Annotated in this window: 61 protein-coding genes, 2 tRNA genes and 1 pseudogene (2 of these 64 only partly in view); 29 read left to right on the top strand and 35 right to left on the bottom strand. The window is 71.4% G+C overall.

Translation table 11 applies throughout. From position 1 onward, the window contains the following. The 6 genes from A3862_RS11840 to A3862_RS11815 all read right to left on the bottom strand — a co-directional run. Positions 1-297, bottom strand: the 5' portion of a protein-coding gene (locus A3862_RS11840) for a MerR family transcriptional regulator (protein WP_111473612.1). 195 nt of this gene lie to the left of the window's left edge; 297 of the gene's 492 nt are visible here — the first part of the coding sequence; its start codon is at positions 295-297; its stop codon lies beyond the left edge, outside the window. A gap of 245 nt (positions 298-542) precedes the next feature. Continuing rightward, positions 543-863 carry an integration host factor subunit alpha gene (locus A3862_RS11835; protein ID WP_043348440.1) on the bottom strand — a complete coding sequence of 107 codons (321 nt, stop codon included), beginning with the start codon at positions 861-863 and terminating at the stop codon, positions 543-545. 166 nt (positions 864-1,029) lie between these two features. Beyond that, positions 1,030-2,037 (bottom strand): beta-ketoacyl-ACP synthase III, encoded by a 1,008-nt coding sequence (locus tag A3862_RS11830; protein ID WP_052083886.1) that lies wholly within the window; start codon positions 2,035-2,037, stop codon positions 1,030-1,032. Positions 2,038-2,141: 104 nt separating this feature from the next. Continuing rightward, entirely contained in the window at positions 2,142-3,176 is a 1,035-nt protein-coding gene (gene plsX / locus A3862_RS11825) for a phosphate acyltransferase PlsX (RefSeq protein ID WP_043348438.1), read from the bottom strand. A 145-nt stretch (positions 3,177-3,321) separates the two neighbouring features. Continuing rightward, positions 3,322-3,837 carry a YceD family protein gene (locus tag A3862_RS11820; protein ID WP_043386443.1) on the bottom strand — a complete coding sequence of 172 codons (516 nt, stop codon included), beginning with the start codon at positions 3,835-3,837 and terminating at the stop codon, positions 3,322-3,324. After that, the gene (locus A3862_RS11815; protein ID WP_043348434.1) at positions 3,834-4,403 is read right to left on the bottom strand and encodes a ubiquinol-cytochrome C chaperone family protein; all 570 of its coding nucleotides are present in this window, start codon (positions 4,401-4,403) and stop codon (positions 3,834-3,836) included. Before A3862_RS11815 ends, A3862_RS11820 begins: the two co-directional genes overlap by 4 nt. A gap of 155 nt (positions 4,404-4,558) precedes the next feature. Here A3862_RS11815 and A3862_RS11810 point away from each other — a divergent pair, with 155 nt between their 5' ends. Then, complete coding sequence (locus A3862_RS11810) at positions 4,559-5,056, top strand: outer membrane protein assembly factor BamE (protein ID WP_043348419.1); 498 nt, start codon at positions 4,559-4,561, stop codon at positions 5,054-5,056. Here the strand turns inward: A3862_RS11810 and A3862_RS11805 are convergent. The 8 genes from A3862_RS11805 to A3862_RS11775 form a co-directional block, all read right to left on the bottom strand. Next, positions 4,993-5,712: an HAD hydrolase-like protein gene (locus A3862_RS11805; protein ID WP_111473611.1), complete on the bottom strand. Its 720-nt coding sequence runs from the start codon at positions 5,710-5,712 to the stop codon at positions 4,993-4,995. The two genes, A3862_RS11810 and A3862_RS11805, sit on opposite strands and share 64 nt — an antisense overlap. A 1-nt stretch (position 5,713) precedes the next feature. Beyond that, positions 5,714-7,627 carry a PAS domain S-box protein gene (locus A3862_RS11800; protein ID WP_043759241.1) on the bottom strand — a complete coding sequence of 638 codons (1,914 nt, stop codon included), beginning with the start codon at positions 7,625-7,627 and terminating at the stop codon, positions 5,714-5,716. A gap of 103 nt (positions 7,628-7,730) precedes the next feature. Further along, a complete protein-coding gene (locus tag A3862_RS11795; RefSeq protein ID WP_043348413.1) occupies positions 7,731-8,822 on the bottom strand; it encodes an alkene reductase in 1,092 nt (363 codons plus the stop codon). Between the two features lie 40 nt (positions 8,823-8,862). Further along, positions 8,863-9,141 (bottom strand): hypothetical protein, encoded by a 279-nt coding sequence (locus A3862_RS31055; RefSeq protein WP_043759243.1) that lies wholly within the window; start codon positions 9,139-9,141, stop codon positions 8,863-8,865. Between the two features lie 107 nt (positions 9,142-9,248). After that, positions 9,249-9,566 (bottom strand): response regulator, encoded by a 318-nt coding sequence (locus A3862_RS11790; protein ID WP_236961968.1) that lies wholly within the window; start codon positions 9,564-9,566, stop codon positions 9,249-9,251. Positions 9,567-9,633: 67 nt separating this feature from the next. Continuing rightward, complete coding sequence (locus tag A3862_RS11785) at positions 9,634-12,144, bottom strand: GAF domain-containing protein (protein ID WP_051044712.1); 2,511 nt, start codon at positions 12,142-12,144, stop codon at positions 9,634-9,636. Further along, positions 12,141-12,941 carry a Crp/Fnr family transcriptional regulator gene (locus A3862_RS11780; protein WP_043386450.1) on the bottom strand — a complete coding sequence of 267 codons (801 nt, stop codon included), beginning with the start codon at positions 12,939-12,941 and terminating at the stop codon, positions 12,141-12,143. The genes A3862_RS11785 and A3862_RS11780 overlap by 4 nt, the downstream gene beginning before the upstream one ends. Positions 12,942-13,342: 401 nt before the next feature. Next, entirely contained in the window at positions 13,343-15,487 is a 2,145-nt protein-coding gene (locus A3862_RS11775) for a sodium-translocating pyrophosphatase (RefSeq protein WP_053609099.1), read from the bottom strand. A 259-nt stretch (positions 15,488-15,746) separates the two neighbouring features. Here A3862_RS11775 and A3862_RS11770 point away from each other — a divergent pair, with 259 nt between their 5' ends. Next, positions 15,747-16,223: a hypothetical protein gene (locus tag A3862_RS11770; protein ID WP_236961964.1), complete on the top strand. Its 477-nt coding sequence runs from the start codon at positions 15,747-15,749 to the stop codon at positions 16,221-16,223. Here A3862_RS11770 and thiL read toward each other — a convergent pair. The 4 genes from thiL to A3862_RS11750 all read right to left on the bottom strand — a co-directional run bounded on the left by thiL (position 16,143) and on the right by A3862_RS11750 (position 19,002). Continuing rightward, the gene (gene thiL / locus A3862_RS11765) at positions 16,143-17,138 is read right to left on the bottom strand and encodes a thiamine-phosphate kinase (protein ID WP_111473609.1); all 996 of its coding nucleotides are present in this window, start codon (positions 17,136-17,138) and stop codon (positions 16,143-16,145) included. The genes A3862_RS11770 and thiL overlap by 81 nt on opposite strands. A 3-nt stretch (positions 17,139-17,141) precedes the next feature. Next, positions 17,142-17,765 (bottom strand): transcription antitermination factor NusB, encoded by a 624-nt coding sequence (gene nusB / locus A3862_RS11760; protein ID WP_111473608.1) that lies wholly within the window; start codon positions 17,763-17,765, stop codon positions 17,142-17,144. Positions 17,766-17,776: 11 nt separating this feature from the next. Beyond that, complete coding sequence (gene ribH / locus A3862_RS11755) at positions 17,777-18,271, bottom strand: 6,7-dimethyl-8-ribityllumazine synthase (protein ID WP_043348390.1); 495 nt, start codon at positions 18,269-18,271, stop codon at positions 17,777-17,779. A 68-nt stretch (positions 18,272-18,339) separates the two neighbouring features. Next, on the bottom strand, positions 18,340-19,002 hold the full coding sequence (locus A3862_RS11750) for a carboxymuconolactone decarboxylase family protein (protein ID WP_236961963.1): 663 nt from the start codon (positions 19,000-19,002) through the stop codon (positions 18,340-18,342). Between the two features lie 174 nt (positions 19,003-19,176). On the opposite strand from A3862_RS11750, the gene A3862_RS11745 reads away from it, so the two are divergent. The 14 genes and pseudogenes from A3862_RS11745 to dxs all read left to right on the top strand — a co-directional run bounded on the left by A3862_RS11745 (position 19,177) and on the right by dxs (position 29,477). Then, positions 19,177-19,899: an SDR family NAD(P)-dependent oxidoreductase gene (locus tag A3862_RS11745; RefSeq protein WP_043761439.1), complete on the top strand. Its 723-nt coding sequence runs from the start codon at positions 19,177-19,179 to the stop codon at positions 19,897-19,899. Next, positions 19,896-21,083: a hypothetical protein gene (locus A3862_RS11740; RefSeq protein ID WP_052083676.1), complete on the top strand. Its 1,188-nt coding sequence runs from the start codon at positions 19,896-19,898 to the stop codon at positions 21,081-21,083. Before A3862_RS11745 ends, A3862_RS11740 begins: the two co-directional genes overlap by 4 nt. Then, positions 21,080-21,583, top strand: coding sequence for an NUDIX hydrolase (locus A3862_RS11735; protein ID WP_043386459.1), 504 nt, complete (start codon positions 21,080-21,082; stop codon positions 21,581-21,583). Before A3862_RS11740 ends, A3862_RS11735 begins: the two co-directional genes overlap by 4 nt. Further along, positions 21,580-22,050: a TIGR02301 family protein gene (locus A3862_RS11730; RefSeq protein WP_043348384.1), complete on the top strand. Its 471-nt coding sequence runs from the start codon at positions 21,580-21,582 to the stop codon at positions 22,048-22,050. The genes A3862_RS11735 and A3862_RS11730 overlap by 4 nt, the downstream gene beginning before the upstream one ends. A gap of 159 nt (positions 22,051-22,209) precedes the next feature. Beyond that, positions 22,210-22,464: a hypothetical protein gene (locus A3862_RS11725; RefSeq protein WP_012320917.1), complete on the top strand. Its 255-nt coding sequence runs from the start codon at positions 22,210-22,212 to the stop codon at positions 22,462-22,464. A gap of 101 nt (positions 22,465-22,565) precedes the next feature. Beyond that, on the top strand, positions 22,566-23,417 hold the full coding sequence (ygfZ, locus tag A3862_RS11720) for a CAF17-like 4Fe-4S cluster assembly/insertion protein YgfZ (protein ID WP_043759249.1): 852 nt from the start codon (positions 22,566-22,568) through the stop codon (positions 23,415-23,417). Positions 23,418-23,729: 312 nt separating this feature from the next. After that, complete coding sequence (locus A3862_RS11715) at positions 23,730-24,140, top strand: nuclear transport factor 2 family protein (protein WP_043759252.1); 411 nt, start codon at positions 23,730-23,732, stop codon at positions 24,138-24,140. 290 nt (positions 24,141-24,430) lie between these two features. Continuing rightward, positions 24,431-24,844, top strand: a complete 414-nt coding sequence (locus A3862_RS11710; protein WP_043759255.1) for an SRPBCC family protein — start codon at positions 24,431-24,433, stop codon at positions 24,842-24,844. A gap of 154 nt (positions 24,845-24,998) precedes the next feature. Then, on the top strand, positions 24,999-25,202 hold the full coding sequence (locus tag A3862_RS11705; RefSeq protein WP_193376703.1) for a hypothetical protein: 204 nt from the start codon (positions 24,999-25,001) through the stop codon (positions 25,200-25,202). An 87-nt stretch (positions 25,203-25,289) separates the two neighbouring features. Then, on the top strand, positions 25,290-25,904 hold the full coding sequence (locus tag A3862_RS11700; protein WP_043386470.1) for a DNA-3-methyladenine glycosylase I: 615 nt from the start codon (positions 25,290-25,292) through the stop codon (positions 25,902-25,904). Beyond that, entirely contained in the window at positions 25,901-26,491 is a 591-nt protein-coding gene (locus tag A3862_RS11695; protein ID WP_043386474.1) for a hydrolase, read from the top strand. Before A3862_RS11700 ends, A3862_RS11695 begins: the two co-directional genes overlap by 4 nt. A gap of 50 nt (positions 26,492-26,541) precedes the next feature. Next, complete coding sequence (locus A3862_RS11690; RefSeq protein ID WP_043348372.1) at positions 26,542-27,054, top strand: tyrosine phosphatase family protein; 513 nt, start codon at positions 26,542-26,544, stop codon at positions 27,052-27,054. 127 nt (positions 27,055-27,181) lie between these two features. Beyond that, on the top strand, positions 27,182-27,442 hold the full coding sequence (locus tag A3862_RS11685) for an exodeoxyribonuclease VII small subunit (protein WP_043759257.1): 261 nt from the start codon (positions 27,182-27,184) through the stop codon (positions 27,440-27,442). 43 nt (positions 27,443-27,485) lie between these two features. After that, positions 27,486-29,477: pseudogene (gene dxs, locus A3862_RS11680) on the top strand (1-deoxy-D-xylulose-5-phosphate synthase). Positions 29,478-29,645: 168 nt separating this feature from the next. On the opposite strand, the gene A3862_RS11675 reads toward dxs, so the two are convergent. Together A3862_RS11675 and A3862_RS11665 are read right to left on the bottom strand one after the other, a co-directional pair. After that, entirely contained in the window at positions 29,646-30,812 is a 1,167-nt protein-coding gene (locus A3862_RS11675) for a tartrate dehydrogenase (RefSeq protein ID WP_236961960.1), read from the bottom strand. Between the two features lie 104 nt (positions 30,813-30,916). Then, positions 30,917-32,845, bottom strand: coding sequence for a chloride channel protein (locus tag A3862_RS11665; protein ID WP_236961958.1), 1,929 nt, complete (start codon positions 32,843-32,845; stop codon positions 30,917-30,919). A 221-nt stretch (positions 32,846-33,066) separates the two neighbouring features. Between A3862_RS11665 and A3862_RS11660 the strand changes: the two genes are divergently transcribed. Then, positions 33,067-33,143, top strand: a tRNA-His gene (locus A3862_RS11660). A 566-nt stretch (positions 33,144-33,709) separates the two neighbouring features. Then, positions 33,710-34,243 (top strand): isochorismatase family protein, encoded by a 534-nt coding sequence (locus A3862_RS11655; protein WP_043759261.1) that lies wholly within the window; start codon positions 33,710-33,712, stop codon positions 34,241-34,243. Between the two features lie 55 nt (positions 34,244-34,298). On the opposite strand, the gene A3862_RS11650 is transcribed toward A3862_RS11655, so the two are convergent. The 8 genes from A3862_RS11650 to A3862_RS11615 form a co-directional block, all read right to left on the bottom strand. After that, positions 34,299-34,895, bottom strand: a complete 597-nt coding sequence (locus A3862_RS11650; protein WP_051044938.1) for a sigma-70 family RNA polymerase sigma factor — start codon at positions 34,893-34,895, stop codon at positions 34,299-34,301. Continuing rightward, positions 34,892-35,152, bottom strand: a complete 261-nt coding sequence (locus A3862_RS11645; RefSeq protein WP_043354366.1) for a NepR family anti-sigma factor — start codon at positions 35,150-35,152, stop codon at positions 34,892-34,894. The genes A3862_RS11650 and A3862_RS11645 overlap by 4 nt, the downstream gene beginning before the upstream one ends. A 513-nt stretch (positions 35,153-35,665) precedes the next feature. Continuing rightward, positions 35,666-35,740: transfer RNA gene (locus A3862_RS11640), tRNA-Thr, on the bottom strand. A 73-nt stretch (positions 35,741-35,813) separates the two neighbouring features. Beyond that, complete coding sequence (locus A3862_RS11635; protein ID WP_043354364.1) at positions 35,814-36,191, bottom strand: hypothetical protein; 378 nt, start codon at positions 36,189-36,191, stop codon at positions 35,814-35,816. A gap of 52 nt (positions 36,192-36,243) precedes the next feature. Further along, positions 36,244-36,621, bottom strand: a complete 378-nt coding sequence (locus A3862_RS11630) for a hypothetical protein (protein ID WP_236961956.1) — start codon at positions 36,619-36,621, stop codon at positions 36,244-36,246. Between the two features lie 76 nt (positions 36,622-36,697). Then, positions 36,698-37,063: a response regulator gene (locus A3862_RS11625; protein WP_043354361.1), complete on the bottom strand. Its 366-nt coding sequence runs from the start codon at positions 37,061-37,063 to the stop codon at positions 36,698-36,700. A 165-nt stretch (positions 37,064-37,228) separates the two neighbouring features. Continuing rightward, a complete protein-coding gene (hpt, locus tag A3862_RS11620; RefSeq protein ID WP_043354359.1) occupies positions 37,229-37,795 on the bottom strand; it encodes a hypoxanthine phosphoribosyltransferase in 567 nt (188 codons plus the stop codon). Positions 37,796-37,947: 152 nt separating this feature from the next. Then, positions 37,948-38,334, bottom strand: a complete 387-nt coding sequence (locus A3862_RS11615) for a hypothetical protein (protein ID WP_043759265.1) — start codon at positions 38,332-38,334, stop codon at positions 37,948-37,950. Positions 38,335-38,638: 304 nt separating this feature from the next. Here A3862_RS11615 and A3862_RS11610 point away from each other — a divergent pair, with 304 nt between their 5' ends. Next, positions 38,639-39,064, top strand: coding sequence for a response regulator transcription factor (locus tag A3862_RS11610; RefSeq protein WP_111473606.1), 426 nt, complete (start codon positions 38,639-38,641; stop codon positions 39,062-39,064). Between the two features lie 205 nt (positions 39,065-39,269). On the opposite strand, the gene A3862_RS11605 is transcribed toward A3862_RS11610, so the two are convergent. Further along, positions 39,270-39,611 (bottom strand): phasin family protein, encoded by a 342-nt coding sequence (locus A3862_RS11605; RefSeq protein WP_043354355.1) that lies wholly within the window; start codon positions 39,609-39,611, stop codon positions 39,270-39,272. Between the two features lie 500 nt (positions 39,612-40,111). Here A3862_RS11605 and A3862_RS11600 point away from each other — a divergent pair, with 500 nt between their 5' ends. From A3862_RS11600 to A3862_RS11590, 3 genes are all read left to right on the top strand, one after another. Further along, on the top strand, positions 40,112-42,031 hold the full coding sequence (locus A3862_RS11600) for a heavy metal translocating P-type ATPase (RefSeq protein WP_043759267.1): 1,920 nt from the start codon (positions 40,112-40,114) through the stop codon (positions 42,029-42,031). A 100-nt stretch (positions 42,032-42,131) separates the two neighbouring features. Beyond that, positions 42,132-42,944, top strand: coding sequence for a universal stress protein (locus tag A3862_RS11595; protein WP_043759268.1), 813 nt, complete (start codon positions 42,132-42,134; stop codon positions 42,942-42,944). Positions 42,945-43,119: 175 nt separating this feature from the next. After that, positions 43,120-43,524, top strand: a complete 405-nt coding sequence (locus A3862_RS11590) for a BLUF domain-containing protein (protein WP_043759270.1) — start codon at positions 43,120-43,122, stop codon at positions 43,522-43,524. 43 nt (positions 43,525-43,567) lie between these two features. On the opposite strand, the gene A3862_RS31050 is transcribed toward A3862_RS11590, so the two are convergent. After that, positions 43,568-43,804 (bottom strand): hypothetical protein, encoded by a 237-nt coding sequence (locus tag A3862_RS31050; protein ID WP_043354346.1) that lies wholly within the window; start codon positions 43,802-43,804, stop codon positions 43,568-43,570. Positions 43,805-43,820: 16 nt separating this feature from the next. Then, complete coding sequence (locus A3862_RS11585; protein ID WP_043759272.1) at positions 43,821-44,681, bottom strand: universal stress protein; 861 nt, start codon at positions 44,679-44,681, stop codon at positions 43,821-43,823. Between the two features lie 268 nt (positions 44,682-44,949). On the opposite strand from A3862_RS11585, the gene A3862_RS11580 reads away from it, so the two are divergent. The 7 genes from A3862_RS11580 (at position 44,950) to A3862_RS11555 (ending at position 49,510) form a co-directional block, all read left to right on the top strand. Beyond that, a complete protein-coding gene (locus A3862_RS11580) occupies positions 44,950-46,500 on the top strand; it encodes a PAS domain-containing sensor histidine kinase (RefSeq protein ID WP_081948865.1) in 1,551 nt (516 codons plus the stop codon). Then, positions 46,490-47,098: a response regulator FixJ gene (fixJ, locus tag A3862_RS11575; protein WP_043759273.1), complete on the top strand. Its 609-nt coding sequence runs from the start codon at positions 46,490-46,492 to the stop codon at positions 47,096-47,098. The genes A3862_RS11580 and fixJ overlap by 11 nt, the downstream gene beginning before the upstream one ends. Positions 47,099-47,224: 126 nt before the next feature. Then, positions 47,225-47,470 (top strand): hypothetical protein, encoded by a 246-nt coding sequence (locus A3862_RS32055; RefSeq protein WP_442919056.1) that lies wholly within the window; start codon positions 47,225-47,227, stop codon positions 47,468-47,470. Next, positions 47,398-47,859 (top strand): hypothetical protein, encoded by a 462-nt coding sequence (locus A3862_RS32600; RefSeq protein WP_442919062.1) that lies wholly within the window; start codon positions 47,398-47,400, stop codon positions 47,857-47,859. The genes A3862_RS32055 and A3862_RS32600 overlap by 73 nt, the downstream gene beginning before the upstream one ends. A 161-nt stretch (positions 47,860-48,020) precedes the next feature. Continuing rightward, on the top strand, positions 48,021-48,389 hold the full coding sequence (locus tag A3862_RS11565; protein WP_043387222.1) for an SPW repeat protein: 369 nt from the start codon (positions 48,021-48,023) through the stop codon (positions 48,387-48,389). 83 nt (positions 48,390-48,472) lie between these two features. After that, positions 48,473-48,697, top strand: a complete 225-nt coding sequence (locus tag A3862_RS11560; RefSeq protein WP_043354335.1) for a hypothetical protein — start codon at positions 48,473-48,475, stop codon at positions 48,695-48,697. A gap of 120 nt (positions 48,698-48,817) precedes the next feature. Further along, complete coding sequence (locus A3862_RS11555) at positions 48,818-49,510, top strand: helix-turn-helix domain-containing protein (protein ID WP_043354333.1); 693 nt, start codon at positions 48,818-48,820, stop codon at positions 49,508-49,510. Between the two features lie 47 nt (positions 49,511-49,557). Here the strand turns inward: A3862_RS11555 and A3862_RS11550 are convergent, their stop codons facing one another. The 4 genes from A3862_RS11550 to A3862_RS11535 form a co-directional block, all read right to left on the bottom strand. After that, entirely contained in the window at positions 49,558-50,418 is an 861-nt protein-coding gene (locus A3862_RS11550) for a universal stress protein (RefSeq protein WP_043354331.1), read from the bottom strand. 107 nt (positions 50,419-50,525) lie between these two features. Next, the gene (locus tag A3862_RS11545; RefSeq protein ID WP_236961954.1) at positions 50,526-50,792 is read right to left on the bottom strand and encodes a hypothetical protein; all 267 of its coding nucleotides are present in this window, start codon (positions 50,790-50,792) and stop codon (positions 50,526-50,528) included. A gap of 103 nt (positions 50,793-50,895) precedes the next feature. Then, complete coding sequence (locus tag A3862_RS11540; protein ID WP_043759277.1) at positions 50,896-53,592, bottom strand: cation-translocating P-type ATPase; 2,697 nt, start codon at positions 53,590-53,592, stop codon at positions 50,896-50,898. After that, positions 53,585-53,607: the 3' portion of a DUF6455 family protein gene (locus tag A3862_RS11535; protein WP_043759279.1), read on the bottom strand. Its footprint extends 379 nt past the window's final position; 23 of the gene's 402 nt are visible here — the last part of the coding sequence; the start codon falls outside the window, past its right edge; the stop codon is at positions 53,585-53,587. Before A3862_RS11535 ends, A3862_RS11540 begins: the two co-directional genes overlap by 8 nt.

Raw genomic sequence — 53,607 nt, 5'->3', positions numbered from 1 at the left:
GCGGACGCCGTTCTCCTTGAGGACCCGCTGCGCCCCCGCGATGGTGTAGCGCTGCACGTGCAGGAGATGCCGGATGCCCGCCACCAGCTCGACATCCTGGGGCCGATAATAGCGCCGTCCACCCGCCCGCTTCACGGGACGGATCTGGCCAAAGCGGGTCTCCCAGAACCGCAGCACGTGCTGGGGCACGTCGAGTTCCTCGGCCACCTCGCTGATCGTCCGGAACGCGTGGGCGCTCTTCTCGCCGATCCCGGTCGGCGGTTCGTCGGTCTGTGCGGCGGCGAGGGCTGGCGGCATGGGTGTCTTGCGAATGGGCTCGGAACGCCCCGATCTTGACCGGTCGCAGGGTCGCACTCAAGCCTGAGAGGCTGAGGAATCCGGCGGCGTTTGGAGCGGGTGCCGCTTGTGCGGTGCGTCGTGTGCCGGGCTCCCGTTCACCGTCCGCGACCTTCCGGGCATCCGGGACAAGGGCGGGGCAGGATGAACCGCAGCCCGTTCCGGGGCGCAGGCCGCGCAGGAGGCGAACCCGCACGCGGCCCCGCTCAATCGTCGTCGTGAACGCCCGTGCCATTCAGGCCGTTGATCTTGGCCTTGAGCACGTTGGACGGCTTGAACACCATCACCTGCCGCGGCTCGATCGCGACCTCGACCCCGGTCTTGGGGTTGCGGCCGACGCGCTTGCCCTTGCTGCGCACCACGAAGGAGCCGAACGAGGACAGCTTCACCGTCTCGCCGCTCGCCAGGCAGCTGCAGATCTCCGACAGCACGGTCTCGACGAGGGCGGCCGACTCGGTCCGCGACAGGCCCACCTGATGGTAGACGGCCTCGCTCAAGTCGGCGCGCGTCACCGTCTTGCCTGCCATGCCGTGTCCCCTCGCCCGCATCGTTCGCCCCATGACGCATGGTGCGGCACGCGCGGCCACACCAAACGCTGAAGGCGTATCCCTATGATCCGGCACGCTAATCGGCGCTCCGCCCCCGGTCAACCGCAGCGGGGCCGCGAATCGTTTCAGGCGCCCGCCCGAAGCCTCACCAGCGGATCAGCGCCGCACCCCAGCTGAACCCGCCGCCGATCGCCTCGATCATCACGAGGTCGCCCGCCTGGATGCGACCGTCCCGCCGCGCCACGTCGAGGGCCAGGGGAATCGAGGCCGCCGACGTGTTGCCGTGGCGGTCCACCGTCAGCACGATCTTCTCCCGGGCGATTCCGATCTTGTCGGCCGAGGCCTCGATGATCCGGCGATTGGCCTGATGCGGCACGAACCAGTCGAGCTCCTCCGCGGTGACGCCCGCCTGCGCGAAAGCCTCGACGATCACGTCGGTGACCTGCCCCACGGCGAACCGGAACACGTCGCGGCCCTCCATGCGCAGGTGGCCGGTCGTGCCGGTGGAACCCGGACCGCCGTCGACATAGAGCTTTTCCCGGTGGCGCCCGTCCGACCGCAGGCTCGCGCTGAGCACGCCGCGGTTCCCGGCCTCGTCCTGCGCCTCCAGCACGATGGCGCCGGCCCCGTCGCCGAACAGCACGCAGGTGGTGCGGTCCTCCCAATCGACGATCCGCGAGAAGGTCTCGGCGCCGACCACCAGCGCACGGCGGGCCGCGCCCGTGGTCAGGAACTTGTCGGCGGTCGAGACCGCGAAGACGAAGCCGGCACAGACCGCCTGCAGGTCGAAGGCCGCGCCCTGATGGATGCCCAGCGCCGCCTGGATCTGGGTCGCGGTCGCCGGAAAGGTGTGGTCCGGCGTCGAGGTGGCACAGATCACGAGGTCGATGTCGTCGGCGGTCAGGCCGGCATCCTCCAGGGCGGCCCGGGCCGCGCGCGCGCCGAGGACCGAGGTGGTCTCGTCGGCGGCCGCGATGTGCCGCTGGCGGATCCCGGTCCGCTGGACGATCCACGCGTCGGAGGTGTCCATCTGCTCGGCCAGATCGGCATTCGTCACCACCCGTGCGGGCAGGCTCGATCCGGTCCCCACCACCACCGAGCGCAGAGGGGGCGCGCGCCGGTGCGGCTCGGGGTCAGTGCGGAGGGTTGCCATCATTGTCCTTCCCGGACGACGCCAGATTCACAATTTCCAGTTGTGAAGCCGCAGCCGTCCGATTTCCATCCCATCCGTCGACGGGGCTCAGTCCGGCATCGGCGTCACGCCGGCGCCAGCGCCGCGGTCTGGTCGAGCATCTCGCGGATCGTGCGGATCATGTCATGGCGCGCCATGTCGTGCGCCAGATCGATCGCCGCGGCGAAGCCCTGCGCATTCTCCGAACCGTGGCTCTTGATGACGATGCCTTCGAGGCCGAGGAACACCCCGCCATTGGCCCGGCTCGGGTTCATCTTGTCCTTGAGGGCCTTGAAGGCCTGCCGGGCGAACAGGGCGCCGATCTTGGCGGCCAGCGTCCGGGTCATGGCGGCGCGGAGATACGTGCCGATCTGCTTGGCGGTGCCCTCGGCGGTCTTGAGGGCGATGTTGCCGGTGAACCCCTCGGTCACCACCACGTCGACGGTGCCGCGCCCGAGATCGGTGCCTTCGACGAAGCCGTGATAGGTGAGGCCGGGGCTCTCCATCTCGCGCAGGATCCGGGCGGCCTCCTTGACCGCCTCGTTGCCCTTCATCTCCTCGGTGCCGACATTGAGCAGGCCGACGGTGGGCCGGTCGAGGTCGAACACGATCCGGGCCATGGCGGAGCCCATCACGGCCATCTCGACGAGGTGCTCGGCATCCGTGCCGATGGTGGCGCCGACGTCGAGCACGACGCTCTCGCCGCGCACGGTCGGCCACAGGCAGGCGATGGCCGGACGCTCAATGCCCGACATGGTCTTCAGGCAGATCTTCGACATCGCCATCAGGGCGCCGGTGTTGCCGGCCGACACGCAGGCATCGGCCTGCCCGTCGCGCACCGCCTGGATCGCCTGCCACATGGACGATTTGCCCCGGCCCTGGCGCACCGCCTGGCTGGGCTTGTCGTCCATGGCCACGGCCACGCTGGTGTGGCGGATCTCGACGCAATCCTTGAGCCGGGGCTCCTTGGCGACCAGCGGCGCGATCACGGCCTCGTCGCCGAACATCAGGAAGGTGGTGCCGGGATGACGCTCCCGGGCCAGGGCCGCGCCGGGCACGACCGTGGTGGGCCCGTGGTCGCCACCCATGGCGTCGAGCGAGATGCACACGCGTTGGGACATGTCGGTAGCGGGTCGCGGGTCTCGGCGGGAAAGGGTTCAGACGTCGGCGGGACGGGGCCCGCCGGGCGCGGCGGACCATAGCGATACCGGCCCGGCGGGCAAATGAATTCGGGCGGCGCGGGCTTCCGGGCGGTCGCCGGCGGCCTCAGGCTCCGCCGTCGCGGAGCTTGCGCAGGCCGTCGAGGGGCCCCGCATCGTCGCCCGCCACCACTGGCTCGAAGGTGATGCCGGGCTTGCGCGGATAGGGATCGAGGCCGAGCGCCAGGAACTCGGCGGTGAGCGCACCAAAATCGATGCGGCCGCCGACCAGCGGGTCGGGGATGTCGGCTTCCTCGGCCTCGGTGCCGGCGAGCCGGTCGGTATCGGTGAACACCACCTCGACCGGTTCATGGACCGGCGCCTCGAAGGGTTCGAGGCTCACGGTGCAGACCTGCGTCACCAGGGCTTCCACCGCGCCGGTCACGGTGAGACGGCTGGTCGGCCCCTCGATGGCGAAGCGCCCGACCAGATCGCGGATCCCGGGGATGCCGAAATCGGCGGCGAGCGCCGCGCATTCGGCCGGGCTCGCCTCCACGGTGACGGCGCCGCGCCCCTGGGGCAGGCGCTCGACATTGACCCAGCGCGCGAGGGGAAAGCCCTCCTGGCCGGCGTGGCGGGTCATGAATTTCCTCCATCTCCAGCGTGGACCGATGCCGGCGCGAAGCCGTCCGGCTCCGGGAAGGGCGGTCCAGCCCCGAGCAGCCCGTCCAGATCGGCGCCGGCGAGGGCGGCGTCGGCGGACTGCACGTAGGCGGCAAGACCGCGCCCGTCACCCTCGCCGCCCAGCACGTTGCGGACGAGAACGGCGCGCAGCGCCGCCGCGTCGCCGGCCTCCAGGGCGGCATCGTAGCCCTCGGCCCGGCCGTAAAAGGCGGCGCCGAGCTTCTTCATCCGCTTGGACACGCCCATGTCGCCGACACCGAGTTCGCGCAGCGAGGCGTCGAGCTGGGTGAAGACCGAATTCACGAGATCCTGGGCCACCTCGGACGCCGGCGCCGGCAACCGGTTCAGCCGGCGTAGGACCAGGATCGCGTGCAGGCAGAGGGCCTCGAACCGGCCCTCCACGGTATCGGGCACGCCGAGGCGCGTGTAGAGGCCCGGCCGGCGCGCGGCCATGCTCAAGGCCACGTGCAGTCCCTCGACGGCGCGGCGCCGCGCGCTCGCGCGCCGGAACAACCCGGCGATCATCGGTGCCGAACCCCGGCCATCTGTGGCCAAGCTTGCCTTGTCAAAGCCATAACCCCGCGGTACGGCAACCCACGCCCAGGGCGCAAGCGCCGTCGGAGCCCCGTGTCGGCGACGACGGTTGCGCCCCGTCCGTCAACACGCTCTCTGGGGGCCCGATGCGGCGCCGTCTCGTCCAGTCCTTCGCGCGCCTCGCCCTGCTCGGCCTTGCGGGAACCGGCCTGTCCGGCTGCATCGGCGAGGAGCTGCGTCACGGCTATCAGGTCGACCAGGCGGCACTCGCCACGATCAAGCCCGGCATGAGCCCCGAGCAGGTCCTGCAGATCCTCGGCACGCCGTCGACGGTGTCCACCGTGGGCAACAAGTCCTGGTACTACATCTCGCAGAACACCCGCCGGACGATCATGTTCCTGGGTGAGCAGGTCGAGGACCAGAAGGTGACGGCGGTCTATTTCTCGCCCGCCTTCAAGGTCGAGCGGGTGGCGCTTTACGGCCTCCAAGACGGCCGGATCTTCGACTTCATCGAGCGCACGACGCCGACGAGCGGCGCCGACCGCGCCTTCCTCAGCCAGCTGTTCCGCGGCCTGACCCGCTACGAGCCGTTCGGCAGCGGCAGCGGCACCAGCGTCGTGCCGGGCGCCAATCGCGGCATGTGATCGGCCTCGCCCGCCACGAGGCGGGCGATCTCCGCCGGCTTCGAGAACAGGTGCTCGGGGCCGAGGGCCGCGAGAGCCCGGGAATCGGTATAGCCCCAGGCCACGGCGCCGAAGGGACAGCCCAGGGCGCGCGCCGCCTCGAGGTCGCGGATCTCGTCGCCGATGCAGAGAGCCCGGTCGGGCGCCACGCCGGTCCGTGCGAGCAGCGTCCGCAGCCGACGCGCCTTCCCGAAGACCGAGGCCCCGCAGGCATAGGTGCCGATGCGGTCGGCATTGTCCGGTCCGAGCACCCGCCGCACCGTGTCGGCGCGGTTCGACGACAGGATCGCCAGCGGCACGCCCGCCTCCGCGACTGCGGCCAGCATCGCCGGAACGCCGGGAAACAGGGCGATCTGGCCGGCGTCGCGCGCGGCCAGCCTGTGCATGTGGCGGGCGATGAGCGGCAGCTTCCAGCGCGGGATGCCGAGACGGGCCACGATCGCCCGGGCGCCCAGGAGCCGCAGACCCTCGACCTCATGGGCCTCGACCCGGCGGAAGCGGTAGCGGTCGGCGACCCCGTTCAGAACCGAACAGAACCACGGGAAGCTGTCGGCCAGGGTGCCGTCGAAATCGAGGACGACGAGACGCGGCCGTGGAGCGGCCGGCGGCCGGGTCATGTCAGGTCCGCAGGTTCTCGAGCGGGACACAGAGCCGCATCAGGAGACCGCCCGGCGCCCAGTCGTGCTCCAGCACGCCGTCGAGCTGGCCGGCGACGCTGCGCTCGGCCAGAACGGTGCCGAACCCCTTCCGGAGCGGCGCGCCGGCAACCTGGGGGCCGCCCTCCTCGCGCCATGTCAGCGTATAGCGGCCTGCCTCCCGGGCCCCGCTCAGCGAGACGCCGCCCTCCCGCGTCGAGAGCCCCCCGTACTTGACCGCGTTGGTCGCCTGCTCGTGCATGATCAGCGCGAGGGCGGTGGCGGTGCGCTCGCCGATCTCGGCATCGTCCCCGGTGATCACCACGCGCGCGCGTCCGTTCTCCTCGTAGGCGGCCATGATCAGGCGCATCAGCCCGAGCACCGTCTGACCGGCCACCGGCGGGGCGCTGTCGGGGGAATGGGGGCGAACATATTCGTGGGCCCGGGCCAGGGCGCCCAGTCGCTCGCGGAACGCCGCCACGAACGGCTTGGCCGCAGGATCGCTCCGGGCGGTCAGCGCGGCAAGGCCGCCGACCACCGCGAAGATGTTCTTGATCCGGTGCGACAGCTCGCGGATCAGAAGGTCCCGCGCCTCCTCGGCGCGCTTCGCCTCGCGCAGGTCGCGGGTGACGGTGGCGTATCCCACCTCCGTCCCCATCGGATCGCGCACCGGGAAGATGTTGTAGAGCACCGCCAACGGCTCGCCGGTGACGAAGTGCCGGAAGGCCAGCTCGCCCTCCCAGAATCCGTCCCGGCGCACCGCCGGCATGACGGTCTCGGCCAGGATCCGGCGGCTGTCGTCGGTGAAGAAGTCGGACACCGTGCACGCCCGGGCGGCGGCGAGGTCGGGCAGGCCGACCAGGGCCAGGGCGGCCTCGTTGAGATGGGTGATCTCGCCCTCGAGGGTGCAGAGCCCGATGAAGTCCTTGGAGGTCTCGACGATCACGGCGAGCTTGCGGGCTTCGGCCTCGGCACGCTTCAGGTCGTCGATATCGGTACAGGTCCCGAACCAGCGCTCGATCCGCCCCTCGGCGTCCCGGATCGGCATGGCGCGCCCGAGCGTCCAGCGGTAATCGCCGTTGTGGTGGCGCAGGCGGTACTCGATCTCGTAGGGCTCGCCCGTCCTGAGGCAGTGGCGCCACCGCGCCCAGGCCCGCTCTTGGTCCTCGGGGTGGAACACCCCGTTCCAGCCCTCGCCGTCGGTGGAGCCGTAGGGCACGCCGGTGAACTCGTACCAGCGGTCGTTGTAATAATCGTGGAACCCGTCCGGCCGGGTGGTCCAGACCATCTGGGGCATGGCGGAGGTCATCACGCGGAAGCGGCGTTCGCTCGCGGCGATCTCCGCCTCGCGGGCGGCGACCCGCGCCAGCGTCCGGCGATGCTCCAGCAGGCTCGAGATCTGACGTGCCAACGCCAGCAGGGTCGCGGTCTGCTCGGAATCGAGGCCATCCGGCCGCGGGGCCCGGTCCAGCACGCACAGGGCACCGATCGGAATGCCATGATTGCCGCGGATCACCGCGCCCGCATAGAAGCGGAAGGCCGGCGCCCCGGTCACGAGGGGGTTCTCAGTGGTCCGCGGGTCGGTGGTCAGATCCGGGATGACGAGAAGATCGCCCGCCTCGATCGTATGGGCACAGACCGAGCAGTTGATCGGCAACTCGCGCTTGCCGAGGCCCACCTCCGACTTGAACCACTGCCGCTCGGCATCCACCAGGCTGACGAGGGCGACCGGCGCGCGGCAGACATAGGCTGCGACCCGCACGAGATCGTCGTAGAGCGGCTCCGGCTCCGAATCGAGGATCGCGAGATCACGAAGTTCCGCGATCCGATCCGCGGCGCTCCAGCGTCCATCGGTCGGTCCGGCTTCCGCGAGCGCGTGAGGTGCAGGCACATCCATGGTCCTGCCCTCACATAGGCGCGCAGCGGCGCCCTGCCTAGGGACCGCCGCGCTTTCCTGCCGTGCCCGCCGGGGCCCGGCAGACGATGCTGGCCGGGGCGCGTCAGGCGGCCCGGGACTTCGTCAAGGTCGGGTAGTCGATGTAGCCCTCGGGGCCCTGGCTGTACCACGTCGCGGCGTCGTCCTTGTTGAGCGGCGCCTTCTGGGCGATCCGCTCGACGAGGTCCGGATTGGCGATGAAGGTCCGGCCGAACGCGATGGCGTCGGCCTCGCCGGCATCCAGAACCTTCTGGCCGCTGATGCCGTCGTAATCGGCGTTCAGGATCATGGGGTTGCGGAACACGCGCCGCATCGCCGGGGCGATCGGCGGGTGGTCGGCCTTGCCGAAGGTGCCGTTCGGCCCCGGCTCGCGCATCTCCAGGAAAGCGATCCCGACATCGGCGAGCGCCTGGGCGGCGGCCACGAACAGCGGCTCCGGATCGGAATCGTTGCAGCCCTGGATCGCGCCGTTGGGCGAGAGCCGCACGCCGGTGCGCTCCGGCCCGGCCACCTTCGCCACAGCCTCGGTCACCTCGCGCAGCAGCCGCACGCGGTTTTCGATGGAGCCGCCGTACTGGTCGGTGCGGTGGTTGGTGCCGTCACGGAGGAATTCGTCGATCAGGTAGCCGTTCGCGGCGTGGATCTGCACGCCGTCGAAGCCGGCCGCCAGGGCATTGGCGGTGGCCCGCTCGTAATCGGCGAGCAGGCGCGGCACTTCCGAGACCTCCAGCGGGCGCGCCTCGGCATAGGGCTTCTTGCCGGAATACGTGTGCGCCTGGTCGGGCGCCGTCGTGGCAGAGGCCGAGATCGGCTTCTCGCCGCCCAGGAAGTCCGGGTGGACCAGCCGCCCCATATGCCATATCTGGCAGACGATCTTGCCGCCCTTGTCATGCACGGCCTTCACGATCGGCCGCCACGCGTCGACCTGGGCGTCGGACCAGATCCCCGGTGCGTAGGGCCAGCCGAGACCCTCCTGGCTGATGCCGGTGGCCTCGGTGAGGATCAGGCCGGCGCCGGCGCGCTGGGCGTAATACTCGGCCATGATCGGGGTCGGCACGTGCTCGCGGGTGCCGCGGCCGCGCGTCAGGGGCGCCATGAAGATCCGGTTCTTCGCCTCGATGGCGCCGATACGGATCGGGTCGAGCAGGGACGGCATGAGGTACCTCGTTGTGGTGCGGCGCAGGCCGCGTCCGGTTTTATTCCCGCGCCGAGGTGGCGCTGCGCCGCCGCGATGCCAAGGTGCAGCGCAGCAGGGCTGACAGGCGCGTGCGGGGGCGCACACGGTGAATGGTGAACAGCCGGGCTCGCTCGGAACCCGGCCCTGTCGACTGATCCGCACCGTGCGGTCCGCGGTCACCGTTCGGGCCGGTCGACGAGAAGGCGCTCACCGATGCCGCCGTCGGTCGCCCGGTCGGCGCCGATGCGCCCGTGTCGTCGCCGCGCGTCTCCGGATATCCGGAGTCGATGCCGGCCATGCGGCTTCGGGTCGTCCGGTCCGGCCTGGGTGTCGGTCTCCATGCCGGGCCGCGCGGCCGGTGCCGGAGAGGCAGGATCCGGCTCGGCCGATCGCCCCGACGTCCGGTCAGGCTGCGAGTTCGCGCATCGCCGCGGCGACCTCGTCGCGGCGGTAGGGCTTCTCGAAGAAGCGCCCGCGCTCTGGCAGATCCCCGGGTTCGGGCTGAATCTTCCCCGATGTCATGATGATCTCGACCGGCGGCCAACGGTCCCGGATCGCATGGGCGAGGTCCAGACCCGCCATGCCGATGCCGAGGTCGATGTCGGAGAAGACGAGGACGATGTCGGGCCGCGCCTCCATAAGGCGCACCGCTTCCTCGGCGTCGAACGCTTCCAGGGCCTCGAACCCCGCCTCCTCGACGAGGTCGACAGCCATGAGGCGCATAACCGGCTCATCCTCGATGACGAGGATGGCATTCCGCCTCGCAGTCCCTGCAGCCACGGCTCGCTCCCTATCCATGCTGCAATTGGACGAGCAGCGCACGCAGCGTCGCTTCGAAGCCAGAGGAAGGGTAACGAAGGTCGACGCCGCCGGATCCGGCCAGTCCCAAACGAATGAGGCGCGAGCCGAACCCGGCGCGCTTGGAGTGCGCGGGGGCCACAGGTGGCGGGCCGCCCCGCTCGACCCAGTCGAGCACGACCTCACGCTCCCCGATGCCGTCATCCAGGCGCCACGTCACGGCGACCCGCCCGTCGGGGACCGACAAGGCCCCGTATTTGGCGGCATTGGTCGCCAGTTCGTGCAGCAGGAGCGAGACCGAGAGCGTCGCGCGCGGCCCGAGATCGAAATCGGGGCCCGTGACCGTGATGCGGTCGCCATGCCCCGCGGCGCCGAGGACCGCATGGACGACCTCGCGGACCGGGGCGCTCGTCCATGTCTTGTGGAGGAGCACGTTGTGGGCGGTCGACAGCGCGTGGATGCGCCGCTCGAAGGCCTCCACAGGAGCGCGGTCCGGGACACCGCGAAGGGTCTGCGTGGCGATCGACAGCACCATCGCGAGCATGTTCTTCAGGCGATGCGAGATCTCCTCGTTGAGGATGCGCTGCTGCTCCTCGGCCTCGAGCCGGGCGACGCCCGACTCCAGACGCTCGGCGACGTTGCGCACGAAGGCCAGGGTTTCCGGCGACCATCGGCGGGGCTTGTCGTCCTGCACGATGAACACCGCCACCGTGCGTCCCCGCTCGCGAACCGGCATGTTCACGAGCGCGCCGATGCCGACGTCGAGCATCAGCCGGGGATCCGAGGACGTTCTCGGATCGGTTCGCACGTCCTCGATGACCAGCGGCTCGCCGCGCCGAAGGTGCTCGCGGATGTCGCCGAAATCGGCGTAGCGGTGCCGCCCGGCGATGCTTGCGACGCCCGGTGCGGTCCAGCCCTCCTCGATGTCGACGAATTCGACGTCGCCGTCGATATGGCCATAGCCGGCCCGCGTGACGCCGAGGGTCGTGCCGACGATCTCGGCGGCGGCCTGGATCATCTCCGGGGCCTCCGTCAGGTCGCGGAACCGGTCGCCGAGGCTCAGCAGGGCCGTACGCCGCGCCTCGGCCTGGACCCGGTCGGTGACTTCGAGGAAGGTGACGGCGAAGCGGTCGGCGCCGATGGCGAAGGCGCGGCCCTCGTACCAGCGGTCGAGCGTCCCGACCCGCCGCAGGAACTCGCGCGGTTCCGCGCTCTCCACCACCTGTGCGAACTCATTGACCCAGGCGTCCTCGATACCGGGGAAGACCTCGCGGATGGTCCGGCCGGCAACCTGGTTCACGTCGATGCCGACGAGGTCGCCCCAGGCACGGTTGACCTCGACGTAGCGCCAGTCGGTCACCTGTCCGGCCTCACGGATGACTTCGCCGACGATGAAGCCCTCGCACAGACGCTCGAACAGGCTGCGCCAGTAGGCCCGGCTCTCGGCGAGGGCGTCCTCGCCGTCGAGGCGCTCGTGGACCGCCGCCATCAGGCGGGCGAGCGTCTCGAAGAACGCCACGGTCTCGCGGTCGAAGGCGGCCACCCGCGTCGAGGCGAAGGCGATGACCGCGCAGAGTTCGCCCCGGCTGACGATGGGGAACCCGGCATAGGCGTCGAGGCCGTTGCCGCGGGCCACCTCCCATCGCGGATCGAGACTGGCCTGCAACCCGCTGAGGATCAGGGGCTGGCGGGTCTCCGCGACGATGCCGCAGAGCGGAGTCCCGAACGGCAGGCGCTTCAGGCGCTCGCGCCCGTCCGGAGAGATGTTGACCGCGTGGGTCAGGCGCAGGTGCTGCCGGTCCGGCGTTACGTCGTAGAGGCAGGCCCGGTCGAACCCGAGGGCGTCGGCCCCGTCCCTCAGAATGGGTTCGAGGACCGCGGAGGGGTCGTCGGCGGTGAGCAGGGCCGTGGAGGCGGTGGCGATGACGTCGAGCCGGTGCGCCCGCCGCAGCTCGGCGGCCTGGAACGCAAGGACCTGATCGCGCTCGTCCACGGCCCGGCGCATCTGCAGCTGGGTGACGACCTGGGCCGCCAGGATGCGCAGGTCCTCCTGCTGCTCAGGGGTCAGCCCCTGGGGCCGGGGCACGGTGTCGATGACGCAGAGCGAGCCGAGCACCTGCCCGTCGGGCGCGCGCAGGGGCGCCCCGGCGTAGAACCGGATGAACGGCTCCCCAGTGACGAGGGGGTTGTCGGCCGTGCGCGGGTCGGCCGCGAGGTCGGGCACGATCAGCAGGTCCGGCTCGGCCAGCGCGTACTTGCAGACCGAGCGCTCGAGGTCGGTCTCGCACGAAGGAAAACCGATCCGTGCCTTGAACCACTGGCGGTCGGCGGCCACGAAGCTGACGAGGGCGACCGGGGTCAGGCACAGCCGGGTCGCCAGCCGCACGATGCCGTCGAAGGCGGCCTCGGGCGGGGTGTCGAGGATGCCGTAGGCCTTGAGCGCGGCGAGACGCAGGTCGGCGGCGATGAGATGCTCGACGCCTTCCATGTCGATCACGGTCATGCGGAAATGGCCCCGTGCGTCGCCAGGGGATCGGGCGCGCCGTCGGGGTCGAGCGCGACGAGGGTTCCGGCCGGCGTGAAGGTCGCGCCGAGGACGAGGGCGAAGTGCTCCTGCACCCGGCGATGGCATTCGCAGGACGCCGCCTGCAGAGCCGGCCGGTCGCGGACCGTGATCCTGGCCCGGCCCATCTCGATGAGCCCCTGGGCCTGGAGCCGGTTGAGGATGCCGCTGAGATAGGTCCGGCGCACCCCGAGCATCTCCGCCAGCATGTCCTGGGTGACCGGCAGGACGTCGGTGGCGAGCCGGTCGTGCAGGGCGAGCACCCAGCGCGCGCACCGCTGTTCGATGGGATGGGCGGCATTGCAGGCGACGGACTGGACCACCTGCGCGAGGAGGCAGTCGGCGTAGCGCACGAGGGCGTTGCGGATCGGCAGCGAGGTGCGCTTGGCCGCCTGCATCCGCGCCGCGTCCAGCCGCACCGCCGCCCCGCCCATCTGAACGACGGCGCGGTTGAAGGCCGGGAGGTAGCCCTGGCTCACGACGCCGCCGAGCGCCCCCTCACGACCGACGGTCGCGGTCTCGATGGTGCGGCCCTCCTCCAGCGGCACGATCAGGGAGACCACCGTCCCGTCGAGCGGGAAGATCATCGCGGTGACCTCGTCCCCCGGCTCGAACAGGACGTCGCCGCGCACCAGTGTGACCACCTCCGCATGGGGGAGAAGCCTCGACCGTTCGACGGGTGGCAGCGAGCGGAGCAGGAGGTTCCGCTCCAGCGGGGACGGTGAGTTCGGCGGCATCGGTCGCGGCAGGCTGGCGCTACGAGCCGGCATAGCCCAGCTTGGCCGCCGCGTCCGTTCAAGAGTGAACACTTCCCGCTAAAATGATGGCCGGCGGACGCGAGGTCTCGACATGACGGATTGCCGCGGTCGTTCACGGTCGGCGCAGCGTCCTGCAGGTCGCCGCGCCGACCGCGACGGTCCGAGAGTCAAACCCCGGCACCGCCCGATCGGGTGCCCGTGCCCCTCGCCCTGTCGGATCGGCGATGAGGCATCCGCAGGATCCGCCCGGCTCCGTGCGGGCCGGAAGCGGATCGGCTGCAGACGGCCGCCCGGATCCGGTGCGGCCGGTGATCCCTCAGATGGCCCGCAAGCGGAACCGAGAGGTCGGAAAGCCGACCTTCGGTTCGGCCATCCATCGATCAGCTGTGTGCCAGCACCGCGAGCAGCAGCAGGGCGATGATGTTGGTGATCTTGATCGCCGGGTTCACCGCCGGACCGGCGGTGTCCTTGTAGGGGTCGCCCACCGTGTCGCCGGTCACCGCCGCCTTGTGGGCCTCGGAGCCCTTGCCGCCGTGGTGGCCGTCCTCGATGTATTTCTTGGCGTTGTCCCAGGCGCCGCCGCCCGAGGTCATCGAGATCGCCACGTAGAGTCCGGTGAGGATCACGCCGAGCAGGCTCGCCCCCACCGTGGCGAAGGCCTGGCTCTTTCCGGCGATCAGCTGGATCACGAAGAACAGCACAACCGGCGACAGCACCGGCAGGAGCGAGGGGACGATCATCTCCTTGATCGCCGCGCGGGTCAGCATGTCCACCGCCCGTCCGTAATCCGGCCGGTCGGTGCCCTGCATGATCCCGGGCTTCTCCCGGAACTGGCGCCGGACCTCCTCCACCACCGCGCCCGCCGCGCGCCCGACCGCCGTCATGGCGATGCCGGCGAACAGGAACGGGATCAGGCCGCCGAGCAGCAGGCCGACCACGACGTAGGGGTTGGACAGGGAGAAATCGACGCTGACGCCCTGGAAGAAGCGGTACTGTGTCGGGCTCGCATTGGCGATGAAGTAGTTCAGGTCCGACGTGTAGGCGGCGAACAGAACCAGCGCGCCGAGGCCCGCCGAGCCGATGGCGTAGCCCTTGGTCACCGCCTTGGTGGTGTTGCCGACCGCGTCGAGGGCGTCCGTGGACTTGCGCACCTCCGCGGGCAGGCCCGCCATCTCGGCGATGCCGCCGGCATTGTCGGTGACCGGCCCGAAGGCGTCGAGCGCCACGATGAAGCCCGCCAGCGCCAGCATGGCGGTGACCGCGATGGCGATGCCGAACAGGCCGGCGAGCGCGTAGGTGCTGATGATGCCGGCCACGATCACGATGGCCGGCAGCGCGGTCGATTCCAGCGAGATCGCCAGCCCCTGGATCACGTTGGTGCCGTGGCCGGTCACCGACGCGTCGGCGATCGACTTCACCGGGCGGAAGTTGGTGCCCGTGTAGTACTCGGTGATCACCACGATCAGCGCCGTGATGGCGAGCCCGATCACCGCGCAGCCGAACAGGCCGCCCGACGTGAAGGTGACGCCCGTGGAGGTGGTGAAGGTCGTCGAGAAGCCCCCGAGCAGGGTCATGTTGACCGCCGCGATCGCCGCGATCGACAGAACGCCCGCGGCGATCAGGCCCTTGTAGAGGGCGCCCATGATCGACTGATTGGCCCCGAGCCGCACCGCGTAGGTGCCGGCGATGGAGGTGAGGATGCAGGCCGAGCCGATGGCCAGCGGGTACAGCATCATCGGCTCGAGGACGTCGCGGCCGCTTCCCGTGGGACCGGAGAAGAAGATCGCGGCCAGCACCATCGTGGCGACGACCGTCACCGCGTAGGTCTCGAACAGGTCGGCCGCCATGCCGGCGCAGTCGCCGACATTGTCGCCGACATTGTCGGCGATGGTGGCGGGGTTGCGCGGATCGTCCTCCGGGATGCCGGCCTCGACCTTGCCGACGAGGTCGCCGCCGACATCGGCGCCCTTGGTGAAGATGCCGCCGCCCAGCCGGGCGAAGATCGAGATCAGCGAGGCGCCGAAGCCCAGGGCGACGAGCGCGTCGATCACCTCGCGGCTCGACGGGTCGAGATGGGCGCCGCGGGTGAGGAACAGGTAGTAGAGGGCGACGCCAAGGAGCGCGAGGCCCGCCACCAGCATGCCGGTCACCGCCCCCGACTTGAAGGCGACGTCGAGGCCGCCGCCCAGCGAGGTGGAGGCGGCCTGGGCCGTGCGGACATTGGCCCGGACCGAGACGTTCATGCCGATGAAGCCCGCCGCCCCCGACAGCACGGCGCCGATCAGGAAGCCGACCGCGACCTTGATCCCGAGGAAGACGGCGAGGAGGACGAACAGGACGACGCCGACGAGGCCGATCGTCGTGTATTGCCGCCGGAGATAGGCCTGCGCGCCCTCGGCGATGGCGGCGGCGATCTCCTGCATGCGCTGCGTGCCGGCATCGCGCCGCATCACGTCGAGGATCGTGACGATGCCGTAGGCGACGGCGCAGAGCCCGCCCACGATGATCAGAACCAAGGGAATCATGCGACCGTCCTTGTCATTATCGTGCCTGGCGTGGGCGTGTGATTGTCGAGCTTGACCGCCGGACGACGGCCATGGGACGCGGTGCTCGGATTCGGGGCTTTCCTTCCCAGAACAATACCTTGATTGCCAAACTTCGCCGGTGAGCGCAAACGCCGCGTGGGAGAATACGCTCAGGCCTCGGATCTCATGCGCCCGCGCGCGCGGTCCTCGCAGGCCCACGATTTCGCATTATTTTGCATTGTTCGGCGGCATGGGGGCGATGGCAACCGGGCATCGCCGCAGCCGCGGGCTGAGCCGGCGGTCGATTAACGTTCTTTTAACCCTCCGGTATTCTATTTTTAGTTGTACTCAGACGGGGCTCGCGATGCGCAGTGACCACGCCGCCAAGCTGGCGGCCACGCTTGAGGTGTTGCGCGGTGCAGTCGGCTTCCTGATCGCCGAACGGGTCGCGGCGCAACCGGTGGCGATCCAGGATGACCTGATCTCCGCGCTGCAGGACGCCCTCTCCCAGACGCCCGGCATGGGCCGGGATCCGGTGAGCCCTTGGATTCCGGTCGTCGCGGCGGACATGATCGACGAGGTCTGTCGTCAGATCGGGCATCCGGCCGGAGCCGCGGCCAGCCGCGGCGCCGCACGATCCGGGCCGGCTCAGATCTCAGAAGTGGCTGAAGGACCCAGCCGCGAATACGCGCTCGGCGCCATCGCGCATTTCGAAGCGCGGCGGGCCGTCGCCTGATGTGACGGTGCCGATGGCCGAGACGGTGAGACCGGCGGCGGCCGCCTGGGCCTGGAAGGCCGCGACATTCTCCGGCGCAACGGTACAGAGGATCTCGTAATCGTCGCCACCGGTCAGGACCGCGTCGATCAGCGCGGGCTCGGCCGCGCAGGCGCGCCGGGCGGCATCCGAGAGCGGCAGGGCGGCGGCCGCGACCCGGGCGCCGCGACCCGCGCCCAGCATCTTGGCGAGATCGCCCGCGAGGCCGTCGGACACGTCCATGGCCGCCGAGGCGTAGCGGCGGACCGCCGGCGCAGCGGCGAGCCGCGGGCGCGGATGCAGGTAGCGGTCGGCGAGTTCGGCCTGGAGCGCCGGGTCCAGCCCGGCGACCCAGGGCGCCGTGGGCTCCAGGCGGAGCCGCAGGCCGAGGGCGGCGTCGCCGATCGTGCCGGTGACGCAGATCCGGTCGCCGACCCGCGCGGTGGTGCGGCGGACGATGGTGCCGGTCGGCACCTCGCCGAACAGGCTCACCGAGATCAGCGCCGGGCCACCGGAGCGCACCGTGTCGCCGCCGAGGAGCGGACAGCCGGCCTCCGCCGCCGCCGCGCCGAGCCCCGCCGCGAAGCCGTCGAGCCAAGCCTCCGTCCAGTCATCGGGGAGCGCCAGGGTGAGCAGGAAGCCGCGCGGGACCGCGCCCTTGGCGGCGATGTCGGAGAGGTTCACGCCGAGGGCCTTCCGGGCGATCGAAGCCGGCGGATCCTCCGCGAAGTAGTGGATCCCCGCCACCACGGCATCGGTGGTGAGGACGAGGTCGTGGCCCGGCGTGGGCGTCAGCGTGGCGGCGTCGTCCCGCAGCCCGTGGGCGCCCGGCCCCGCGAGGGGGGCGAAGTAGCGGGCGATCAGCCCCTCCTCGGAGGCACGGGCCGACCCGGCCAAGGCTCAGGCCTTCCCGGCGGGCGGCTTTCCGGAGGATGGCTTTCCGGAGGACGGTTTGCCGACGGACGATTTACCGGGAAGCGGCTTCGACGAGCCCGGCTTGCCGGACGCCTTCTGAGCCCCGACCTCCCCCGGCCGGACCTCCCGGGCGAGCCGGTCGAGCACGGCATTGACGAGGCCGGGCTCGTCGGCCGTGTAGAAGCTGTGGGCCACGTCGACATATTCCGAGATCGCCGCGGCCGCCGGCACGTCGCGGCGGAACATCAGCTCGTAGGCGCCCGCCCGCAGGATCGCCCGGAGCACGATCTCGATGCGCCGCAGCGGCCAGCCCTGGGCGAGGGCCTGATCGAGCTTCGGGTCGATGGCCCGCTGCTCCTCGACCGTGCCGCGCAGGAGGTCGCGGAAGAAGGCGGTCTCGGCCGGGGGATGGACGATCCCGTCGACCTCCTGGCCGATCCAGAAGGCCTCGAACTCGGCGAGCGCGTCGAGGACGCCCTTGCCGGAGATGTCCATCTCGTAGAGCGCCTGCACCACGGCGAGGCGGGCGCCGCTGCGCAGGCTGATCTTGGCGGGCTTGCCGGCGGGCTCGGCGCCCGTCTCCAGCTGGGTGTCGGTGGTCCCGGTCATGGGGGTATCCGTCATCGGGTGCGCGCGGCTTCGGCGGCGCGCTTCAAAGCGAGCACGCCGAGGGCAGCCTCGGCGGCACCGCCGCCCTTGTTCATCTCGGCGACCCGGGCACGGGCGAGGGCCTGCGCCTCGGTCTCGACCGTGAGGATGCCGTTGCCGAGGGGCACGCGGCGCTGCACCGACAGGTCCATGAGCGCCCGGGCGCTCTCGCCGGCGACGATGTCGTAGTGGCCGGTCTCGCCGCGGATGACGCAGCCCAGCGCCACCACCGCGTCGTAGGGCTCGGCGTCGAGCAGGATCGCCACGGCGGCGGGGATCTCCAGGGCGCCCGGAACGGTCACCACGATCGCCTGCGCGGAGGCGGCCGCGATGGCCGCGCGGGCCCCGGCGAGGAGTTCGTCGGCGATCGCGTCGTAGTAGCGCGCCTCGACAACGAGGATCCGGGCGCCGGCGAGGGCCGGGTCGGTGGGCTTGGGCGCCGAGTCGGCGCGGGTATGGGCGACCATGGCTCTCGTCCGGCCGGGTTTTCGGGAATGGGCGGGCGGCACGTCGGGCGCCCGCACGGGGAGGACGGTTAGACCGAAGCGGCCGGCGCCACAAGCGGTGCGGGATCTTGGCTCAGGCCTGACCGCGCGAGCGGCGCCGAAGCCGGCCCCACCAGCGGCGGCAGCGGAGGCGCCGCGGGCCCGCCGGCCGGCAGGGCCGTGCGCGCGACGTTCATCGTCATGGCGAGGAGCGCGTAGTAGCCGTTGATGCCGGTGAGGTCGATCGCCCCCTGCTCGCCGAAGCGCGCCACCAGGGCCGCGTAGGTCGCGTCGCTCACCGCGCGGTTGCGCATCAGCTCGGTCGAGAACGCGTAGGCCAGCGCCTCGTCGGCGCTCATCGTGTCGGGGCGGCGTCCTTCGGCGAGCGCCTGCGCGGTCTCGGGGGCGACCCCGGCCTTCAGGGCGATGGGGTGGTGGATGGCCCACTCCACCGGCTGGCTCCATTCCCGCGCGACCACCAGGATCGCGAACTCGCTGACCCGGAGCGGCAGGACGCTGCCGTAGCGCAGGTACTGGCCCATCCGGCTCGCGCACAGCATCAGTTCGGGGCTGCGCAGGAGCGGCACGAACGGCCCGAAGACCGGGACGCCGCGCTCGGCCTGGAACGCGGCCGCGGCCTCGGTCTGCGCCGGGGACAGGCTGTCGGCCGGGATCTCCGGCATGCGCTCCGCGCTGGTCTGCCCGCTGGCCATGCGTTTCTCTCCCCTGCCTCGACCCCGACCCGCGGGGCGCTCTGGATTTCCGGCCCCCGTGCGCCTAGACCATTGAGGCTCACCGGCACGCACCGCGCCCGACCGGGCCGCGACCCCTGAACGCCAGCGAGGCTTACGGCTTTGGCCCTCCCCGTCAACGAACGCCGGCGCATCATGCTGCTCACGGGCGCGAGCCGGGGCATCGGTCACGCCACCGTCAAGCGCTTCTCGGCCGCGGGCTGGCGGGTGATCACCTGCTCGCGCCACGCCTTCCCGGAGAACTGCCCCTGGGAGATGGGGCCCGAGGACCACCTGCAGGTCGACCTCTCCGACGCGCAGGACACGGCCCGCGCTGTCGAGGAGGTGCGGGGCCGGCTCGCCGCCGAGGGCGGGGTTCTGCACGCGCTGGTCAACAATGCCGGCATCTCGCCGAAGGGGCCGGAGGGCGAGCGCCTCGGCGCCCTGGCCACCGAGTTCGACACGTGGCAGCGGGTGTTCCAGGTCAACCTGTTCGCCACGATCCTGCTGGCCCGGGGCCTGCGCAAGGAACTCGCCCGGGCCAAGGGCTCGGTCGTCAACGTGACGTCGATCGCAGGCTCGCGCGTCCATCCCTTCGCGGGGGCGGCCTACGGCACCTCCAAGGCGGCGCTCGCCGGCCTGACCCGCGAGATGGCCGCCGATTTCGGGCCGCTCGGCGTGCGGGTGAACGCGATCTCGCCGGGCGAGATCGACACGTCGATCCTGTCGCCCGGCACCGAGAAGCTCGTCGAGCAGATCCCGCAGCGCCGGCTGGGCACGCCGGACGAGGTCGCCAAGGCGATCTACTTCCTGTGCACCGAGGCCTCGTCCTACGTGAACGGCGCCGAACTCCACATCAACGGCGGCCAGCACGTTTGACCAGATCGGGCGCTTCCTCTGGCGCATCCGCGGGCACGACGGCCGCGCGCCGGCACCCGGCGCCGGGCCGCGGGCTGCGCGCCGTCGTCCTGGGCCTCATCGTGGGCGTCGCGCCCGTCGCGGGGGCGCGGGCCGAGCCCGGGATCCGGATCCTCGACCTGCCCTTCAAGGTGCGGGCACTGCGCGGCTCGCGCAGCGAGGCCGCGGTCTCGGTGGCGACCTCCGGGCTCCTGCCGATCACAGGCGCCAAGACCGGTCCGCAGACCGGCGGCCAACAGGCCGGCGACGAAGAGAGCGCGCCCATCGCCGTGGTCTGGGGCGACGAGGGCGGCGCCGTGCTCGCCCTCGCCGAGGGCCGCGTCACCGTGCGGCCGATCGGCAAGGAGGCCGTCGAGGGGCTGACCGCCGCCGAGACGCCGCGCGGGGCCCTGCCGGGCTCGCGCCGGACGCTCTCGGGACCCCTGAGCGCCTATCTCACCGGGCGCACCCGCGCCCCCGACGGCGGCGCGGCCGCCGCGGTCCTGACGATCCGCGAGCGCCAGCCGATGGCGGTCAGCACCGATCCGAAGCCCGTGCCCGTGGCCACCGTGACGGTGCCGGCGGGGGGCGAGGCGGTGTTCGCGCCCCTGCGGCCGCGCCTGCTGCGCCTCGGGGGCCGGCCGGCTCTCCTGGCGGCGACGCTGTCGGGCGCGGATGCCGGAGGGCTCGCGCTGATCGACCGGCCCGCCGGCGATCCGGGCGCGGCTTGGGCCGTCACCGCCCGCACGCCCGCCCAGCCGGGGCCACCGCTGAAGATCGTCGGCATCGCCGATTTCTCCGGGTCCGGCGAAAGCCAGGCCGCGACGGTCAGCGCCAAGGGCAGGCTCCAGCTCTGGACGCTCCGTCCCGACCGGATCGAGGCGGCCGGCGAGGCCGAGGGCTACGCGGCGGGCGACGGCGATTCGGATCTCGCCGTCACCACCCCGGCCGGCGGCGGCCCCGAACTCGTCCTGCCGGTGGCGGGCCGCCCGGAGATCGCCTTCGTGGCAGCCAAGGGCGGCCTGCGCGAGCGGGCGCGCGTGGCCCTGCCAGTTCCCGCCGAGACCGGCATCGTCGTCCTCGGCGAGGGCGCCGCGGCGCGGCTGCTCGTCGGCCTCGCCGACGGCCGGGTGGCCGTCGTGGCACCCGATGGAGGCACGCCGTGAGTGCGGGCGCACCGGATTCCGACAGCCGCCTGTTCCCGGCGCGGCCCTTCGTGGGCGCGTCGATCGCGGTGATCCGCGGCGACCGCGTCCTGCTGGCGGCGCGGGCCAACGAGCCGATGCGCGGCGTCTGGACCCTGCCGGGCGGCCTCGTGGAAGCGGGGGAATCCCTGGCCGAGGCGGCCCTGCGCGAATTGTCCGAGGAGGTCGGCCTGCCCGCGGAGGTTGTCGGCGTGCTCGCGCCCACCGAGATCATTCTCCGGGACGAAGCCGGCCGCGCCCGACATCACTACGTCGTCCACCCGCACGCCGCCCTGTGGCGCGGCGGCGAACCCGTGGCCGGCCCCGAGGCGCTGGGGACCCGGTGGGCGACGCTCGCGGAGGTCGCGACCCTTCCGACCACCCCGGGACTGGTCGACACCCTGCGCGAGGCCTTCGCGCGCGTGGATGCACATGTGGATGCACATCCTGCGCGGACGGGCGGCGGGGAGGCGACGGCGTGAGGCGGCCGACGACGATCCTGTGCCTGCTGGCGCTCCTCACCGGCCTGGTCTCCGGGCCGGCCCTGGCCCAGCAGCGTTCCGGCCGAGGGGCCGCGCCTGCCAAGGAAACCGCCCGGGAAGCCGCGAAAGAGGCCCCCAAGGAGGCGAACGCCCCCGCGGACGTGCCCGCCCCCTACGACCGGGACCTGCTGCGCATGTCCGAGATCATCGGAGCCCTGGCCTTCCTGCGCAACCTCTGCGGAGCGCCGGATGCGTCCGACTGGCCGGCCCGCATGAAGGCCCTGATCGAGTCCGAGGGCGTGACCCCGGTCCGCCGCGACCGCCTGGCCGGCGCCTATAACCGCGGCTACCGCGGCTATGCGCTCACCTACCGGGTCTGCACGCCGGCGGCCCACGAGGCCGCCGCCCGGTACGTCGCCGAGGGCGACCGGCTGTCGCATGCCCTGGCCGGCCGTTTCGGAGGGTGATGCAGGCGCAACACACGCACCGGCGATGCCGGCGAAACATCGGATTTGAGCGCCCGTGTTAACCGATCCGAAATTCTCGGCTGGCCGAGCCGCCGGGACCCGCCTATCATCCATTGTGTCCGCCGGGCCCCGTGTCCGGCGCAATGGAAGTATCCGGCTATGCAGCACAGCTCTCACACCGCCCCCATCGAGGTCGATGTCGAGGAGAAACGCGTCGCGCTGAGTTACGTCTCGGAAGCGTTCGCGGAAGGCTGCCTCGATGGTCTCGACGGTGACTGCATGGCCCAGGCCGCCCTGTTCGCGGCGTTTCAGGAACTGGTGACCACGTACGGCGAGGAAGCCACCGCCCGGTACGCCGAAGGATTCCCGGAGCGCATCCGCGGGGGCGCCTTCACCACCACCCTGCAGCATTGAGCGTGTGAGCGCGGACGGTTGAGGCACGGGCGGTCAGCGACTACGTCCCGGGTCTGCGGTTCGGCGCGCCGGACCGCCCGCCGCCCGAGGAGCCGCCGCCCATGCCCGTTGCCCTGTTGCCGGACCGCGTCCTGGTCACCGTCGTGGGACCGGACGCCACGACGCTGCTCCAGGGCGTCCTGACCTGCAATGTCGAGACGCTCCAGCCCGGTGAGGCGCGCCTCGGCGCCCTGCTGACGCCGCAGGGCAAGATCCTGTTCGACTTCCTGGTCTCGCGGATTCCGGACGGCTTCCGGCTCGACGTGCAGGCCGACAAGGCTGCAGACCTCGCCAAGCGCCTGACGCTCTACCGTCTGCGCGCGCAGGCGACGATCGCCGCCGACCCGACCGTCGCGGTGGCGGCCGTCTGGGCCGGCGCCGTCCCGCCCGCGGCCGAGGCGGTAGCGGATTCCCGCGCGGCCGATCTCGGCGCCCGCCTCTACGCCGCCGCGGGGGCCTTCTCGACGGACGCGACGGAGGCCGATTACAACGCGCACCGGATCGCCCTCGGCGTGCCCGAAGGCGGACGCGACTACACCTTCGGCGACGCCTTCCCGCACGAGGCGCTGATGGACCAGCTCGGCGGCGTCGACTTCCGCAAGGGCTGCTATGTCGGCCAGGAGGTGGTCTCGCGGATGCAGCACCGGGGCACGGCCCGGACCCGCATCCTGGCCGCAGCCTATCCCGACACCGCGCCCCAGCCCGGCACCGAGATCACGGCGGGCGGCAAGGGGCTCGGCACTACGGGCAGCGCCGCCGGAACCCGCGGCCTCGCCCTGGTCCGCATCGACCGCCTGGGCGACGCGCTGGCTGCCGGCGAGACCCCGCGGGCGGGCGAACGCCCCGTGACGCTGGAGCGCCCGGCCTACGCGACCTTCGCGATGCCGGATGTTGCGACGAGTGCGGCGGGCTGAGGCCGGATCGCATTCCGCGGGCGCCGCATACTCCGGGACAGGGGCCCCGCGTTACCGATCGCAGCCCGATCCCGGGCATTCGCATCGGAGCACGATCAGCTGGCGCGTGGGGTGGCTTCTTGCGACCCCGGGGCGGCATGCCGGCGATCGTTAGAGGTTCCCAGGAGCCGGCACCCTCCGGCCGGCATCCCAGGCCGGCCCGGGGTCGATCGGGAGCCGTCCCGGACCTTCTGCCCTGAAGCGGATGCTCGCCTCCGGGCCGCAGCGACGGCCAGATCGGTCGCATGCGCGGGGACATCGAGGAGGACGACCATGACCTTTCAGGACGAGATCGCAGCGTTCTTCGTCAGCTACGTCGAGGCGTTCGCGCGCCGCGACGCCGATGCGTTGAGCGAGCTGTGGGAGCCGGTCGGACTGTTCCCGTCTCCGACCGGCAACTTCGCGTTGCCGAGGGAGGCATTTCGCGACCATTGCGTGACGCTCATGGACTTCTATCGCAAGCAGGGGGTCGTCCAGCCCCTGGGCGAACTCCGGTCGGCGGTGGAACTCTTCCCGAACGTCGCCCAGGCTCGGATGACCTATCGGATGCGGGGCGAGGGAGACGCACTCGTCGCCGAGTGGGACCACGTCTACATTCTGCGCCGCTCCGACCGCTGGCGCGTATCGCTGACGATCGCTGACGGTGAAATGGCGGCATGGGCCGCACGAGGGGCGCAACTCTGATTTGCGAATGTCGGGCGCTCGACGCCACACAGGACGCCTGTTGCTCAGGCGCCTCGCGAGAAAGCGGAAGCGCTGACAATCTCGGAAGGGTCGCGAGCAGGCGCGACGGCGATGTCCATTCCGGTGCGTTTGCCGCTCTGGAGCGAAGCCTCGCACATCCACCCCTCGCCGACATACGCGCCTTTGCACCCGCGGCCGTCGTCGACATCATTTCGGAGGTTGCCGCCGTAACTGATCTGATATGAGGTGCGCCCCTCGAAAGCTCGACATCGACGGGATTGCGACCACAAATGACTCAGAATCGGATCACCGTGGAAGCAACGGCTCCCGCACCCCTCGATGTCGCCTGGAAGGCCTATACATCGCCCGACCAGATCATGCAGTGGAACTTTGCCTCCGACGACTGGCATTGCCCAGCCGCAAGCGTCGATCTGAAGGAAGGCGGCAAGTTCACGTCCCGCATGGAGGCGAAGGACGGAAGCATGGGCTTCGATTTCGAGGGCACTTACACAAAGATTATTCCGAACACGCGAATCGAATATGCGTTTGGTGATCGCAATGCGGTGGTCGAGTTCACCCCATCGGGCGAGCAAACGCACGTAAAGATTGCGTTCGATCCCGACGAACACGTCCCCATCGACCACCAGCGCGACGGCTGGGCGGCCATTCTTGGAAACTTCTGCCAGCATGTCGGGAGGCGTTGAAGCCCGCCCAACGAGAACGACGACCGAGACCGCTTTCCGGCCGGAGCGGGCGTTTCCCTCCCGCCCCGACAACGCCAGTCCTGTGCCTTCCCTCTCATCCCTCGAGCGGACAGCCTGCAAGCGTTGAGGAGACCCTCCAGACGACCAGGAGAGGATGCTCGAAATCGAAGAGGACGATCTGTCTCCCAAGCAGACACGCGCATTGCTGGCGCTTCATCGTGCAGGCCCGCATGCGTGCTCGCCGCCCTGCCACGTGTTCGCGCTCGATCTCTCAGACTTGCACTCACCGGGCGTGACCGGGTTGACGTCGCAGAAGGCGCGCGCCGGCCCTGCGACCGGATCAATCCCCCATGCGTGAAGCCGGAGCGGAGCGCGCCGCGACAGCCGCTGCGCGTTCCCCATTCCGACGATGGCGTTCCGCTCCTGTTCTCGTTAACGTGGCCGGATGTCCGAGACTGGCCTGATCGACCATTCCGACGGCTGCCCCCGCTGCTGGTGGGCCGGCCTCGACCCGCTCTATGTCGCCTATCACGACACCGAATGGGGCGTGCCCGAGTATGACGGCCGGGCCCTCTACGAGAAGCTGATCCTCGACGGCTTCCAGGCCGGCCTGTCCTGGATCACCATCCTGCGCCGCCGGGACGGGTTTCGCGACGCCTTCGCGGGTTTCGATCCGGAGCGGATCGCCCGCTTCACCGAGGACGATGTCGCGCGGCTGATGGCCGACACCCGCATCATTCGCAACCGCGCCAAGATCCAGGGTACCATCGCGGGCGCCCGGGCTTGGCTGCGGATCGAGGACCAGGGCCCCGGCTTCTCGCGCTTCCTCTGGGATTTCGTCGACGGCCGGCCGATCCAGGGCAAAGCCCGGACCCGTGCGGAGATCGCCACCGAGACGCCGGCCTCCCGGGCGATCGGGAAGGCCCTGAAGGCGGAAGGCTTCTCCTTCTGCGGGCCGACCATCGTGCACGCCTTCATGCAGGCGGTGGGCATGGTCAACGACCACCTCGTCGGCTGCCACCGGCACGGACCCTGCGCCGAACTGGGCCGGCCCCGATGAGCGAGCCGCCGCGCGCCTGGCAGCGCATGCTCTCCGGCCGGCGCCTCGACCTCCTCGATCCGGCGCCCGGGGACATCGAGATCGCCGACATCGCCCACGGCCTCGCCCGGGTCGCCCGCTGGAACGGCCAGACCCATGGGCCGCACGTCTTCTCGGTGGCCCAGCACAGCCTGCTGGTCGAGGCGGTGGGCCGCCATCTCGACGCCGCCTGTACCGATCCGGACGGGCTGGAACTCCTGCTGCACGACGCGCCGGAATATGTCGTGGGCGACATCATCTCGCCCCTGAAGGCCGCCCTCGGCGACGCCTATCGCGGCATCGAGCTGCGTCTGCTCGCCGCGGTGCGCCGCCGCTTCGGCCTGACCGCCCCGGTGCCGGCGCTCGCCCGTTTGGTGAAGCAGGCCGACCGGATCGCAGCCCATGTCGAGGCGGTGCGCCTCGCCGGTTTCGCCCGGGACGAGGCCGAACGCTATTTCGGCCCCGCCAGGGCGCTGCCCGAACCGGTGCTGGTCCTGGCCGAGCCGTGGCCGACCGCCGAGGCCGAGGCGCGGTTTCTCGCGCGATTCCACGCTCTGTGTCCGACCTGACGAATCTCCGCCCTCGATCCGTCACGATCGCAGGTCACTGGCGCCAGACCATGCCGACCCTCCACGTCTGTCCCCTCTCGCGTCTGCCCGAGACGGTCGCCGCCACCGATGCGAGCCACGTGCTCACGCTGATCAATGTCGGCACGCCGCTGGAGCGGCCGGCCGCGATTGCGGCGGAGAACCACGTCGTCATCGGGGTCAGCGACATCGCCGCGTCGCGCGACGGGCACGTTTTGCCGGCTGAAGAACATGTGGCCCGGGTGCTCGACTTCATTCGGGCCTGGCCACGGGAGAAGCCGCTCGTCATCCACTGCTATGCCGGGATCAGCCGGTCGACAGCCGCCGCCTATATCGCAGCCTGCGCGCTGGCGCCGGAGCGCGACGAGGCGGCGATCGCCGAGGCCCTGCGCGCAGCTTCGCCTTCGGCGACGCCCAACCCCCTGTTCGTGGCCATCGCCGACCGCATGCTCGGCCGCGACGGCCGCATGGTCGCGGCGATCGCGCGCATCGGTCGCGGCGCCGACGCCTTCGAGGGCACGCCGTTCAGCCTGGCGCTGGCGTGAGCCGAAGTGTGGCGCAAACGCCGCCGCGTGGCTCCAAAACGGTGCGGATCCGGCCAGCGGATTGGCCCCCTGGGTTGTGGGCACCGGGTTTCGCGCCGTACAACCACCCCCAAAGGAAGTATCTGGGATGAGTGTGAGCAGACCCGAGGGGGCCCCCGCCGCCGGCGACCTGCCCTTTGAGAAGGCGCTGGAACAGCTGGAGGAAATCGTTCGCCGGCTTGAGCGGGGCGACGTGCCCCTCGACGAATCGGTGGCGATCTATGAGCGCGGCGAGGTGCTGAAGAAGCATTGCGAGGCGCTGCTGAAGCGGGCCGAGGCCCGGATCCAGCGGATCACGCTGGGCTCCGATGGGCGGCCCGAGGGCGTTGCCCCACTCGACATGTCCTGAGGCTCGGCGGTCAAACCGATCCCATCCGTTAGAGGTTGATGCCGTGGCAATTACCCCCGAGCAGAGTGCGCTTCTCGATCGTGTCCCGAATCCTGCGGCGCTGCGGCGTCTTCCGGAATCGGATCTTCCGGCTGTTGCGGAGGCGGTGCGCGCCGAGATGATCGACGCGGTGTCGATCACCGGCGGCCATCTGGGCTCGGGCTCGGCGTGGTCGAGCTGACGGTGGCGCTGCACCACGTGTTCGACACCCCCGACGACCGCATCGTCTGGGACGTCGGCCACCAGTGCTACCCGCACAAGATCCTGACGGAGCGCCGCGACCGCATCCGGACCCTGCGCCAGGGCGGGGGCTGTCGGGCTTCACCAAGCGCAGCGAGAGCGTCTACGACCCGTTCGGCGCCGCCCATTCCTCGACCTCGATCTCGGCGGCGCTGGGCATGGCGGTCGCGCGCGACCTCGACAACGCCACCGCCAAGGTGAAGGGCCGCCCGCAGAAGCGCCGCAACGCCATCGCGGTGATCGGCGACGGCTCGATGTCGGCCGGCATGGCCTACGAGGCGCTCAACAATGCCGGCGCCCTGCACTCGCGCCTGATCGTCATCCTCAACGACAACGACATGTCGATCGCCCCGCCGGTGGGCGCCATGTCGGCCTATCTGGCGCGGCTGGCCTCGGGGGCGCCTACCAGTCCCTGCGCGAGACCGCCAAGCAGCTCGGCAAGCTGCTGCCGAAGGCGCTCTACCAGCGCGCCGCGGCGGCCGAGGAATACGCCCGCTCGCTGGTGGTCGGCGGCGGCACGATGTTCGAGGAGATGGGCTTCCACTATGTCGGCCCGGTGGACGGGCACAATCTCGACCACCTGCTGCCGGTGCTCAAGAACGTCCGCGACGCCGAGCACGGCCCGATCCTGCTGCACGTCGTCACCCAGAAGGGCAAGGGCTACGCGCCGGCCGAGGCGAGCGCCGACCGCTACCACGGCGTGGTCAAGTTCGACGTGATCTCGGGCGTGCAGGCCAAGGCCAAGCCGAACGCGCCGGCCTACACGCGGGTGTTCGGCGAGAGCCTGATCAAGGCGGCGGATGCCGACGACAAGGTGGTGGCGATCACCGCCGCCATGCCGGGCGGCACCGGCATCGACCTGTTCGGCAAGGCACATCCGGACAAGACCTTCGACGTGGGCATCGCCGAGCAGCACGCGGTGACGTTCGCGGGCGGGCTGGCCACCGAGGGCTACCGGCCGTTCGTGGCGATCTACTCGACGTTCCTGCAGCGGGCCTACGACCAGGTGGTGCACGACGTGGCGCTGCAGAACCTGCCGGTGCGGTTCTGCCTGGACCGGGCGGGTCTGGTGGGCGCGGATGGGGCGACGCATGCCGGCGCGTTCGACCTGGCGTATCTGTGCTGTCTGCCGAACATGACCGTGATGGCGGCCTCCGACGAGGCCGAGCTGGTGCACATGGTGGCCACCGCCCATGCGCATGATTCGGGCCCGATCGCCCTGCGCTACCCGCGCGGCGAGGGCGTGGGGGTCGAGCTGCCGGAGCGGGGCGAGGTCCTGGCGATCGGCAAGGGCCGGGTGGTGCGCCGGGACGCGGAGGCGCGGGTGGCGATCCTCAGCCTGGGCACGCGGCTGGCCGAGGCCTCGAAGGCGGCGGACACGCTGTCCGAGCAGGGCGTTGCGGTGACGGTGGCGGATGCGCGGTTCGCCAAGCCGCTGGACGAGGCGCTGATCCTGGATCTGGCGCGGGACCACGAGGTCCTGCTGACGATCGAGGAGGGCTCGCGGGGCGGGTTCGGCGCGATGGTGCTGCACCTGCTGTCGGAGACGGGGGCGCTGGACGCGGGCGGGGTCCGGGTGCGGACGCTGACGCTGCCGGACACCTACCAGGACCACGACAGCCCCGAGAAGATGTACGCCGAAGCCGGCCTCGACGCCAAAGCCATCGTCAAGGCGGCCCTCGATGCCCTGCCGGCGGCGTCCGGCAAGGCGGAGCCGGCCAGCAACGTGGTGAGCGTGCGCCGCCGTCCCCGCTGATCGCGCGTTTCGCGACGGCGCTCCGACCCGCGCACCTCGTTCTGAGGGGCCGGAGCGGAGCGCAGGCCCCGAAGGCGCCTTCCGGAGGTCGCGCGATCTCCGGAGGGCGCCTGCGAGGCGGCTCCGCCGCACCCCAGGATGAGGGTGCGGCAGGGCGAACCCGCCTCCCTACCCCAGCGCCTGCGCCACCGCCTTGCCGCAGGCCTGCGTGTCGGCGTTGCCGCCGAGGTCGCGGGTGCGCAGGGTCCGCTCGGACAACACCCGCTCGATCCCGCTGACGATCTCCCGGGCGGCTTCGTGCTCCCCGAGATGCTCCAGCATCATCGCCCCCGACCAGATCTGACCGATCGGGTTGGCGATCCCCTGGCCGGCGATGTCCGGCGCCGAGCCGTGGACCGGCTCGAACACGGACGGGTGCACCCGCTCCGGGTTGATGTTGCCCGACGGCGCGATGCCGATCGTGCCCGTGCAGGCGGGCCCCAGATCCGACAGGATGTCGCCGAACAGGTTGGAGGCCACCACCACGTCGAACCGGTCCGGGTTCAGGACGAAATGCGCGGTCAGGATGTCGATGTGGTACTGGTCCCACCGGACGTCCGGATAGGACTCGGCCACCGCCTTCACCCGCTCGTCCCAGTACGGCATGGTGATCGAGATGCCGTTCGACTTCGTGGCCGAGGTCAGGTGCTTCTTCGGGCGCTTCTGGGCCAGCTCGAAGGCGAATTTCAGGATCCGATCGGTCCCGTGGCGGGTCATGATCGTCTCCTGCAGGGCGAATTCCCGGTCGGTGCCGGCGAACATCCGGCCGCCCGCGTTCGAGTACTCGCCCTCGGTGTTCTCGCGGACCACCCAGAAGTCGATATCGCCCGGCTTGCGGTCCGCCAGCGGGCACTTCACCCCCGGCATCAGCCGCACCGGGCGCAGGTTGGCGTACTGGTCGAATTCCCGCCGGAACAGGATCAGGGAGCCCCAGAGCGAGATGTGGTCCGGCACGCGCTCGGGCATGCCGACGGCGCCGAAATAGATCGCGTCGTGGGTCTCGATCTGCGCCTTCCAATCCTCCGGCATCATCCGGCCGTGCTGCTCGTAGTAGTCGCAGCTCGCGAAATCGAACCAGTCGAGCTGGAGCGAGAAGCCGTGGCGCCTGGCCGCCTGCTCCAGCACGCGCACGCCCTCCGGCACCACCTCCTTGCCGATACCGTCGCCGGGAATGACGGCGATGCGGTAGCGGCGGGACGGGCTGTTCGGGTGGCCGGGTTTTTCTGGACCGGGTTTTTCTTGGCCGGGTTTTTCTTGGCCGGGTTTTTCTTGGCCGGGTTTTTCTTGGCCGGGCATGTGTCCTCCACGCATGTCGGAGATCGGGCTTTTGCGGAGCCCGGGTCGGAGACGTCAGGGTGATTGTTGCACCCGGGCGTGCGGTCAACACGCCGGCCTGACAATCAGTCGGTTTCGCCCGCCATCGCCCGGCGCTGGCGGTCGAGTTCCTCGCTGTAGCGTTTCAGCGTGTGGCTCTCGGTGAGCAGGCCCAGCACCTTCCGGCTCTCGGCACTCTCGACGACTGCGAGTGCCTCGCTCTCCGTGCGGTCGAAGGCGGCGGCGGCGTCCTTGGCGTTCATGCCCGGCGTGAGGAAATCGTCCCCATGGAGGAGCAGGTCGGCGAGCACGGGCTGCGCGTCGGCGCCGGAATCCCGGGACGCCGCGTGCGCCTCGGGCACGTTCACGATGCCGGCATAGCGCCCGCCCCCGTCCACGGCGATCACCCGGGAGGGCGAGCCGAGGGGATGGGCACGCAGGAAGGTGGGCAGCGGCGTATCCACCGCCACGGTCCCGGGATTGCGGCGCATCAGCCGGCCGACGGTGAGCGAGCGGATCCAGCCGACATCGTGGGGGCTGCGGATGCTCTCGCCGCGCAGGTGGAAGCGCCAGGTGGCGAAGGAGTAGCCGAAGGTCTTGCGCACGGTGAGCGAGGACGCGATCACCGCCGCCAGCACGACGCCGGTGATCGGCAGGCTGCCGGTGACCTCCAGCGCCAGGAACGTCATGGTCAGCGGGCCGCCGATGATCGCGACGGCCAGGGCGCTCATGCCGATCACCGCGTAGGCCAGGGGCGTGAGGCCGAAATCCGCGAGCGGCGGCACCAGCACGGGGGCGAGGGCGGCGAACAGCTTGCCGGCGATGGCGCCCAGGAACAGGGACGCGAAGAACAGACCGCCCCGGAACCCCGAGCCGATCGAGATCGCCGACGCCACCGCCTTGGCGGCGAACAGCCCGGCCAGGGCGGCGATGCCGTGTCCCTGCCCCTCGGCGGCGAAATGCATGTGCAGGGCGCCGTGACCGCCCGAGAGCACCTGCGGCGTTGCCAGCAGCGCCAGCGCGCCGACGCACAGCCCCCCGAAGGCGGGCGCCGCCACCCGCGGGACGCCCGAGGCCTGGACGAGGCGCTCGACCAGGGTGACCCCGCGCATGATCAGGATGCCGAGGCCCGCACAGACCAGCCCGAGGGCGAGGCTCGGCAGGATCTCCAGGCTGGTGACGTGCGAGGTCGTGACCGCCTGCATGTCTCCGAGATCGACGAGCGGCTGGGCCTCGATCAGCGACCGGGAGATCAGGTTGCCGCACAGGGCCGCGACGATCACGGGCGTCAGGGTGGCGATGGAGTAGGTGCCGATGATCAGCTCGAAGGCGTAGAAGGCGCCGGCGAGCGGCGCGCCGAAGCCGGCCGCGATGGCCCCGGCCGCACCGCAGCCCACCAGGGTGCGCAGGTCGCTGCGCCGCACCTCGAAGGCGATGCCGAGCCGCGAGGCGAGGCCGGAGGCGATCTGTGTGTAGCCGGCTTCGAGCCCCACCGAGGCGCCGGACCCGTTCGAGATGACGTTCTGGAGTGCGAGGTAGAGGCTGTCGCGCAGGGACATCCGGCCGCCATGCAGAGCGTTCGCCTCGATCGGGTCGATGGCGGGACGCTTGCGCGGGCCGCGGACGTAGTTGGCGGCGACGATGAGCAGGCCGAGCACGCCGCCGCCCAGGCAGGGGCCCACGAGGAGGAGCACCGGCGACACGGCATCGACGGCGCTGAGGCGCGCCCCCGCGGGCAGCTGGTAGAGCCCCTCGCGCAGGGTCTGGGTGATCCAGGTCATGGCGGAGACCGCCACGCCGGCGACGCAGCCCACCAGGGTCGCCAGGGCGACGAGGCCGCCCTCGCTCCGGCGAACGAGGCTGCGCAGCCGTCCGGGGGCCTGGATGAGGCCGATCCCGGCCCAACGGCGACGGGTCCGCCGGCTCGGCCGGACGGCCGATCGGGCCGGGACGTCGGCCGATCCGTCGCCGGGCGCCCTGCCCCCGCCGGCGCCCGCTGGCTGTCGCGCGCTCACGGTCCGCCTCTTCGCCTCCGGTCGGTTCGACTGGCGGGGCCGACGCGTCGACCCCGCCGTCGCAGTTACAGCCGGGGTCGATCCCGTTGCAAACGGGCGCGTGCCGCAGGAGGGCTGCCGGCCCGGCGCGGGGGAGCCCGACGGCGCTATCCACGGAGTCGAAATCCCGTGCACACATCGCCTTGAAAACTGCCGCGGCCCACGATACACCCCGCGCCAGTGCCGCCGTAGCTCAGTTGGTTAGAGCACCAGATTGTGGATCTGGGGGTCCCCCGTTCGAGCCGGGGCGGTGGTACCATTCATTCAGCTCGACAGCGCAAGGGGTTGGCGGATCGCCGGCCCCTTTTGCTTGGGGGGATGCGTCCGGCGCCTCCCGGATCCGCCGTTCTCGCCGGACGAGCGTCTCGGGACGACCGAACAGCTTGGGCGATCCCAGCGGTCTCAGGCGTGGTTGGGCGCGGCGTGCGGGAGATCGTCCACCGTTCACCGCGGATGGCCTAGCGCGACGGCGGATGCGGGGCGAGCCGGCCCGGGATGGACGCCATGGTGCAGCGACAGCAGCCCGGCCTCGCATCACCCTTGAGGCGCCCCAGGCCGTCGGGAGAGTGGGGGCGCGCCCCGCCCTCCGGCCGGCAGCGGTGGCGACCACAGCCCGCGTCGGATATCGCACGTCCGATCGGCCTCGCGGGCACGCCTGCCGGATCGGACGGGTGCCGGGTCGCGCGGTCGCCGGCCCCGGTGCGCGGACGGCCGATGGTCCGGCATGCCCAATCCGGCAGGCAGGCAGCCGCAGCACCACATGAGCGGACCGGACGTCCGACCGAACCCGTTCCGGCGTGCGCGCCCCATGCGAGATCCGAACCGATGCCCCTGATCGATCCCGCTCGCTCGCTTCTCCTGATCATCGACGTTCAGGTCCGGCTGATGCCGGTGATCGCCGACGGAGCCGGGATCCTGGCCAATACGGGCCGCCTCGCCGCCGCCGCGCATCGCCTCGACGTCCCGATCCTGGTCACCGAGCAGAATGCCGGTGGCCTCGGCCCCACCGTGCCGGAACTGGCGCCCGAGCCCGGGACGGCCTTCCCCAAGATGAGCTTCAGTGCCACCCGGACGCCGGGCTTCCTCGAGGGGCTGCCCGCGGATCGGGACCTCGTGGTCACCGGCTGCGAGGCGCATATCTGCGTGCTGCAGACCGTTCTCGGGCTTCTCGAGGCCGGGCGCCGCGCCTGCGTGGTGTGCGATGCCGTGGGTTCGCGGCGGACGGAGAGCCGGGCGGCCGCGCTCACCCGGATGGCCGCCCACGGGGCCGAGATCGTCACCACCGAGATGGTGGTGTTCGAGTGGCTCGGCACGGCGCGCCACCCGCGGTTCCGCGAGATCATGACGCTCATCAAGTAGGCGCCGGCGCGGCTCCCGGCCCGCCGAGCCGGCATCCCCTGCGACGGTAAGCGGCCTAGGGACCGTCCAGGGCCGCACGGGTCTGCGCGTCGGGACCGATATCGTCGGCGCCGTTCATGCCCAGAACCTCGATCAGGCGCATCCGGGCGCGGCTGACCCGGCTCTTGATCGTGCCGACGGCGACGCCGCAGATCGCCGCGGCCTCCTCGTAGGTGAAGCTCTGGGCGCCGACCAGGACCAGCGCCTCGCGCTGAGCCGGCGGCAGACGGTTCAGGGCGCTCTGGAACTGCGCCATCTCCATCCGGATCTCCTGCTCCGGGAGGGCGCTGAGCCGTCCGGCATGCACGCCGTCGGCATCCTCCACCTCGCGCTTGCGCTTGCGCTGCTCGGAATAGAACAGGTTCCGCAGGATCGTGAACAGCCATGCGGTCAGGTTGGTCCCGCGGCGGAAGCTGGCGGCGTTGATCCACGCGCGCACCAGCGTGTCCTGCACGAGATCGTCCGAGCGGTCGAGGTCGTAGGTCAGCGAGAACGCGAAGGCCCGCAGGGCCGGGATCGCGCCCAGAAGGAGGTCGCGCATCTCGGCATCGGCCCCGACGGGCGCCGGACCGGATCCGCTCCCCGCGGGGGCGGCTTGCAGCATCAGGGTCATTGCGAGGCCTCCGTGTCGGAGCAGGCGGCGAGGTCGTCGAGCAGCGTCCGGAGCCGGTCCGGAATCGGCAGCGCCAGCACCCCGGCGTAGTGCAGGCGCAGGCCGCGCCCGATCCGGTCCCGCGCCGCGCCGTCGATCGAACGACCGGGCGCACCGGCCCGCCGCGCCGGCCGCGGCCCGACCGCGGCGCATCCCTCGGTCGCATCCGGCGCTCCGGCGGAGCCCGCCCTCGCCCGATCGTCCTCGTTCCCTGACATGGTCGCGCCCCCTGCCGTGCCCGATGCGGCCCCGGAGGCCCGGCCTCCGCCGGAACGGTCTCGGCGCGGCGGAGACGCATCTCATCGCTGTCCGGCAGGGCTGGTAGGCGCGACGGATTTAATCGGCTCTGAACTGCGCATTCATCTAATTTTAATTATCAAATGGCCCAGCTTGAGCCGAATTTTCAGGATATATACTCAGTTACAATTCAGAAATACTTGTCTTCAGCTTGGCTGTACCGAGGATGCGCGGAGGCACCTGAACGGACGCTGACCGCGCTCCGGGCCGCCTGTCCGACCGGGCGCGGTCTCGCTCCTCCCGAAGCCGAACGTGCCGCGACCAGCCCCGTCCTGGCGCGCGCCGCGCGCGGGTGCGTCGACGGCAGACCCGGTCCCGGGCTCCTTCCAGGGGGGAGGCGATTCGGAGGGGCGCTGTCCCGACCGCTGCGTGAGGAGAGCGGTCGCCGCGCTCCGGGAGCAGGCCCAACCCACTCTGATCGTGCGGAAAACGTCTGGTGCCGGTGGAGAGGATCGAACTCCCGACCTTCGGTTTACAAAACCGCTGCACTACCGCTGTGCTACACCGGCTCGCGAGACGCTTGCTACCAGCCGCCGTGCCGCCGCTCAACCCGAGGGGCGCGAAGAATTGCGGCGGCCCGCCTCATTGGCCCGAGCGGCGGATCAGGCGCTTGAAGCGCTGGTCCGCGGTATCGAGGCGGTCGGCGATGCCGCGGCGGATGCACTTCCCGACGGAATCGCCGGCGTAGAAGCCGACCGTCTGGTCCTGGTATCGGCAGGCCTGGATCGGCGGCCAGGCCACCACCCCCGCGACGACCAGGAGCACGACCAGGCTGTCGACGACGAGCCAGCCCTTCCAGCCGAGCCGGAGACGGCGCCCCCGTTCGGGTGCCCGGCTCCCGCGGGGGGGACGGTTCGCCGCTTCGGGGCCGACCCGTGCCATGCGGGCGCGGAACTTCGCCTCCTCGAGGGCATCGGACGCACCTTCGGACGCGGCGGGAAGAAGCGGGCGGCTGGACATGGCGGACTCACGGGGAGCGGAGCAGAGCGCGGCGGCGCGACACGCCGAAGGTTCAGTTGATGAGCCGCTTCAGGAGGGCGAGGTTGTCCTGGATCGAGAGGACGCTGCCGAGCATCTCGTTGCGGGCGCAGGCACCGGCCCCGACGAGGCCGAGCCAGCCCGCCGCCGGACGGCCGCTGCAATCGGCGAAGCTGCCATACAGGAACAGCGCCGCCGGCACCGCAAGCACGGAAATCTTGACCAGCGAAGACAGCCGCCCGAAAAAGGCCTTGCGTGCCCGCTGCGGCTCGTCCCGATCCGCCCGCCAGGTCGCATCGTCCGGCTCCCAGGCATAGCGGTCCGCTTGATAGGCTGCCGCGTCGATGTCCCGGTCCCGGCGATACATGGCGAGGGCGTACTCGGTCTGATCCAGTCGGGAGCAGATTGGCACGCCTTCGTGAAGCTCAACCTAAGGGAAATGTTTAAGTTCGTCTGAACGGGTGGACTGTCCCGCCGGGCCGGTCGCCTCAGGCCGCCAGCGCCCGCTTCACCGTGGCGCGCAGATCCGCCAGGGAGAAGGGCTTGGTCAGGACATCGGTGACGATGGCATCGAGCCCCCGCGCGCGCTCGCGCTGATCGGCGAAGCCGGTCATCAGCAGGATGGTCAGGTCGGGGAAATCGCGCTTGGCCGCCAGGGCCAGCGCGATGCCGTCCATGAGCGGCATGCGGATATCGGTGAGCATCAGATCGAAGCCGCCGTCGGCCTCGTTGAGGCGATCGAGCCCGTCACTGCCATCGCTGGCCGTGACGACCGCATGGCCGTCGATCTCCAGCCCCCGCTTGAGGAAGCCCCGGACGGTCTCTTCGTCATCCACCAGGAGGATGCGCGCCATGTGGTCCCGTGATCGTCCCCGAAGCCCGCGAGCGCCCCGTCGCGATGATGCGGACGCCCAAACGTCGACAGACACAGGCGAATTTGCCGCCTGTCAAGACGTCGCACGTCGAATCGTCAATCCTGCCGTGCAGCGCGGCGAAAATGCCGCGCCGCGGCGTCTCGGTCAGGCATCGAACAGATCCGGGCCGCCATCCCCGTAATCGACCACGCCCACGAAGGGCAACTGCCGGAAGGCGTGCGCGGCATCCATGCCGTAGCCGACGACGAAGACATCGGGGCAGACGAAGCCGACGAAATCCGCGTCGATCGTCACGGCGCGCTTGCCGGGCTTCTCCAGCAGCACCGCGGTGAGGACGCGCCGGGCGCCGCGGGCCATCAGCAGGTCCTTGGCGAAGACGACGGTGCGGCCCGATTCCAGAATATCGTCCACGAGCAGCACATCCCGCCCGCGCACCTCGCTCTGCACGTCGCGCAGGATCTCGACCTGACCGCTGGACACGGTCCCCGTACGGTAGCTCGACAGGTGCACGAACTCGACCTGCGGCGCGAGGCCGACCCGGTGGAGCGACCGGAGCAGGTCGGCCGCGAACATGAAGCTTCCCTTGAGCACGGCCACGACGAGGAGGTCCTCGGGCCCGGCAGCCAATATCTCCTGGGCGAGTTCATCGTTGCGCCTGGCGATGGCCGCCTCGTCGAACAGGGTCCGGACGCGCCGTTCAGGGGTGCTCATCACTCGTATCCCGAAGCCCGTTCGCGGGACGGGATCCGCCACCGCACTGGAGAGGGTCTTAGCGTCCCGGGCGCCGTCGGGAAACTCCGGATCCGAAACGACGGCGGGCCGACATCAAGTCGCGCCCGCAGGACCCGCCGACGCCGGGAGCGTCAGGCCTCGGTTCCCTGCCGGAACGGGCGGAGCAGGCGGGTGAGCCGGCGCCGGCGCGGCGCGGCCGCGCCGGCATGCCGCTCGGCCGTCACGTCCGGCAAGGGCTCCGGTCGGGGCTCCGGTCCGGACTCCAGCTCGGACTCCAGGTCCATCCTCTCCGGCGCCTCCGCGGGCTCGACATGCCGCACCTGTTCCAGGACGTCCGCCACGATGCGGGGAATGGGGCGCTCGTGCTCCTCCAGCAGCAGCGACGCGGTCCAGAGGCGGCTGGCATTCGCCAGCGGCAGCGTTCCCTGGGTCAGGCGCTCCATCAGCATCCGATCGGCCAGCGACGCCGCCAGCGCGCTCACGATCTCGAGTTGATCCTGCTGTGTCGTGCTGTTCATGGCAGTCTTCACGCTCAGACGATATTCAATTCATGCGGCCGAGAGCGTAGGCGGACAAATTTGGCAATTCTATAACTCACACCAGAACCGGGGAATGCCCGCGAACAAAACCAGAGGACAACGAAACGACACGCCTTCCGGTCCCCTGCAGGAGCTGGTGCGCTGGGCGGTGCTGGCGGGCCTGGCCTGAGCCGGCCTTGAGGCAGGTCAAGGCCGGGATCCGGATCGCGCCCCATCCTGGCGGTCCCGAACCCGGACCGGCACGCCGCCGACGAACCCGCCGATCCAGCCGCCGATACACCTCATGCCTGCCCTGACCGACCTCATCTACGTGGTGGACGACGACGCGGCCGTCCTCCACTCCACCCGCTTCCTCCTGGAAAGCGAGGGCCTCCGGGTCGAGACCTTCGCGGACGGACCGGAACTGCTGGCCGCCTTCCCGGGGCCGAGCCCGGCCTTCGTCCTCCTCGACCACGTCCTGCCGGGGCTCGACGGCCTGGAAGTCTGCGCCAGGCTCCACGACCTCGATGCCCGCGTGCCCGTGGTCCTGATCACCGGACACCCCAACCCCGCCATCCGCGCCCGGGCCCGCGCCGCCGGGATCCCGCTGGTCGACAAGCCCCTCGCCTTCGACGCGCTCCTCGGGCTCCTCGCCCCGGACGCCGCCCGAGACACCGCCCGAGACGCCGCCCCGGCGCCACGCCCCGCGCCCCTCCCCCAGCCGGCCTGACCACACCCGGCGGAAACCAGACCGGCCAGAGCGAAATACGGCGCGCATCGGGCCGGCGCGCGAACACCCGGCGGAGGGCGGAACGGGTCGGCTGATCGACCTGCGGCCCGTCCTGCCACCCCCATCATGCCGCCCCCGTCCTGCCCCCACCGCAGCAGAAGCCATCGAGACGGGCGCGCTCGGAATGGCGCGGCGGTCCGGCCCCTCAGGCCGCCTTGGACACCCCCTCGGCGGAGGCCGCCTCGACGACCTCGTGCGACAGCGTGCGCGCCTCCGCTTGGTAGTCGGCCATGCTTCTGGTCAGGAACGCCGTCTGAAGCTCGAACGCATCCTTGAGCGAGCCGCATCGGGTGAGCGCGGCCAGATGGTCCGCCTGGGCCTGGAGACGGCAGCCCGTGAAGCGCACCGTCTCCGTGGCGATGCGCAGCGGCAGATCGACGGCAAAGGCGCGCCAGGCGCCGAAGCCTGTACCCAGGCCGGCCTTGATGGACTCCATCGGGTCGGTGGACGACGGTGCCTGAAGAGGCGTCACGGTCTCAGAAGCCATCGGGATCTCCTGTCTCGACATCCGGGCCACGAATGAAGTTCCGGTACGATCCGCATTGATTCAGATCAATATCTCAAATCCAATACAAATATTCGCTGAGATATTATTGAGAAAAACCCGACCGGACAGGTCGGACGCCGCCGGACGCGCCGCCCCGCGACCCGATCCAAGGCTCGGCGCCAGTTCCGGATCTCTCGGGCATCGCAGGCCGCGGCCCGTCCGCGCCCGGGACTCGGCCCTCGCTACCCCGCTCCGGTCGCGAAGGGAGAAGCCGACGCGACGCGTCGAGAGCCGGACCGAGCCCGCGATGCCCAACGGATTCACCGTCGTCCGCAGCCCCGTCCCGGTCGGTGCGCCGGCATCGCGGGGGCCGGAACCTGGCGTGGTCGCGCCCCACGGGCCTGAGCCCGGCCCGGTTCGACGGGGACGGTTTGATCCAACGCAAGGCCCGCGAACCAGGCGGGCCCTAGCTCGGCGGCGCGGACGGAGGCACCCTCGACATGGCCACGGCGGCGGTAGGCTCAACCGGAACAGGATGGTCGGCCGCCGAGTGGGGGACGCGGGTGCGAAGGTGGCTGGCGGTCCTGCCGCTGGCGGGCCTCTGCGCGGGCCTCCTGGCGCAGGCGCTCGGGCGTCCGGATTTCGCGATGGCGGCCTGGGCGTTCGCAACCCTGGCGGTCCTGGCCGTCCTCCTGACGCAGGTCGTGACGAGCTTGGCGCGCGGCGATGTCGGGCTTGACCTCGTTGCCCTTCTCTCGATGGGCGGCGCCCTCCTCCTGGGTCAGACGCTGGCCGGTGCCGTCATCGCCCTGATGTACGCGGGCGGCCAGTCGCTGGAGGCCTATGCCACGGGCCGGGCCGGGGCGGCGATGACGGCGCTGATCGCGCGCCAGCCGCGCACCGCCCTGCGCGAGGAGGGCGGTGTGTTGCAGGAGGTCGCCCTCGCGGCGCTGGTCCCGGGAGACCGGATCCTGGTCCGTGTCGGTGACGTCGTGCCGGTGGACGGGTGGGTCGCGGCGGGCCGGGCGGTGCTCGACCGGTCGAGCCTGACCGGCGAGGCGCTACCGGTCACCCTCAAGGCGAACGAGCCCGTGCTCAGCGGCACGGTGAATGCCGGCACGCCGTTCACCCTCTTGGCGGAGCGACCCGCGGCCGAGAGCACCTATGCCGGGATCGTCCGCCTGGTCGAGGCCGCCCGGGCCCAGAAGGCGCCGATGGCGCGGTTGGCGGACCGCTACGGGCTCGGATTCCTCGCCCTCACGCTGGCTTTGGCCGGCGGCGCCTGGGCCGCCACGGGCGACCCGATCCGGGCCCTGGCGGTGCTGGTCGTCGCCACGCCGTGCCCGCTGATCCTGGCGGTGCCCGTCGCCCTCGTCTCGGGACTGTCGCGCGCAGCCGGCATCGGCGTGCTGATCAAGGGCGGCGGCGCGCTGGAGATGCTCGCCCAGGTGCGGGTCCTGGTGATCGACAAGACCGGCACCCTGACCCGCGGCTCCGCCCGGCTCGCCGCCCTGCGAACCCTCGGCGCGCACGGGGAGGCCGAGGTCCTGCGCCTCGCGGCGTCCGTCGATCAGGCCTCGGGCCACCCGGTGGCGCGGGCCCTGGTCGAGGAGGCCCGGGGGCGCGGCCTGATCCTTCCGCAGCCCTCGATGGTCGCGGAATCCCCCGGCGAGGGGGCGAGCGGCCGGGTGGAGGGGCGGCTCGTCATCGTCGGAGGCGCGCGCCTGATGCGCCGGCACGGCATCGTCTTCCCGCTGGCGGCCGGCCCCCGACAGGCCGCGGCGGCGGCATCGACGGTCCTGGTCGCCGTCGATGGCACGCCGGCCGCGGTCCTGGACTTCGCGGACCCGCTGCGGACGGATGGCGGCCGGGCGCTCATGGACCTTCGCGCCTGCGGGATCACGCGCGTGGTGCTCGCGACCGGCGACCGGCGCGGCGTCGCCGAGGCGCTCGTCGCCGGCCTGCCCGTGGACGCCATCGTGGCCGACCTCGATCCGGCGGCCAAGACCGGCACCGTGGCCGCCGAGCGTCGGAATGGCCCCGTGATGATGGTGGGCGACGGGGTCAACGACGCGCCCGCGCTGGCGGCGGCCGATCTCGGCGTGGCCCTCGGCGCCCGGGGCGCGGCGGCGGCGGCCGAGGCGGCCGACGTCGTCCTGCTGGTGGACAGCCTGGCGCCGCTGCCGCAGGCGATCCACATCGCCAAGCGCGCCCGCGCCATCGCCCTCCAGAGCGTGTGGATCGGCCTCGGCCTGTCCCTCGCCGGCATGGTCGCGGCGGCGCTGGGCCATCTCTCGCCGCTTCAGGGGGCGCTCCTTCAGGAGGCCATCGACGTCGCGGTGATCCTCAACGCCATGCGCGTGCTCGGCGGCCCCCGGGACGGGCGCGAGCCGACGGCGGAGGCCGTGGGCCATCCCTGACGCCCGCCGGCAGCCGGCGGGCTTGCGCTGGATCAAGGTGGCCCCTCGCGGCTCCAGCGAGGCTCCCCGCGTCGGCATCGACGCGGGCCGGAGCTGAGCCATGGACTACGCCAACATCCTCGTTTCCGCCGACCTCGGCGAAGCGGCGCTGGACCGGATGCGCCTCGCCGCCGGCCTCGCCCGGCGCTTCGCGGCGACGCTCACGGGCGCGGCGGCCCATCCGGTGCCGGCCCCCCTCCTGGTCCGCGATGTCTACGATGCCGTCGCGCAGGAGCAACGCAACACGGCACAGGTCCAAACCATCCTCGAACAGGCGCAGGCCCTGTTCCGGCGTGCCGGGACCGAGGGGATCGGCACGGACTGGCGCGCCGGCTTCGCGGACGCCGTCACGCACGTCATCGAGACGGCCCGCGCCGCGGACCTCGTGGTCCTGAGCCGGCGGGGACCGGGCGACGCGGATCCGGGACCGCTCGGCGTGCCGCCCGGGCCCGTCCTCATGGAGGCCGGCAGGCCGGTCCTGGTGGTGCCGCCGGGGCTCGCGAGCCTGACGGGGTCGCGCATCGTCGTCGCGTGGCGGGACGGTCCCGCAGCGCGGCGGGCCGTGTCGGCGGCTTTGCCATTCCTGCGGGCGGCGGACCGGGTCCACGTGGCGACCGTCGGCGCCGATGCCCAGCCCGACGGTGCGGACGACGTGGCCGGCCACCTCGCGCGGCACGGCGCGCACGTCGCCGTCCATCACCTGCAAACGGAGGAGGATGCCGGCTCGGAGATCCTGCGGTTCGCCCTGCGGCAGGACGCGGATCTGATCGTCACGGGCGCCTACGGCCATTCCCGGTTGCGGGAATGGATGTTCGGCGGCGTCACGCGCGATCTCCTGGAACGCTCCCCACGCTGCTGCCTGATGAGCCACTGAGCCCGCGCTTCGTCGGGGCCGCCCGTTCGCAGGCTGGACGAGCGCTTCCCGATCGCGGGCGTCGAACGGCACCATCCCGCGGTGCCCGCGTTCCGGTCCGATCCGTGCGACGAGGCCAGGCTCGCCGGCCCGGACGCGTCAGGGTCGCGCTGGGCGGCGGCAGGGAGGCAGAGCCATGGACAGTCGGCTTCTCTACGTCAGCCGGCGGAGATCCTCCGAGGCCGACGTCCGGAACATCGTCGAGACGTCTCTGTCCCGGAACGCCCGGCTCCGGGTCACGGGAGCCCTCGTGGCGTCGCGCATCCGGTTCGCACAGATCCTGGAGGGGCCGCGTCCCGCGGTCGATGCCCTGATGGACAGCATCCGTCGCGACCCGCGCCATACGGAGGTGGCGGTGCTGCTGTACGACGACATCGACCGGCGGCGCTTCGCCGACTGGAGCCTCGCCTATTCCGGCGCCTCCGTTTACGTCGACAGGCTTATCGCAGCCCTGACCGCGCGTGCCCCGGCGCAGCCGGACCCGGCCGACCTGCGCCGCCTGATCCAGGCCATCGAGGAACTCGCGCGGGCCCGGCTCTGACACCGCCGCACGGGCCGGGGAGCCGACGGCGCCCGCGGAGCCGTCATTCGACGAAGCCCCAGCCGGCCTCGAGGGCGCGGCGCTCCTCCTCGGTCAACGGGTTGGCCCAATCGGGCGCGTTCGGCGCCCGCACCGGCGGCACCGCCTCGACGGGTTCGGGGCGCACCGGCGGCACCGCCTCCGCGGCTTCGGGGCGCGCCGGGGCGCCACGGGGCGGCGGCTCACGCTTGCGCGTCGGCCCGGTGGTCGTGCCGCTCCGGGCTGTTGGTCGCTTGCGCATCGCCGACCCCCTAGGTTCAATGGGACAGGAACAGCGGCACGGGGCTGTTCCGCAGGAGCGAGCGGGTGACCCCGCCCAGGAAGAACTCCCGCTTGGGGGAATGCCGGTAGGCTCCCATCACGACCAGGTCGGCGCGGAACAGGCCAGCCTGGCTGCGCAGGGTCTCGGCGATGCCGTCCCCCTTCGGCAGGTCGTTGACGACGACGTTCACGCCGTGCCGCGCGAGGTGGGGCGCGAACTCGGCCCCGGGGACGGCCTCGTGGATCTCCGCGTCGTCGCAGACCGAGACGACCTCGATCGCTTCGGCGGCGCGCAGGAACGGCAGGGCATCGTTGGCGGCCCGCGCCGCCTGCGCGCTGCCGTCCCAGGCGACGATGATCCGCCGTGCGGCGAAGGCGTCGCAGCCCGGCGGCACCGCGATGACCGGCCGCCCGCTCTCGAAGAGCGCCCGCTCGATGGTCTCGCGATCGAGGTCGAACCGTCGCGGTCCCGCGTCCAGGACCGTGAGGTCGTGCAGGCGCGCCTGCGTGGCCAGCCGGGTCACGACGTCCGGGTAGGTCAGCCCCGGCGCCTCCGTCGTGCAGACAACGCCGACCTGGGCCGCATCGCCGGCCGCACGCTCCGCGATGGAGCGCGCCAGCGCGTCGAGACGGCGGTCCACGAGAGCCTCGCCCACGTAGTCGAACTCGCCGAGCCAAGCGTCGTCGCCCGTGAGGCGCCAGGAGGCCGACTGCACGGTGAGGTGCGCATTGGCCGCCTTGGCCAGCGTCAGCCCGTAGCCGATCGCCGCGATGGGGGGATCGAACTCGCCCTCCACGGTCGTGCCGACGAGGACGTCGCGAATGCCCGCGAGTGGGGAGCGGGAGGGGCTGGACATGGAGCGTCTCCGATTCGTGCCGGCCCCATGGTTCGTCCCGTCGCGGCTGGGCAGCCTTGATCCACCTCAAGCGGCCCACGATGCGGAGTGTTCAATTTCGCACATTCGCCCGACGGGATCGTCTATATTCGACCAACAACACTGCCGAAAGGCTGTTCACTGATTCCAAAATGCAGTAATTTTTGGTTGTCATGGCGCAACCGATTGGAAGTTCGGGACGGATGCGTTTTCATCGTCGCGGCCCGCAGGACCTCTCCGGGTGCAAGCGATGACGAACCCCGTCGACGCGCCCGGCCACCCTCGCGACGATGCCACCGCTCAGACCGGCGACGACCTGCGGCTGACCCTCGACGAAGTGGGCATCTGCATCTGGTCGCTGGACATCGTGACCGGTCGCGCCACGGTGTCGCCGACCTGTGCCCGCCTGTTCGGCGTCCCGGCCGAACGATTGACCACCTTCGCCGCCTCACAGGCCCTCGTGCATCCGGAGGACCGTCCAGCCCGCGCGGAGGCCATCGAGAGAGCCGTGCGGGAGGGGGGCAGCTACGAGGTCGATTACCGCGTCCTGCGCCCCGACGGGCATGTCTGCTGGCTGCGCTCGCGCGGCCGGGTGCAACTCGACCCGGAACGCAGCCCCTTCCGGCTCCGCGGGGTCGTGCTCAATATCGACGAGCAGAAGCGGGCCGAGGTCGATTTGCGGGCCCGCGAGGCTCACCTGCGCTCGATCCTCGACACCGTGCCGGAGGCCATGGTCGTCATCGACGAGGCAGGCCGGATCCATTGGTTCAGCGCGGCGGCCGAGCGTCTCTTCGGCTACGCGGCCGACGAGGCGGTCGGTCGGAACGTCCGCATCCTGATGCCGGAGCCGATGCGGAGCGAGCACGACGCCTACCTCGACCGCTACCGGCGGACCGGCGAGCGCCGCATCATCGGCACCAACAGGGTCGTGACCGGCCTGAGGCGGGACGGCTCCACCTTCCCGATGGAGCTGGCCATCGGCGAGATGCGCGCGGGCGAGCAGGTCTTCTTCACCGGGTTCATCAACGACCTGACCGAGCAACGCCGCACGCAGGCCCGTCTCGAGGAACTCCAGGCGGAGCTGGTCCACATGTCCCGCCTCAGCGAGATGGGCGAGATGGCTTCGACGCTGGCCCACGAGTTGAACCAGCCGCTCGGGGCCATCAGCAACTATACCAAGGGCTGCAAGCGCCTTCTGGCGCATCCCAGTCCCGAGAACGTCGCCAAGACGGTGGAGGTGCTCGACAAGGCCGCGGAGCAGGCCTTGCGGGCGGGACAGATCATCCGGCGCCTGCGCGAGTTCGTCACCCGCGGCGAGACCGAGAAGCGGGTCGAGCCCGTCGCGAGCCTGATCGAGGAGGCCAGCACGCTGGCCCTGGTCGGGGCCCGGGAGCAAGGCGTTGTCGCGCGCGTGCACGTGGATCCGAGGGTCACGTCCGTCCTGGCCGACCGCGTTCAGGTTCAGCAGGTCCTGATCAACCTGATGCGCAACGCCCGCGAGGCCATGCAGCAGGGGCACCGGCGCGAATTGCGCGTCGAGGCCTGCCCCGCGGGAACGGACCACGTCGAGATTGCCGTCGTGGACACCGGGCCGGGCATCTCGGACGCGGTGGCGGACCGGCTGTTCCAACCCTTCGTCACCACCAAGGCGAGCGGGATGGGCGTCGGGCTCTCGATCTGCCGCACCATCGTCGAGGCTCATGGCGGCCGCCTATGGGTCGAGCGCAACGAGGCCGGCGGGGCAACCTTCCGGCTGACGCTGCCGGCCGCGCACGATGGAGACCTCGGTCATGCCAGCTAGCCTTGTGCACGTGGTCGACGACGACCCGGCCATGCGGGACTCGGTCGGCTTCCTGCTCGGCACCGAAGGCTTCGAGGTGCGGCTCTACGAGACTGCGACCGACTTTCTCCGACGGCTCGTCGAGCCGGCAGCGGGCTGCGTCCTGACCGATATCCGCATGCCCGGTCTCAACGGCCTGGAGTTGCTCCGCCGCCTGCGGGCATCCGGCCACAAGCTTCCGGTTATCATGATGACCGGGCACGGGGACGTCCCGCTCGCGGTGGAGGCGATGAAGCTCGGCGCCTGCGACTTCATCGAGAAGCCGTTCGACGACGAGGCCCTCCTGCAGGCGCTGCGCTCCGCCCTGGAACGCAACGGCGCGGCCGAGGCGGTCGATCCGACGCTGCGGGAGTTCGTCCGGCGGGTTGGCACCCTGAGCGAGCGCGAGCGGCAGGTCCTCGACCAGCTGGTCGCCGGCGGCACCAGCAAGGAGATCGGCCGCACGCTCGACATCAGTCCGCGCACCGTCGAGATCTACCGGGCGAAGCTTATGGCCAAGACGCAGGCCGGCACCCTGCAGGAGCTGGTGCGCTGGGCGGTGCTGGCGGGCCTGGCCTGAGCCGGCCTTGAGGCAGGTCAAGGCCGGGATCCGGATCGCGCCCCATCCTGGCGGTCCCGAACCCGGACCGGCACCCCGCCGACGAACCTGCCGATCCAGCCGCCGACCTAGCCGCCGATACACCTCATGCCTGCCCTGCCCGACCTCATCTACGTGGTGGACGACGACGCGGCCGTCCTCCACTCCACCCGCTTCCTCCTGGAAAGCGAGGGCCTCCGGGTCGAGACCTTCGCGGACGGACCGGAACTGCTGGCCGCCTTCCCGGGCCGAGCCCGGCCTTCGTCCTCCTCGACCACGTCCTGCCGGGGCTCGACGGCCTGGAAGTCTGCACCAGGCTCCACGACCTCGATGCCCGCGTGCCCGTGGTCCTGATCACCGGACACCCCAACCCCGCCATCCGCGCCCGGGCCCGCGCCGCCGGGATCCCGCTGGTCGACAAGCCCCTCGCCTTCGACGCGCTCCTCGGGCTCCTCGCCCGGACGCCGCCCGAGACACCGCCCGAGACGCCGCCCCGGCGCCACGCCCCGCGCCCCTCCCCCAGCCGGCCTGACCAAACCCGACGGAAACCAGATCGGCAAACCGGCGCGCGCCGGCGTGCCCGAGGCCGAGCTACCCTGGCCGAGGCGACCGCGGCGCCCGCATGCGGCGGCGGACGATCCCAAGGCCCCTGTGCGCTCCGTCACAGCGTGCGGCCAAGCAAAAGAACCGGCCCACGCCGCTCTTGTCTCCACGGAACGACGATTTGCCAAGCTTATTCATGAACATTGCGGCGAAACCTGCACAAAGATCTTGAGCTGGATCAATGTATCGCCGCACCAATACGGAGACCCTGAAAATCGGGAAGGCGGCAGGCCGTCTGCCGCTCGTGCTCCGGACGCCCGCTCGGTCCGGCCGCCGGGGCTCCTTCGTCAGGGGGAAGCCGATGAGAACCATCGAGAACCGAACCGAGGACATGATCCCGAACGCGCTCAACATCCTCCTCGGGATCACGCTCGTCCTCGCACCCTGGTATCTGGAGTTGAGCTACGATTCCGCCGCCGCACGCAACGCCTTTCTCAGCGGCGGCGCCATCACCGTCGTCGCGTTGCTGGCCCTCGGCCGGACCTACGATTGGGAAGAGTACCTCAACCTCGCCCTCGGCCTATGGGCGGCCATGGCGCCGTGGGCTCTGGGCTTCGCGGAGACCAGGGGCGCCATGGGGGTGCATGTCGGGGTCGGGCTCGCGGTGGCCGCCCTGGCCGCGTTCGAACTCCGGCGGCTCTACGTGTCGCCCCAGGCGCGCTCGGTCTGAGGCGGCCGGGCGCCGGAACGGCCGCGGCAGCCCTGCGCCGCGCGCGGCCGCGTCCCTCACGGCATCGTTTCCAGGAGGCTGCCATGCCCCTCGACCCCGTCGCGCTCGCGGCCGCCGCGTCCTTCACGGTCGGCTGCGCGGGCATCCACGCCCTGCGCCGTCATGCCGACGTCCTCACGCTGGTTCTGGGCGTGCTGGCATACGGGCTCGCCACCCTGGTGGGCGCCCTCCTCGCGGGGCGCTCCGGCCTGCCCGGGCTCCCCGACCCGGTTCCCGCCTGGGCATTCGCGACGACCGCGGGCCTCTGAGCCCGACGCGCGGCACTACGTAATTGTCCGTAAGCAAGTTCGCTTAAGACACGAACCGGAATTTCATCGCTCCCCGAGGACGGCCAATCTCGCTCCCACGACGAGGTGAGGAGCGAAGCGATGAGCACCGACTACACCGCACGGACGTCCACGCAGATCCCGGCAGGCCATTCGGCGCCCTTCCCGAGCCTGGACGCAAGCGCCCTGTTCGCGGGCTGCCCCGAGGTGATCGGGACGCCGTTCTCCTACGCCCGCGAGGAGGAAGTCTACGGCGAGGGCGAGGAGGCCGAGTTCGTCTACAAGGTCGTCAGCGGCGCGGTGCGCACGCACAAGGTGCTGAGCGACGGCCGTCGTCAGATCACCGGCTTCCGCCTGCCCGGCGACCTGTTCGGGTTCGAGCAGGGCAAGATCCACCGCCACAGCGCCGAGGCGCTCACCGACACCAAGGTGCTGATCTTCAAACGGCGGCAGGTCGAGCGCGCCGCGACCGACCGGGCCGAGTTCGCCTGCCAGCTCTGGGACATGGCCACGAACGATCTGAGGCACGCCCAGGATCACATGCTGCTGCTCGGGCGCCGCTCGGCGGCGGAGCGCGTGGCAAGCTTCCTCATCGACGTGGACGCACGCCTGGGCGGCACCGGGACTTTCGCCCTTCCGATGACCCGGCGCGACATCGCCGACTTTCTCGGGCTGACCATCGAGACCGTGTCGCGCACCCTTTCGCAGCTGGAGGAGGACGGGGCCCTGCAACGCGTCGGCGGCCGCCAGGTCAGCCTGAGACGCGCCCGGCTCCACCGCATGATCGAGGACTGAGCGCGACGCCGCCCCGGCGGGTCGCGACGGATCGTGCTGCCGCGCCGTCAATGGGCGAGAAACAGCGGAAGGGGGCTGCGGGCCAGGAGCGACTGGGTCACGCCGCCGAAGAACCATTCCTTCAGGCGGGCGTGCCGGTAGGCGCCCATCACCAGCATGTCGGCGCGGAACAGGCCCGCCTGGGTCCTGAGCGTCTCCGCGACGTCGTCGACGACCGGCAGGACGTTCACCGACACGGTCACGCCGTGGCGCGCGAGGTGCGGCGCGAACTCGGCGCCGGCGACCGCGGCCGACAGGTCCTTCTCGCCGACGACGGACACGATCTCGACCGCCTCGGCGGCGCGCAGGAACGGCAGGGCATCGTTCGCCGCCCGCGCGGCCTGGGCGCTGCCGTCCCAGGCGACGACGATCCGACCGGCAGGCCAGGCCGAGCAGCCCGCAGGCACCACGATGAGCGGGCGACCGCTGCCGAACAGGAGTCCGTCGATCAGGTCGCGGTCGAGATCGACCTCCCGCGCCTCCGCGTCCAGGACGGTCAGGTCGGCGAGGCGCGCGCGGGCGGTGAGCCGGGCGATCAGATCCGGGTAGGCCAGCGCGGGCGCCTCGGTCGTACAGGTCACCCCCGCACGGGTGGCATCCCCGGCGGCGCGTTCGGCGACGGCCTGGGCGAGGACGCGCAGGCGCCGGTTCTCGTCCGCGACGAGGCCGTCGACGAACCCCAATCCCGCGCCGCCCACCATGGTGAGACGGCGGGCCGCGGACTGGACGGTGAGGTGGGCGCCCGCCGCGGCGGCGAGCGTGAGGCCATAGCCAAGCGCCGTTCCGGGCTCGTCGCCGCGGCCCTCCTCGGTGACGGCGACCAGGATGTCGCGCAAGGCGGCGAGGGGCGATGAGGACGGGAGGGACATGAGAGCTCCGGGCTGCCGATCGCCCGAGTCTCGACGGGTGCGGCCGCTCGACCTTGATCCAGCTCAACGCCGGACCGTCGGCGACCGCGCCGGATCACCCGATCCGGTCAGGGCTTCTTGCGGAAGCGGGACACGAACCGCTCCACCGCCCGCGCCATCACTTCGAGCCGCGGCTTCAGCGCCGGGATGTCCTCGCTCAGGAGGGCGAAGCCGAGGGGCAGCATCCAGAGGCCGAGGATCGGCAGGAACGACAGCAAGCCGCCGCCGATCAGGGCGAGCGCCGCCGCCAACCGCGCCGGCCGCCGCGAGGGCTTCCTCAGCCACGTGACCGCATCGCGCAGGCGCCCGGGAAGGCGGCCGGTCAGCCGCTCCATTCGTGCATCCCAATCCGCTGCGGTCGGGTCCGTCGTGATCCTGCTCATGGACGACAGCTTACACGAAGGCGCGCGGGCCGTGGGCGCGGAGGTGCACCGGACCTCACGTCGGACGGCCGTCGCGCCCGGACGGCCGGCGGGCTCCTGCCGCCAGGGTGGCGAGTTGGACGACCAGGAGCGGTGCGAGGCTCACCGAGAGGACGAGCATCCACCCGTTCCGATCGAGCGGGACGAGGCCCAGCAGGCGGCCGACCGGCGGGAGATAGGCCGGGCCGACGAGGAGCGCCGTGCACAGGAGCAGGGCGGCCCAGACCCAGGGATTCCGGGTGACCTCGTTGCGGAGGAGCGGCGCGCTGGAGGCGCGCATGTTGAACACCTGCCAGAGCTGCGCGAAGGCGAGTGTGAGGAACGTGACGGTCACGACCGAGGCCGGATCGAAGGCGAGCCAGAACGTGGCGGCGGCGCCGGCCGCGAAGGTCGCCGCCGTCATCGCGGCGGCGTGCAGGCCGATCCGTGTCCATTGCGCCCGCCCCAGAATGGGCTCCTTCGGATCCCGCGGCGGTCGCCGGAGGATGTCGTCCCGGCCTTCGCCGAGGGCCAGGGCGAAGGCCGGGAACACGTCGGTCACGACGTTCAGGTAGAGGATCTGCATCGGCAGGATCGGTAGCGGCAGCGTCGACACGACCGCGAGCCCGACGACCATCACCTCGCTCAGGTTGCAGGCCAGCAGATAGGTGACGAACCGGCGGATGTTGTCGAAGATGATCCGCCCCTCGCGGATCGCGCCCACGATGGTCGGGAAGGCATCGTCGAGGAGGATCATGGCGGCGGCCTCGCGCGCCACGTCCGTCCCCCGCCGGCCCATCGCGACGCCGATATCCGCCTGCCTCAGCGCCGGGGCGTCGTTGACGCCGTCGCCGGTCATGGCGACGACCTCGCCCTTCGCCTGGTAGGCGCGGACCAGCGCCAGCTTCTCGGCCGGGCTCACGCGGGCGAAGACCGCGACATCCTCCAGCCCGTCCGGCAGGCCGGCATCGGGGACGCCCTCCGCGATGCGGTCCCCCGGACCGGCGAGACCGACCGCGAGGGCGATGCTCCGGGCGGTTACGGCGTGATCGCCGGTGACCATGACCGCGCGGATGCCCGCGGCGCGGCAGGCCGCCATCGCCTCCGGCACGTCTTCCCGGGCCGGGTCCTCCAACCCGACCAGCCCGAGGAACGTGAGGTCCTCGAAGGGCGGGCATCCCGGGTCCGCGACCGTCCTCTCGGCGCAGGCGATGACCCGCAGGCCCCGTGCCCCCAGATCCTCGACGCGGCGTCGCCACAGGGTGCGGTCGCCCGCGTCGAGGGGACGATCATGCGCGCCGTCACCGGTGCGCCGCGAGGCGGCGAGCACGGCCTCCGGGGCGCCCTTGACCGCCACCCAGAAACCCGGCCCCGCAGCATGGATGGTGGCCATCATGCGGACGGCCGCCTCGAAGGCGTGCTTTCCCACGAGAGGCCGGTCGCGCCCGAGGGCCGCGCGGTCGAGGCCGGCGGACCGCCCCGCCCGCAGCAGCGCCTGTTCCATCGGGTCGCCGCTGCCGTCTCCGGCGCCCGATCCGAGCGCGGCGTCGTTGCAGAGCACCGCAACGCGGAGCAGGCGTCCGGCTTCGATCGAGGGCCCTCCCTCGGCCAGGTCCCCCTGCCCGGAGGGCAGCGACAATTGCCGCACCGTCATCCGGTTCTCGGTGAGCGTCCCCGTCTTGTCGGTCAGGATGACCGTCGTGGCGCCGAGCGTCTCGACGGCCGACAGGCGCTCGATCAGCGCGTTCCTGCGGGCCATCCGCCACATGCCGCGCGCGAGCACCAGGGTCGCGACGATGGGCAGGCCTTCCGGAATGGCCGCGACCGACAGCGCGATGCTGGCCTCGGTCATGAGGCGGAGATCCTTGCCGGTTGCGATGCCGAGGCCGGCCAGGAGAACGGCCACCCCCAGGACCGCCCAGACCATCTGGCCGGACAGGCGGCCCAGGCGCCGTTCCAGGGGCGACCCCTCCGGGTCGGCCTGCGCGACGAGGCGCGACACCGCCCCGAGTTCGGTCGCCGCGCCGGTCACGACCACGACACCCGCACCGCTCCCGCGGGTGACCAGCGTGCCCCGGAACAGCATCGACGCGCGCTCCGCGAGGCGCGCCTCCGCGGCGACCGGCTGTGCCGACTTGTCCACCGGCACGGATTCCCCCGTGAGGGTCGACTCGTCGGCGCCCAGGTTCGACGCCTCGACCAGCCGGATGTCGGCCGGGACCGCATCGCCGCCCTCGATCAGCACGATGTCGCCCGGGACGAGATCCTCGGCGGGCAGGACCCGGATGTGCCCGTCGCGGCGGACGCGGGCCGAGCGCGTCCCGAGCGACCGCAAGCCCTCGACGGATCGGACCGCCCGCAGCTCGGTGAAGAAGCCGAGGCCGGTATTGATGGCCAGCACCGCGATGACGGCGGCCGCCTCCTGCCAATCCCCGAAGTAGAGCGAGAGCCCGCCGGCCGCGGCGAGCAGGTAGACGACGGGGCTCGCGAGCTGGTGCAGGAGCAGGGACAGCCTGCCGGCCCTCTCGGTCGTGGCGATCACGTTCGCGCCGAACCGCGCGCGCCGTCGCCGGGCCTCCGCATCGGTCAGGCCCGCGGGCAGGGCGGTCTCGAAACGCCCTGGAACCTCCGCGACCGGCAGGGCATGGACGGGTTTCGTCCCCGCCGCCGGGCACCCGGTCGCGGCCGGCGGGCTGGGCCATTCGGGATCCTCGGCCGGATCCCGCTCAAGCATGGCGCAGCCGGTCGA

The sequence above is a fragment of the Methylobacterium sp. XJLW genome (assembly GCF_003254375.1).
Taxonomy (GTDB): Bacteria; Pseudomonadota; Alphaproteobacteria; order Rhizobiales; family Beijerinckiaceae; genus Methylobacterium; species Methylobacterium fujisawaense.
This window is presented reverse-complemented; position numbering and strand designations above follow the sequence as displayed.

What these genes read in the sequence shown, in the direction of transcription:
- A3862_RS11835 (WP_043348440.1), bottom strand. Translation starts at nt 863, where the DNA reads ATGGCAGGCAAGACGGTGACGCGCGCCGACTTGAGCGAGGCCGTCTAC.
- A3862_RS11830 (WP_052083886.1), bottom strand. Translation starts at nt 2,037, where the DNA reads ATGGCAACCCTCCGCACTGACCCCGAGCCGCACCGGCGCGCGCCCCCT.
- plsX (WP_043348438.1), bottom strand. Translation starts at nt 3,176, where the DNA reads ATGTCCCAACGCGTGTGCATCTCGCTCGACGCCATGGGTGGCGACCAC.
- A3862_RS11820 (WP_043386443.1), bottom strand. Translation starts at nt 3,837, where the DNA reads ATGACCCGCCACGCCGGCCAGGAGGGCTTTCCCCTCGCGCGCTGGGTC.
- A3862_RS11815 (WP_043348434.1), bottom strand. Translation starts at nt 4,403, where the DNA reads ATGATCGCCGGGTTGTTCCGGCGCGCGAGCGCGCGGCGCCGCGCCGTC.
- A3862_RS11810 (WP_043348419.1), top strand. Translation starts at nt 4,559, where the DNA reads ATGCGGCGCCGTCTCGTCCAGTCCTTCGCGCGCCTCGCCCTGCTCGGC.
- A3862_RS11805 (WP_111473611.1), bottom strand. Translation starts at nt 5,712, where the DNA reads ATGACCCGGCCGCCGGCCGCTCCACGGCCGCGTCTCGTCGTCCTCGAT.
- A3862_RS11800 (WP_043759241.1), bottom strand. Translation starts at nt 7,627, where the DNA reads ATGGATGTGCCTGCACCTCACGCGCTCGCGGAAGCCGGACCGACCGAT.
- A3862_RS11795 (WP_043348413.1), bottom strand. Translation starts at nt 8,822, where the DNA reads ATGCCGTCCCTGCTCGACCCGATCCGTATCGGCGCCATCGAGGCGAAG.
- A3862_RS31055 (WP_043759243.1), bottom strand. Translation starts at nt 9,141, where the DNA reads ATGGCCGGCATCGACTCCGGATATCCGGAGACGCGCGGCGACGACACG.
- A3862_RS11790 (WP_236961968.1), bottom strand. Translation starts at nt 9,566, where the DNA reads ATGCGCCTCATGGCTGTCGACCTCGTCGAGGAGGCGGGGTTCGAGGCC.
- A3862_RS11785 (WP_051044712.1), bottom strand. Translation starts at nt 12,144, where the DNA reads ATGACCGTGATCGACATGGAAGGCGTCGAGCATCTCATCGCCGCCGAC.
- A3862_RS11780 (WP_043386450.1), bottom strand. Translation starts at nt 12,941, where the DNA reads ATGCCGCCGAACTCACCGTCCCCGCTGGAGCGGAACCTCCTGCTCCGC.
- A3862_RS11775 (WP_053609099.1), bottom strand. Translation starts at nt 15,487, where the DNA reads ATGATTCCCTTGGTTCTGATCATCGTGGGCGGGCTCTGCGCCGTCGCC.
- A3862_RS11770 (WP_236961964.1), top strand. Translation starts at nt 15,747, where the DNA reads ATGGCAACCGGGCATCGCCGCAGCCGCGGGCTGAGCCGGCGGTCGATT.
- nusB (WP_111473608.1), bottom strand. Translation starts at nt 17,765, where the DNA reads ATGACCGGGACCACCGACACCCAGCTGGAGACGGGCGCCGAGCCCGCC.
- ribH (WP_043348390.1), bottom strand. Translation starts at nt 18,271, where the DNA reads ATGGTCGCCCATACCCGCGCCGACTCGGCGCCCAAGCCCACCGACCCG.
- A3862_RS11750 (WP_236961963.1), bottom strand. Translation starts at nt 19,002, where the DNA reads ATGGCCAGCGGGCAGACCAGCGCGGAGCGCATGCCGGAGATCCCGGCC.
- A3862_RS11745 (WP_043761439.1), top strand. Translation starts at nt 19,177, where the DNA reads ATGCTGCTCACGGGCGCGAGCCGGGGCATCGGTCACGCCACCGTCAAG.
- A3862_RS11725 (WP_012320917.1), top strand. Translation starts at nt 22,210, where the DNA reads ATGCAGCACAGCTCTCACACCGCCCCCATCGAGGTCGATGTCGAGGAG.
- ygfZ (WP_043759249.1), top strand. Translation starts at nt 22,566, where the DNA reads ATGCCCGTTGCCCTGTTGCCGGACCGCGTCCTGGTCACCGTCGTGGGA.
- A3862_RS11715 (WP_043759252.1), top strand. Translation starts at nt 23,730, where the DNA reads ATGACCTTTCAGGACGAGATCGCAGCGTTCTTCGTCAGCTACGTCGAG.
- A3862_RS11710 (WP_043759255.1), top strand. Translation starts at nt 24,431, where the DNA reads ATGACTCAGAATCGGATCACCGTGGAAGCAACGGCTCCCGCACCCCTC.
- A3862_RS11705 (WP_193376703.1), top strand. Translation starts at nt 24,999, where the DNA reads ATGCTCGAAATCGAAGAGGACGATCTGTCTCCCAAGCAGACACGCGCA.
- A3862_RS11700 (WP_043386470.1), top strand. Translation starts at nt 25,290, where the DNA reads ATGTCCGAGACTGGCCTGATCGACCATTCCGACGGCTGCCCCCGCTGC.
- A3862_RS11695 (WP_043386474.1), top strand. Translation starts at nt 25,901, where the DNA reads ATGAGCGAGCCGCCGCGCGCCTGGCAGCGCATGCTCTCCGGCCGGCGC.
- A3862_RS11690 (WP_043348372.1), top strand. Translation starts at nt 26,542, where the DNA reads ATGCCGACCCTCCACGTCTGTCCCCTCTCGCGTCTGCCCGAGACGGTC.
- A3862_RS11685 (WP_043759257.1), top strand. Translation starts at nt 27,182, where the DNA reads ATGAGTGTGAGCAGACCCGAGGGGGCCCCCGCCGCCGGCGACCTGCCC.
- A3862_RS11675 (WP_236961960.1), bottom strand. Translation starts at nt 30,812, where the DNA reads ATGCCCGGCCAAGAAAAACCCGGCCAAGAAAAACCCGGCCAAGAAAAA.
- A3862_RS11655 (WP_043759261.1), top strand. Translation starts at nt 33,710, where the DNA reads ATGCCCCTGATCGATCCCGCTCGCTCGCTTCTCCTGATCATCGACGTT.
- A3862_RS11650 (WP_051044938.1), bottom strand. Translation starts at nt 34,895, where the DNA reads ATGACCCTGATGCTGCAAGCCGCCCCCGCGGGGAGCGGATCCGGTCCG.
- A3862_RS11645 (WP_043354366.1), bottom strand. Translation starts at nt 35,152, where the DNA reads ATGTCAGGGAACGAGGACGATCGGGCGAGGGCGGGCTCCGCCGGAGCG.
- A3862_RS11635 (WP_043354364.1), bottom strand. Translation starts at nt 36,191, where the DNA reads ATGTCCAGCCGCCCGCTTCTTCCCGCCGCGTCCGAAGGTGCGTCCGAT.
- A3862_RS11625 (WP_043354361.1), bottom strand. Translation starts at nt 37,063, where the DNA reads ATGGCGCGCATCCTCCTGGTGGATGACGAAGAGACCGTCCGGGGCTTC.
- hpt (WP_043354359.1), bottom strand. Translation starts at nt 37,795, where the DNA reads ATGAGCACCCCTGAACGGCGCGTCCGGACCCTGTTCGACGAGGCGGCC.
- A3862_RS11615 (WP_043759265.1), bottom strand. Translation starts at nt 38,334, where the DNA reads ATGAACAGCACGACACAGCAGGATCAACTCGAGATCGTGAGCGCGCTG.
- A3862_RS11610 (WP_111473606.1), top strand. Translation starts at nt 38,639, where the DNA reads ATGCCTGCCCTGACCGACCTCATCTACGTGGTGGACGACGACGCGGCC.
- A3862_RS11605 (WP_043354355.1), bottom strand. Translation starts at nt 39,611, where the DNA reads ATGGCTTCTGAGACCGTGACGCCTCTTCAGGCACCGTCGTCCACCGAC.
- A3862_RS11600 (WP_043759267.1), top strand. Translation starts at nt 40,112, where the DNA reads ATGGCCACGGCGGCGGTAGGCTCAACCGGAACAGGATGGTCGGCCGCC.
- A3862_RS11595 (WP_043759268.1), top strand. Translation starts at nt 42,132, where the DNA reads ATGGACTACGCCAACATCCTCGTTTCCGCCGACCTCGGCGAAGCGGCG.
- A3862_RS11590 (WP_043759270.1), top strand. Translation starts at nt 43,120, where the DNA reads ATGGACAGTCGGCTTCTCTACGTCAGCCGGCGGAGATCCTCCGAGGCC.
- A3862_RS31050 (WP_043354346.1), bottom strand. Translation starts at nt 43,804, where the DNA reads ATGCGCAAGCGACCAACAGCCCGGAGCGGCACGACCACCGGGCCGACG.
- A3862_RS11585 (WP_043759272.1), bottom strand. Translation starts at nt 44,681, where the DNA reads ATGTCCAGCCCCTCCCGCTCCCCACTCGCGGGCATTCGCGACGTCCTC.
- A3862_RS11580 (WP_081948865.1), top strand. Translation starts at nt 44,950, where the DNA reads ATGACGAACCCCGTCGACGCGCCCGGCCACCCTCGCGACGATGCCACC.
- fixJ (WP_043759273.1), top strand. Translation starts at nt 46,490, where the DNA reads ATGCCAGCTAGCCTTGTGCACGTGGTCGACGACGACCCGGCCATGCGG.
- A3862_RS32055 (WP_442919056.1), top strand. Translation starts at nt 47,225, where the DNA reads ATGCCTGCCCTGCCCGACCTCATCTACGTGGTGGACGACGACGCGGCC.
- A3862_RS11565 (WP_043387222.1), top strand. Translation starts at nt 48,021, where the DNA reads ATGAGAACCATCGAGAACCGAACCGAGGACATGATCCCGAACGCGCTC.
- A3862_RS11560 (WP_043354335.1), top strand. Translation starts at nt 48,473, where the DNA reads ATGCCCCTCGACCCCGTCGCGCTCGCGGCCGCCGCGTCCTTCACGGTC.
- A3862_RS11555 (WP_043354333.1), top strand. Translation starts at nt 48,818, where the DNA reads ATGAGCACCGACTACACCGCACGGACGTCCACGCAGATCCCGGCAGGC.
- A3862_RS11550 (WP_043354331.1), bottom strand. Translation starts at nt 50,418, where the DNA reads ATGTCCCTCCCGTCCTCATCGCCCCTCGCCGCCTTGCGCGACATCCTG.
- A3862_RS11545 (WP_236961954.1), bottom strand. Translation starts at nt 50,792, where the DNA reads ATGGAGCGGCTGACCGGCCGCCTTCCCGGGCGCCTGCGCGATGCGGTC.
- A3862_RS11540 (WP_043759277.1), bottom strand. Translation starts at nt 53,592, where the DNA reads ATGCTTGAGCGGGATCCGGCCGAGGATCCCGAATGGCCCAGCCCGCCG.